The sequence below is a fragment of the Pseudorhodobacter aquimaris genome, assembly GCF_001202025.1.
Classification (GTDB): Bacteria; Pseudomonadota; Alphaproteobacteria; order Rhodobacterales; family Rhodobacteraceae; genus Pseudorhodobacter; species Pseudorhodobacter aquimaris.
Window position 1 is genome coordinate 56,979 of record NZ_LGHS01000029.1, and the last position, 57,671, is coordinate 114,649.

Genomic DNA, 57,671 nt, shown 5'->3' on the forward strand with positions numbered 1-57,671 from the left:
GTGGATGTTGGCTCCAACTCCATCCGTATGGTTGTTTTTGACGGGGCGGCACGATCGCCAGCATATTTTTACAACGAAAAGCTGATGGCGGGGCTGGGCAAGGGCTTGGCCGAAACCGGCATGCTGAACCCCAAGGGCAAGGAACGCGCGCTGGTGGCGCTTAAACGCTTTGCCATTCTGGCGCGGGGGATGGGGATTTCGCCACTGACCTGCGTGGCCACAGCAGCCGTGCGCGATGCCAGCGACGGCCCCGCCTTTGCTGACCGGGTCGAGGCGGAAACCGGCCTGAAACTATGGGTGGTAGATGGCGATGAAGAGGCCCGTCTGTCGGCCCAAGGGGTTTTGCTGGGCTGGCCGGGTGCCAGGGGCATCATGTGCGATATCGGCGGCAACTCGATGGAGCTGGCGCGTATCGCGGGCGGCAAAGTGGGCAAGCGCGCATCGTCACAGCTCGGCCCCTTTCGGTTGCAACAGGTCGAAGGCGGTGTAAAACAACGTCGCGCGATCATTCAGCGCGTCCTTAAAAAATTGAAAACCAAGCTGGAGATCGAGAACGAGCGGATCTATCTGGTTGGTGGGTCGTGGCGCGTGATTGCAAGGCTGGATATGGAACGCCGGAATTATCCGCTGACCGTGCTGCATGAATACCGGATGACGCCGCAATCCGCGCTCGACACGCTTGACTGGATTGCAACGAATGATCCGGCGGATTTGCGCGCCCGTACCGGCACCAGCGCGGAACGCATGGGTTTGGTGCCGTTGGCCTCTGAGGTGCTGCGCGAGATTATCCGCATCTTTGAACCCAGCGAAATCGACGTATCCTCATATGGTATCCGCGAAGGTTTGCTCTATGAGCAGATGAACGAAAAGCTGCGCAGCCGCGACCCGCTGATCGAGGCGGCGCGCGCAGCAGAGATCACCTCGGCCCGCCTGCCCGGTTTTGGCAAGAAGCTCTATAATTTCTTGTTGCCGATCTTCCAGGATGTCACCGAGGATGAGACCCGGCTGATCAAGGCCGCCTGCCTGCTGCATGATACCACCTGGCGCGCCCATCCCGATTACCGCGCCGAGGTCTGTTTCGACAATGCCACCCGCGCCAATCTTGGCGGGCTGGACCATCAGGGGCGGGTGTTCTTGGGGCTGGCGCTTTTGCATCGTTACAAGAACAGCCGAACCGGATCACGGCTCGAACCGCTTTTTGCCCTGCTAAGCCCGGAGCAGATCCAGCAGGCCGAGGTTTTGGGAAAGGCCATGCGCTTTGGCGCCATGCTCTCGGCCAGTGGCCCGGAAAGTGCGGGCAGCCTGAAGTGGGACCCCGCAACCCGGACGTTGGAGCTGACGCTGACCCCGATGGGCAAGGACCTGTTCGGAGAGGTGACACAGGCGCGGTTCAAATCACTTGCCTCTGCATTAAATGCCACCCCGAATGTGATCGAGGGCGAAGCCGATGCTGACCTTTGATCATCTGGTTCTGTCGGCCAACACCCTTGCCGAAGGGGTCGATGCCGTTGAAACCGCGCTGGGTGTGTCGCTGGCCGCAGGCGGAGAGCATGCGCTGATGGCCACCCATAACCGGCTGATGGGATTGGGTGATATCTATCTTGAGGTGATTGCGGTCAACCCTGATGCGCCGCACCCGCCCCATCCGCGCTGGTTCGACCTTGACCACTTCTCGGGGCGGCCTCGCCTGACCAATTGGGTGCTGGCCTGCGATGATCTGGATAAGGCATTGGCAGGGCTGCCCCTAGGCGTTGGCGTGCCTACAGATCTTGCGCGCGGCGATTTGCGCTGGCTTATGGCAATCCCGCCGGATGGCCAATTACCATTTAAAGGCGCGCATCCGGCGGTGATCCAATGGCAAGGGGCGCACCCCGCACAACGCCTGCCCGACAGCGGTGTAAGGCTAACCCGACTTGAAGTAATCACCCCCGATGCCGCCGCCCTTGACGGGGTGCTGGATGATCCGCGTGTCGCCATCACCCAAGGACCATCTGTGGCCATGCAGGCCCTGTTTTCCACGCCACACGGGTTGCGCGTTCTGGAATGACAGCGCCCCCTGACCACGCTATCATAGGATCTATGGAACGCTCTATCTGGACCCGTATCAATGACGCGCTGGCCGCCCTCGCCGCGGGTGAGGGGCTTTCGGTCGTGCTTGACCGACTGCGCGGGGCGCGGGTGGCAACGCCGGAACGGTCGGTCGGCTTTACCATAGCCGTGATCGCACTGGGGGCCAAATTAGCCAAGGCCGACGGGCAGGTCACCCGCAATGAGGTCGCCGCCTTTCGCAGCCTGTTCACCATCGCCCCCGAAGAAGAGGCCAATGCCGCGCGCGTCTTTAACCTTGCGCGTCAGGATGTTGCCGGGTTTGATGCCTACGCCCGCAAGATCGCCTCAATTTTTCCCGATGAGGGCAGCAAGACCCTGGTCGATCTGCTGGAGGGGTTGTTCACGATTGCCATAGCAGACGGCGATTACCACCCGAATGAAGATGCCTTTCTGGCAGAGGTGGCACGGATATTTGGCCTTGGCGACGCTTGTTTCCGCAGCCTGCGCGCCCGCTTTGTCGAGGGTGCCCCCCGAGACCCTTATGACGTGCTGGGTATTTCCCAAGATGCCAGCATGTCCGAGGCGCGCGCTGCGTGGAAACAGGCCGTGCGTGACAGCCACCCAGATCGGCTGATCGCACGCGGTGTCCCCCTCGAGGCGGTACAGCTTGCCAGTCGCCGGATGATCGACATCAACGCCGCATGGGAAGAAATCAATGGCCGACGCGCCGCCTAAACCCCTTCGCCTTGCCACCTATAACGTGGAATGGTTCAACGGGCTGTTCGATGACGACGGCGGGCTTTTGGCCGATGATGAACGCTCTGCCCGCTATGGCATCACGCGTGCCGAACAGCTGGCCGCCCTTGGCATTGTCTTTACCGCGATGGATGCCGATGGCGTCATGGTGATCGAGGCACCCGATACCGGATCGCGCCGCCTGACAACGCGGGCGCTTGAAAATTTTGCGCGGTTTTTCGGCCTGCGCACCACACGCGCGCTGCACGGGTTTACCAGCCCCACCGAACAAGAGATTGCCTTTCTCTATGATCCCGACCGGATCGAGGCCAGCCATAAACCAGTCGGCGCGCCCCCCGCCGAAGGTGATCCGGCAAAGGGGCCACGTTTTGACGGGGTATTTTGGCATGATCTGAATGCCGACGCCCGTCCTGAACGTATCCGCTTTTCCAAACCACCGTTGGAGGTGGAGATGACCGATCTTGCCACAAATCAAACCCTGCGCCTAATCGGCGTTCACGCCAAATCCAAGGTCCCCCACAGCGCGCGCACAGCCGATGAGGTCACGCGCGTCGCGATCGAGAACCGACGCAAGCAGCTGGCGCAATGTCTGTGGCTGCGCAATCGGGTTGAAACCCATCTTGCGGCCGGTGATCCCTTGTTGGTGATGGGCGATTTCAACGACGGGCCGGGACTGGATGAATATGAAAAGCTGTTTGGCAAATCGGGGATCGAGATCGTGATGGGTACCGATGCCCCGCCCGAAATGCGCATGCATGAACCCAATGCGCAGATGGTGCTGAACCGCAAGGTCGGGATCATGCCCACCTCGGCGCGGTTTTATGATCCGGTGCATAAACGTTACTTCGGGGCGCTTTTGGATTTCATTCTGGTGTCACCCGATCTGGCGGCGCGGGCACCACGCTGGCGCATCTGGCATCCGATGGATGATCCCCACTGCTGGCGCGCGCCTGAACTCTGCGAAGCCTTGCTTGCCGCCTCTGACCATTTCCCCGTGACACTTGATCTGCCAGCCGCCTGAACACTAGACAGAACGCAAAATCATCCCCATATCTTGGGGATGAAACATGCTTTTGCCCCCCTCGCCCTCTGTCTCGCCCTTGCAGCACCCGCACATGCCCAAGAGCCGGAAGAGGGGCTCGGCCTTGTGGAACGCGGTTTGCGACAGTTGTTTGAAGGGTTGATGCAGGATCTGGAACCCAGCCTTGAGGGTCTGACACAATCCCTGCGCGATCTGGAACCGATGGCGCGACAGCTTGCCGAACTGATCGGGGACGTGCGCCATTATGAGCCTCCAGAGCGTTTGGAAAACGGCGACATCATCATCCGGCGCAAGGCGGATGCCCCGCCGCCGCCGCCCCTGCCCGAACCGCCGCTGCCCGAACCGCAGGCGGACCCGCCCCCCCAAGGGCAGATCGACCTTTAGGGGCAAGGAATTACCCTGCCCCTGATGGTGTTTATTTGCGGGCCTCACGGATCAGACGCAAGATATCCTTGGCCGCTTCGGGGATATTGGTGCCGGGACCAAAGATCGCCTTGACGCCTGCATCATAGAGGAACTTGTAATCCTGCTGCGGGATAACACCGCCACAGATCACCAGAATGTCCCCTGCGCCCGCATCCCTCAGCGCCTGCACCAGCTTTGGGGCCAGCGTCTTGTGCCCTGCGGCCTGTGACGAAATCCCGATGATATGCACGTCGTTGTCCACCGCATCCTGCGCCGCTTCGGCCGGTGTCTGGAACAGGGGGCCAACATCCACGTCAAAGCCGATATCGGCAAAGGCAGTCGCGATCACCTTGGCGCCGCGGTCATGCCCGTCCTGACCCATCTTGACCACAAGCATACGCGGGCGGCGGCCCTCTTCCTCGGCAAAGGCGTCCACATCCTTCTGAATCGCGGCAAAGCCTTCGTCGCCCTCATAGGCAGCGCCGTAAACGCCAGCCAAGGTCTTTACTTCCGCACGGTGGCGGCCAAATGTCCCTTCCATAGCCAAGGAAATCTCCCCTACTGTGGCCCGGGCGCGGGCGCATTCCACCGCGGCCTCAAGCAAGTTTCCACCTTCAACGGTGCGGCGGCCCAGCTCCAGCAAGGCAGCATCACAAGCGGCTTGGTCGCGGGTCGCGCGGATTTTCTCAAGCCGCGCAATCTGGCTTTCGCGCACCGCAACATTGTCGATATCAAGGATATCAATCGGATCCTCATTCGCCAGCCGGTATTTATTGACGCCGACGATCACCTCTTCGCCACGGTCGATCATGGCTTGGCGACGTGCCGCACTTTCCTCGATCCGCAGTTTGGGCATGCCGCTTGCGACCGCTTTGGTCATGCCCCCCATGGCCTCGACTTCCTCGATCAGCTTCCAGGCCTCTTCGGCCAGTTCCGCGGTCAGGCTTTCGACATAGTAGGAGCCCGCAAGCGGATCTACGACCTTGGTCACGCCGGTTTCCTCTTGCAAGATCAACTGGGTATTGCGGGCGATCCGGGCGGAAAATTCTGTCGGCAGCGCAATCGCCTCGTCCAGCGCATTGGTGTGAAGGCTTTGCGTGCCGCCCAATGCCGCCGCCATCGCCTCATAGGCGGTGCGCACCACATTGTTATAGGGATCGGCCTCTTGCAAGCTTACGCCCGAAGTTTGGCAATGGGTCCGCAGCATCAAGGAACCGGGCTTTTTCGCGCCGAATTCAGTCATGATCCGGTGCCACAGCAGCCGCGCCGCGCGCAGCTTGGCGGTCTCCATGAAGAATTCATCCCGATGGCAAAGAAGAAGCTCAGCCGTCCGGCGAAAGCGTCCACATCCATGCCGCGCGCAATCGCGGTGCGCACATATTCGCGCCCGTCGGCCAATGTATAGGCCAGCTCTTGCACCAAATTGGCGCCCGCCTCTTGCATGTGATAACCGGAGATCGAGATGGAGTTGAATTTCGGCATCTCGGCGGCGGTATATTCGATGATATCCGCGATGATCCGCATCGAAGGTTCGGGCGGATAGACATAGGTGTTGCGGACCATGAACTCCTTCAGAATATCGTTCTGAATGGTGCCCGACAAAAGGCTGCGGTTCACGCCCTGTTCCTCACCCGTCACGATGAAATTGGCGAGGATCGGGATCACCGCGCCGTTCATCGTCATGGAAACACTGATCTTTTCCAAGGGGATGCCGTCAAAGAGGATTTTCATATCCTCAACGCTGTCGATTGCCACACCGGCCTTACCGACATCGCCCTCAACGCGAGGGTGATCACTGTCATAGCCGCGGTGGGTGGCAAGGTCGAAGGCCACCGAAACACCCTGCTGCCCCGCCGCAAGCGCCTTGCGGTAAAAGGCGTTGGATTCCTCGGCTGTGGAAAAGCCCGCATATTGGCGGATGGTCCAAGGGCGGCCAGCATACATCGTGGCCCGCACACCGCGCGTAAATGGGCCCACACCCGGCACGCCCCCCATATGCGGCAACCCTTCGACATCGGCGGCGGTGTACAAAGGTTTAACCTTGATCCCTTCCAGCGTATCCCATGTCAGGGTTGCCGGATCGCGGCCTTTGAGCTCTTTTTCCGCCACCGCAGCCCAGCTTTTAAGTGCATCCGTCATGGCTTTTCCCCTTACTGTGGTCAAAGGCACCTTCCTTTGACAATCTTACTTTGGTTTGCGGCCAAGACACCCTATATCAAGGTGAAGGAGACCGCATGAAACGACTTCAAATTCTTGTTCTCATGGCATTTCTGCCCTTTTCGGCCATCGCCCAAGCGGCAGAGCCATTGGTTGTACTGGAGGCCCAAGGGCTGGCCGTGGAGGAATTCCTCTGGCTCAAACGTCCGGTTGTGGTCTTTGCCGACAGCCCGAATGACCCGTCCGTCACCACCCAGCTTGAATATCTGGCCGAGCGTCCCGAACAACTGGCCGAGCGGGATGTTGTGGTCATCGTCGATACCGATCCCGCAGCCGCCTCACCCTTTCGCCAGAAGTTGCGCCCGCGTGGTTTTTCACTGGTGATCATGGACAAGGATGGCAGCGTCGAAATCCGCAAGCCCCGCCCTTGGGACGTGCGAGAGATTACGCGCGCCATCGACAAATTCCCACTGGCCCGCCAGGAACAGCTTGAACGCTTTCCTTCGGGGCGGTGACGGGGGCAAATTGCCCCCGTGCAGGATTGATGGCGCAGCAATCGGGTCACGTCATTCGAACTCCATGATGATCTCGTCAACCTTCAGGCTTGCGCCTGCCTCGGTGTTGATCGATTTTACCACACCTTTTTTCTCGGCGCGCAGGATGTTTTCCATCTTCATCGCCTCGACGGTGGCAAGGGCCTGGCCTTCCTGCACCTCGTCCCCCACGCCCACATTGATCTTCACGATCAACCCCGGCATCGGGCAAAGCAGAAGTTTCGAGGTATCGGGCGCCACTTTTTCCAGCATCAAACCGGCCAGATCTGCCTGACGCGGGGTGCGCACATGGCAGGTGAAATCGGCACCACGCAACCGCAAACGGAAGCCTGAGGGCACCTTGCCCACCTTCATCACCAAGGGTTTGCCATCCACCGTGAGGCGCGCCAAAGGCTGTCCGGGTGTCCAGTCGCTCTCAACCCGCATGGTTTTGCCATCGACAAAGCAAACCGTGGAACCGGCGCGATCCGCCTCGATCGTCACATCAAAGGATTGCCCTTGCAGTGACACGTTCCACGCGCTGCCAACCTTGCGCTCATGGTTGTCCATTGTGCCGGAAATCCGCGCGCGACGAATTTCGGCAACACGGTTCATCGCGGCGGCGGCGGCAACAACGCGGGCCGTCAGGCCTTCTTCAAGATCGACGCCTTGGAAACCGTCGGGATATTCTTCCTCGATAAAGGCGGTGGTGATATCGCCCGAGACAAAGCGCGGATGCTCCATCACCGCCGAGCAGAACGGCAGGTTGTGACCGATGCCCTCGACCTCAAAGGTGTCAAGTGCGAGGCGCATCTCCTCAATCGCCTCGGCACGGGTCGGCGCCCATGTGCAAAGCTTGGCGATCATCGGGTCGTAGAACATGCTGATCTCGCCGCCCTCAAACACGCCGGTATCGTTGCGCACAATGCCGCCACCAGCCGTCGCGCCCTCAACAGGGGGGCGGTAGCGGGTCAAGCGACCAATCGAGGGCAGGAAGCCACGGTAAGGGTCCTCGGCATAGAGGCGGCTTTCGATCGCCCAACCGTTGATCTTCAGATCCTCTTGCTTGAACGGCAGCTTTTCACCATCGGCAATACGGATCATCTGTTCGACCAGATCAACGCCGGTGATCAGCTCGGTCACAGGGTGTTCCACCTGCAAACGTGTGTTCATCTCTAGGAAATAGAAGTTACGCTCACCATCGACGATGAATTCCACCGTACCGGCCGAGGTATAACCGACCGCTTGCGCCAAGGCACAGGCCTGCTCGCCCATGGCTTTGCGGGTGGCCTCATCCAGAAACGGGCTTGGCGCCTCTTCGATGACCTTTTGGTTGCGGCGCTGGATAGAGCATTCGCGCTCATGCAGGTAAACGCAATTGCCGTGCTTGTCGGCCAGCACCTGAATTTCGATATGGCGCGGCTGGGTGACGAATTTCTCGATAAAGATCCGGTCATCGCCAAAGCTGTTCGCCGCCTCATTCTTGGAGGATTCGAAACCTTCCTTCACTTCGGATTCCGACCACGCAATCCGCATCCCCTTGCCGCCGCCGCCGGCCGAGGCCTTGATCATCACCGGATAGCCAATCTCACCCGAGATTTTCACCGCCTCATCCGCATCGGCGATCAGGCCCATATAGCCGGGCACGGTGGAAACCCCGGCCTCCATTGCCAGCTTTTTAGAGGTGATCTTGTCGCCCATCGATTCAATCGCAGGCGATGGCGGGCCGATAAAGACGACACCCTCTTTTTCCAAAGCGGCGGCGAAGTTCATGTTTTCACTCAAAAAACCATAGCCGGGGTGAACGGCCTCGGCGCCGGTCTGACGCACGGCCTCCATGATCTTGTCGATCACGATATAGGATTGGTTGGCCGGGGCCGGACCGATATGCACCGCCTCATCCGCCATGCGCACATGCAGCGCGTTGCGGTCGGCATCCGAATAGACCGCCACAGTCTTGATGCCCATCGCGCGGGCGGACTTGATAACGCGGCAGGCAATCTCGCCCCGGTTTGCGATCAGGATCTTTTTAAACATGGCAGCCCCTTCTTTTGGTAACGCACGCGGCGTGAAATGCAAAAGGACCACCCGCGCGTGCAGCACGGATGGTCCAGTCAGAATGTCCCCGATCAGGGAACGGTGTCAGATTAACGGTCTGGCGGTGCTCAGTAGCACTCAGGCAGGCCGGGAACGCCGCAAGAGACGCCGCCCGCCAAGGCGCCGATGAGCGCCCCTTGGGTTTTGCTGCCGCCCGTCGCGCTGGCAATAAGGGCACCTGCGCCGGCACCACCGATGGTGCGCACAGCTGCGTTATTTGCCGGAGAATTCGGGTTGTTGTTGACGCAGCCCGCAAGGGCCAGGACGACAGGAGCCGCCATAAGGATAGTGGTGATACGCATTCTGCTAAGCCTCTCGATCGTGTTATTATTGACCGAGATTCTAACGCATTTTTACCGGAGTTAAAGAAAATTCGCATCCGCATAGGCCGGCTTTTGCCGATGGCCTCGCTGCACGGACCAAAGGCCGACTTGCTGCTGGGGAAAGCAAGCCGAAAGCCTAAGGACCGGGAGCATAAAAACGCATCATTATAGTCAACGCCGCCGCGAGCGACGGCAGGGGCATTTGCCTCATCCTGCGCCACGATGGCAAAGCCATATTCTGCAACCTCTGCGTGCTGCGCAGAATTTTGCCAATTAATCATGGGGATGCGCTGGTTCATGCTTATGCGTCCTCATCGCCCCAATCGTCCCAGTCGTCATCCAGTGGGGGGGCGTCGGGGGCAAAGACCTTGGGAAAGGACGCTTCGGCAACTTTGACATTTACCTTCAGCAGCGCCTCGTAAGACGCGGGATCAAAGGGATCCTCGGCCGCGACCACCTCACGCCCGAACAGCCACGACAGTCGGCCGGCATCCAGATTGCCACGCTCGAACGGTTCTTCGCCGAAGTGGATCCAAAGCGCTTTGAGAAAACCTTCATCCGCGGCACGATCCGTGGACGCACGGTCACGGTAGCGTTCACGGCGGATGATCTTGGTTGCCCCCGCCTTATTGGCCCGGCGGATCACAAATTGAAAATCGGTGGACGGAAGCCGTCCTGGAAATCCGCGGTGTTTGATCATGCTGCACCCCCGATCCGGATAGGTGCAGATAGAAAAAGGGCGGGCATGGCACCAAGTGCGCCAACAGCCCGCCCCCGGGTATTACTTGTATTTACCGGTGTAAACCGGCTCTTCGGAAACCACGTCTTCAATATAGACGACTTCGGGTTCTTTTTTCGCGCCGCAAGCTGCAAGGAAAGCAACAGTGCAGAGTGCCAGAATTGTTTTTGTGCTCGTCGACATCCTCTACTCCTAGTTTTTTGTGGGATAATCGCCGCAGATTGGCCCGCGACGCTGCCCAAATGTGAGGTATAGACCGCTTGGGTTCGGCCTTTGCAAATCATAGCCGAGCCGAAATGCAAATGACACTGGATATTATTTATCGTGGCGGTTTGTGGCTTGGCTACATCACGGAGCGGTGATGGGTGGGCCTTGGCCCCCAAGTATAGTGGTATCATCAAAAAATCTCCGATATGCAGGTATCACCGTCCATGCGGTAAGCTTCGAAAAATTGTGTCGCATCGGGGTCGGACTGGCCAAAAGGCAGCGCGATATCCGAGAGCGACAGGATGATTTGCACGCGGCGCGCCTGTTGTGCATCTAACTGTGGCAAAACAAAACTACTGCACAGATAGGCCATATCGGCCACGGCCGTATCATGGTCAAGCGCGCGCCCCGCCCGGGCGATCAGGGGGGCGATAAAACGCGCGCGCAAAACCAGATCGCTCCCCTCCTCCCAAAACATCTCTTGCAAGGTAACAGGCTGTCCGGATGGCACCGGAAGCGAAACCTCCCCGCCTGCGACGCGCCATAAAAGTTCGTCTCTACCCCCGGTCATGCCGCAGCCTTGCGCAGCAAAACCCGCCGCGTTTTTGGTGGCGCGTCAAGATCGCTCAAGCTGCCGAATTGCGACAGTGTTTTGGCCTGTGCCGTTGCGGTTGCAGCCCTCAGATCAAAAATCGCAGCGCCGCCGGGGCGCAGCGCCTTGTCCAGAAACGGCACATAGAGATCTACGGGATAGTGGAACCCGCATGACAGGAAAGACACCACAAGATCAACAGGTTCAATCGTTTCAGGCGCGGTATCGCGCGGGTTCAATGTTGCGATCTTTGCCGGTGCAACACCATTGGCACACAGCAATTCCTTGGCCCGTCCAAGGCTTGAATAGGCCGCCCCCTCAGCTTGATACCCGAAATGGCGATGCTCGTTGCTTTCAAGATCGATCAGGACCAGTTCGGGATTCAAATCCCTGGCCAGAAACAGATCGAAAAATGCATAGCCACAGCCTATATCCGCCACCCGCGTAGGCGCAATCTCATGCAAGACCGGCGCGAGCGCGCGATACTCGGCATGGATCACCCCTACCGCTCGTTGCGCAATCATTACGCCCAGACGATCAACCTCTGCCTCCATCGGCGTAAGATCACCCGCCCCCCAAGCCCGGATCACCTGCCCAGAACGGGGGCGGTCAAACATTACCTCAGACCGCTGCAAGATCAGGTTGATCAAATCACCCCGATCCAGACAGCCCAAGTCCAACCCGGAAACCACCGGATTTTCAGCCTCTTTGGCAATATCAAGACCCTGTTGCATCAGATGCTCCGCTTTTGTGAGTTATAGCGGGATGTTATCGTGCTTTTTCCAAGGATTTGTAAGCTTCTTGCCGCGCAAACTTGCAAAAGCCCGCGAAATACGGCGACGGGTGGACTGCGGCATGATCACCTCATCGATGAAGCCCTTTTCAGCGGCCACAAAGGGGTTGGCGAAACGGTCTTCATATTCTTTGGTGCGCTCTGCGATTTCCTCAGCGGTTTTGCCGCGGTAGATGATTTCGGTCGCACCCTTTGCGCCCATCACCGCGATTTCCGCAGTCGGCCAGGCATAGTTGAAATCACCCCGCAGATGCTTGGAGGCCATCACGTCATAAGCGCCACCGTAGGCCTTGCGCGTGATCACCGTGACCTTCGGCACAGTCGCCTCGCCGTAAGCGAACAGCAGTTTTGCACCATGCTTGATAACGCCGCCGTATTCTTGGGACGTACCGGGCAAAAAGCCGGGCACATCTACCAGCGTCAGGATCGGAATTTCAAAGGCATCACAAAAGCGAACAAAACGCGCGGCCTTGCGGCTGCTGTCGATATCAAGGCAACCAGCCAGAACCATCGGCTGATTGGCCACCACCCCCACGGTTTGCCCTTCAAGACGGATAAAACCGGTGATGATATTCCCCGCAAAAGCCGCCTGAATTTCAAAGAAATCGCCCTCATCAGCCAACTTCAGGATCAATTCTTTCATGTCATAAGGTTGGTTCGGATTGTCGGGGATCAGCGTATCGAGACTGGTTTCAATCCGCGCCGGATCATCAAAGAAGGGCCGGACAGGTGCACGCTCACGGTTAGAAAGCGGCAGGAAGTCGATCAGACGACGGGTTTCGGCCAAGGCCTCTACGTCATTTTCATAGGCGCCATCGGCCACGCTCGACTTTTTGGTATGCGTACCGGCACCGCCCAACTCTTCGGCGGTAACCACCTCGTTCGTAACAGTTTTTACAACATCGGGGCCGGTCACGAACATATAGCTGCTGTCTTTGACCATAAAGATGAAATCGGTCATCGCAGGCGAATAGACAGCGCCCCCCGCACATGGCCCCATGATCAGGCTGATCTGCGGCACCACGCCCGAGGCCATGATATTGCGCTGGAACACCTCGGCGTAACCTGCAAGGCTGGCCACGCCTTCCTGAATGCGCGCACCGCCAGAATCGTTAATCCCGATCACTGGCGCACCGTTTTGCATCGCCATATCCATGATCTTGCATATTTTCTGCGCATGGGTCTCGGACAAAGATCCGCCGAATACCGTAAAATCCTGTGAGAACACATAGACCTGACGCCCGTTCACCGTTCCCCAGCCGGTCACAACACCGTCACCATAGGGGCGGTCCTTTTCCATACCGAAATCGGTACAGCGATGCGCAACGAAAGTGTCGAACTCTTCAAAAGAGCCCTCATCCAGCAAAAGCTCCACCCGCTCGCGCGCCGTCAGCTTGCCCTTGGCATGCTGCGCATCGATACGGCGCTCCCCCCCACCCATACGGGCGGTTTCACGGCGGTCTTCCAGCTCTTGCAAGATATCTTTCATCACGGCGCTCCCCTTCGGATTTCCAGCAACCTAACGCCCTAACCCCAGTTGGGGAAGGATAAAGCAGAAAATTTGCAAATTATTGGCAGTTCGTGTTATGCAAAATGCAAATTAGCAAATCACAGGCTACTTATGTCAGTCTGTGTCGGACCCACGAATAAATGTCCATTGGCGGGGGTTTTTGCCCACTTAACCACAAGGTTAGTGTCCACTCCCCACCCGAAGAAAATCAAAATCGTATTAAATCAACGTGTTACGAAATATGGAGTTTGCAGCGCATCTCCAGCAGGATCATTTCCTGAGCCGCACCCCCAAGGTTGACGGTGGCACCACATCTCTCACCAAACTCAACCGGCCTTGTTCATCATGAGCAAGGGTCTTTGCAGGCCCGGTTTTTCCTTCTTATAGCGCCGCCTCTCGAGGTAAGGCGTCATGCGGCTATGCCGCATCAATTATCAAAAGGATCTGCCATGACCAACTTCCGATTTATGAACGCGCACTTTCCGGACCCACCTCTGTCCAGGGATGAGGTCGCCATACGGCTTACTTCCCACAAAAGGAAACTCCTTGCCGTTTGAGCGTGCCTGGCCAAGCCGTTGAATGCAGACGGCACTGTTGACTAGCAAGGATACCGTTGATCCAATGGTGGAGGGAAGAGCCGCACAGACCTGGCTGGTCGCCACGCGCAGCCTTCGTGCGACACAGCCAAAACGCAAGAAGTTCGATCGTGATGCTGTTCTTGCAGCCATGGAGGCCATCCTCTGCGCGCCGTCTAAGCGGCGGGCAGGCAGGGCCTTCCTCTCGTTACACCCGTTTCCCCCACATTGCGTTTTCCCAAGATCGGGTTTTGCCCGGTGTACAACAAGGGATGGCTGCATCCGCTGAAGCAAGATGAAACAACTGGCCAACATTACTGGCACGACTTGCTGAGGGCCAAAGTCATAACAGAGGGCTAAAGCCCTAGCTGTAGCTTATGTCACGACAGGCCGACAGGCGAGCGCGCAGCTTTTTAGGATTGCATCCCGGATGACCCTGATTGGTGTAGGACGGTCCATATATCTGTGCCAAGCCGCTCAAAGACCGGTTTTTTATTCTTCAGGTGCCGCGCAACAAGCTGCTTTTGCAATCGCCCAAGCGGGACGGGTTGGGCAGTCGGTTCCGCATAGGTATTGGACATCAATTCCGGAAATAACGTCAGAATTTCGCGCCGCGCGTCCGCCGAAACCATTTTGAGCGATTCAGGGCCGGTATAGAAACTTTCCGTAGGGGCGGCCTCTGCCAGGATCACCTCATGGTGATCAAACATCACATGGAAATATTCAATCTCCCGGATGTTCTCATCAATGAAAATGCCTGGCAAGACCGTCAGCCTAATAGCCGCGACAAGCACTTTGCTGCTGTCAAACATGCGTTTTGCAATTCTGGATGAAACCAGCATCCGGTGATGGCGCGACACCAGCAAATCCCGTTTTGGCAAGTCGCTTCCCAAGGCGCCCGCAGAAATCCTGACAGGGCGCAGGTTATCCGTGCCGCCCGACGCTTTGCCAAAGAAAACGCGCTGTGACCCAATCCAGCGAATTTTCCGCGCGGTGCCGCCTATTGTACAAACCCAATCACCCACGCAAAGGTTTTCTACTGGAACCTCACCGCCCGGTGTCAGGATCAAGGTGCCATTGGTGAAACAAGGGATCGTATCGACATGGACATTTTCATCATAAATCGCGACACCGTCGATTGTACCATCGAAAAATCCCGACAATGAATCCGCGGTACCATCACCGCTTTGCGCTTGCGTCGCTCCGATGACGATCGGCTCGCTATTGCCTGCCATCGTCAGTGCCTGGCTTCCGGTATCGACAATCTCACCATCGACAACAAGCTGACTGCCTGTCGGGCCCCAGGTGTAAATAACGGTCAAAGGCTCTCCCAGCGTGACATGCCCGCCCTGGAAAAAGATCGAGCTGTCAGGTGTCTGATGGCGCACGGCAACGCTGCCGTCGGATTTAACGTAGATCGTAAGATGTCCGCCACCGTCAAACCCGCTGGAATCCCGGGAAAAAAGTGTCTGGGCAGCATTTGTGCCCCAAGGATTATCCCCGACCGAGGCACTCTCTTGAGTGAATGTAATCACCACTGATCCGGTGTCCAGGTCGAAACTTGGATCGTAAGGAATTTCGGCATAGTCATTGCTGCCGTCAAATACACCTGCGCCCGACCCGGTAGTCGTTGCGCCATTTTCAAAGGTTGCGTCCTGGGCGGCATCATCGCCGGTCTCGCTGTCGGCACCGGTGGTTGAACCCGGCGTTTCATCGAAGGTCCATAACGCTATTCTTGCCATATCGGACATGTCCCCGGGTCGCACAACATGCCGAGGCGAAGGCCCCGAGCCAGTTACAATTCCTGACCACTGTCCCGCATCAAGGTTACCTTGGGGTTTAAGATTCTGCGAAAAGTAAATAAAATTTTCCGACAAACTGCCTCGATCAGCGGCCAAAGGCTGGCAGCGTCCGGCACATCACGCCTTGATCTCATCAAGACCTTTCGTGATGAAAATGGAAGCCAGCGCCATTGCGGCAAAAATCATCAGCGTTACATGCGGCCCCGCCAGTGACGCCAGCGCACCGAAAATCCCTGACCCAAGCAACAGCAGTCCAATTACCGTGTTTGACACCGCAGTATAGGCAGCGCGGCTGTCTTCGGGCGCCATATCCACCAGATAGATCACGCGCCCCTGCCGCACCCCGTGATAGGCAATCATCAGCACGAACAGCACCAGCGGCAGCGCCCAACCTGTGCCAGACATGCCTGCCAGATCCAACGCCACCGCCGAGGATAACGCCGTCGCTCCGGCCAAGGCCGAGAGCATCAGCACACTGCGGCTGGACCTGTCCGCCAATCGCCCCCAGATCCATGAGCTTAACAAGGATGCGATAGAAGATGCCAGAACCAGCGCGCCGAGGCGGTCAAAACCGCCCTGCCCCGCCTGCGCGCCCAGCAACACAATGTAGGGCGGCGCAAGGGCGGTCGACGTCAAAAGGCCACGCGCATAGATGAAGCGGCGCAGTTGCGGGTCGCTGCGCAGGATGGAGAGTTGGCTGCACGCAGGCGTCCCCTTTGCCCCCGGTGCGGCCTCTTCCCATAACCCCGAGAACAGCAGCCCCGCGCCCAGCCACAACAGCGCCGCCAGTCCGATTGCCACAAGAACCAATATCGCCCTGTCCACCAGACCGGACATCAGAATAAATGCAAAGATCACAACCGCGCCCGCACCCAGAGAGGTGGCAGTGCCGGTCGCCGCACCGCGCCGCGACTGGCCCACCGTCTTACCCAGCACATCGCTGTAGCTGACCGAACAGATAGAGCGCGACACCGCCAACACCGCCAAGAGCGCACAGATTGCGACCCCTGCGCCAGCGCCCGTCAATGTCAGTGACGCCAGCACGATCCCTGCGGCAGCGGCCCCCTGTCCAGCGCTGCCTGCGACCCATGCCCATTTGCGCCGGTCCATCGCCTGCACATGCGGGGCTGTGAACAGTTGCGGCAACAACGCTCCCGCCTCACGGATCGGCACCAGCAGCCCGACGAAAAAAGCCGACGCCCCCAAATGGTCCAACAGCCATGACAGCACCAGTTTTGGATCGATCAGCCCATCGGCGATCTTGCTCATCGACAATGAACCGGCATGACGCAGGAAATTCCCCGGCTCTCGTTCGGCCTGTGCATCCGACAGACCGCCCTTGCCATCGGTGCTGTCCACCAGCGCCTCAAACACTGTTTCCTCGAAATCAGGTGTTGTCATGGGCTTTCCCGTCCGTTTTTCCACTTGTCGCCGCGTGCTATTGTTTTCTGTCCCTAAGGTCTTTTAGCGCGACCAGCAGCGCCAGCATCACCACCAGCGCGACCAAAGCCAGCCCCATGATCATCGCCGTTCCCCAGGACGAGACCGCGAGCGTGGCAAACACCGCCGCTGTGATCACCGCAATGCCGATCGCTGTGCCGATCCTCTGACCTGTCTGCATGATCGCGCCCGAGCTTCCCGCATATTCCAGCGGCACCTCGGCCAGTGTCAGCGTCTGGTTCGGGCTGATAACCATGCCCTGCGCCACCCCGACAAAGGACAGCGCCCCCATCAGCCACCAGATGCTCAGAAGGCCTGCCTCGACCAGAATGACGACAAGGATGCTTAGCCCAAGACCGAAAAGACCAATAAGCAACCCCGCGACCACCAGCTTGCGGCCAATACGTGCGACCCGTTTCCCGGCCCAATGGGCAGCATAGGCCGACAGCAAGGCCGCCGGAATACCAAAGGCGGCCGATTGCAGCGCCGTTTTCCCATCCCCCTCCTGAACATAGAGCGCGACCAGCACCCAGACGCTGGTTACCCCCATGAAATAGAGCGCCATGATACCGATGCCATTGGTATAGCTGCGGGTCGAGAAAATCTTGAGATCAACCATCGGGCTTAGCCCCAACCCGGCATAGCGTCGCTCCCACCTGACCCAAAGCCAGACCAGCACAAGACCGGCAGGCAGCAGCAGCCAGATCAGCGCGCCGCCCCGCCCCTCCATAAAGGGAAAAAGAACGGCTAGAACCGCCAGCCCCAAAAGAACGGCCCCAACGGGATCAAGCGAACGCAGACCACTGCCCGTGCGCGGCAACCGTGAAATAAGAGGGCGCGGAAACCACAAAAGCCCAAGGGTGATGGCCAGCACGCCGATTGGAACATTGACCAGAAATGTCAGACGCCAACCAAGATCCGCGCCGCCAAGCTCAATCAAGAGGCCGCCCAGAACCGGCCCGATCGCCACCGAAAGACCGACCGTTGTACCGAAATACCCGAAAGCTCGCCCGCGCGCACCACCCCGGAAATAGTGCTGAATCATGCCCAAGCCCTGCGGATTCAGCAGGCCCGAGCCGATGCCTTGCACAAAGCGTGCGCCATTCAGCCATTCCGCATTCGGTGCCATCCCCGCCGCGATAGATGCGAGTGTAAAGATGGTCACCCCGATCAGAAACAGCCCGCCCCGCCCCATGATGTCGCCGGCACGCCCCGCCGCGACCAGAACAACGCCAAAGGTCAGCGCATAGCCCGATAGCACCCATTGCATATCCGCCTCGGAGGCATTGAGACCGTGCCGGATCGACGGCAACGCCACATTTACGATGCTCACGCTGACCAGCGTCATAAAGATCGTTACCAGTAGCACAGACAGGATACGCCATCTTACTGGATCCGTTGTCGGATCGGCCTCATCCTGCGCGGCTGTATTTGCATTTGTCTTCGTCGGCACCAAGTTCAGGACCCTTTTGTTTGCGCAACCAGTAGTCCGGTGTAGCCTGCCCGCAGGCCTATTGCTACCCGGTCGCAACACCTTGGCATTTACAGAATATTTCCTGAACATATTTAGCACTTATCGGCTTCTTTGATGCTGCTGCAGGCCAAATCCTGTCAGCGAGAGCCGATGGGCATCGCAATCAGCGAAGTGCAGTTACAAGAGCGGCGCTGAAAGCAGGCAATCACAAATTGCCTGACCCCTGCTTAGAACCTGAAAATCGCGGCGATGCCGGTATCCGAGGGCATCTCTTCGGGCGGGACGACCACGACCTCTCCGCCGGTGCCCAGTGTCTGCGTGGCCAGATCGTCGAGCAGATCATCCACATCCGGATCTTCAAGGCGGGCAAAGCTGACGTGACCGGTTTCAGGATCAAAGCGTCCCGGCACCACGCGATCGGCGTCGATCAGCAAGGTTGCAATACTACCGGCGGATGCTGCCTTGCCGATCACGGTCAAATCCGCGCTGCCACGATCATTGGCCTGGGACGTCTTGAACTGCTCAACCAGCGCATCCAGACGCTCAAGGTATCGGGTGCGCGCGATGTCCCACGCGCGCGCGCGCAACTCATCGGCCGTGACCGACGCAGGATCGACGTCTATGGCCTGCTCCATCATTGCGGGATTGTCGCTGATGCTACGGAACAGACTGTGATGTTCTGGCAAGGCCGCCAGAATAAGCGGGATGCCTGAAGGTTTGGAATAGCTCTTGGCAACAGCCACATCCACAGCGCGAAAGAATTGGCGCGTCTCGTTATCGGTCAACTCGCGCCGCAGGGTCATGCCGTGGCGGGTTGTCTGCCCCGATCCGCCCGGCCCATGGGCGCGTTTCATACGCTCGGGGTCGTTATTGTCGCTGTGGATTACATCGCCCAGGCTTGCCGGGAAATCGGCATTCAGTGCCACTTCATCCAGCGTATAACGGTTGCCCTCAAATAAGGTTGCCGCGTGGCGACTGATACCCAGAACATGAAAGCGATCTGCCGATTGCAAAATCCGCATCAGCGGCTTGGTGTGAAAACTGTCCGCGACAATCGCTTTTTCGGTGACGCTGCGGTGCAGATTATAGACCTTGAACACCTCGGGCGTGGCAAAGATGGCAATGCCATCGAGCGTGTGGTTCCAGAACGGCCCGTTCTCTGCCAGCGCGCGAAAGGGACGCAACAGCGCCGCTATGTCGCGGCCCGCATATTGACGCGCCAAGGATGCCTCGAGATCCTTCAAAAGATTTCCGAAACGGATCGGGTCCTGCTTGCGATCAGGAAAGGTCCGGTGTGTCGGCTGATATAACGAGATGCAGGGGCCATCGTGATCGGCGAGCAAAACCGTCTTGTAGTCATGTTCAAGCGTATTCATTTCATGTCTCCATTCACCATAGATCATCAAAGAGCCTGACCGGTTGGTCAGGCCCAGCGAGGAAGTTACAGATTATTCACAGAGTCCGGCCAAGAGGCGTCAGGCAGGTGCCTTGACCAGAATTTTGACCTGGCTTTTTTCCGCGCTCAGCACGTCAAAACCTTCGGCGACGATATCGTCGATCTCGATCCGCTTGGTTACAAGGGTCTCGGCCTGGAAGTAGCCGCGCGTCATCAACTCCATCACCGCAGGATAAATGTTGCGATACGCGATAGTGCCCTTGATCGTGCGTTCGCTCAGCACTACCGTATTGGGCTGGAACGCCGCCTCGCTTTCCCAGATCGACACGATCAGGGTCTGGCCTTCGTGGCGCGTACTGTCGATGGTCTGGGCCAGAACCTGCGGAACGCCCGTGACCTCAAAGGCGACATTTACGCCACTGCCGGTTGCCTTGCGGATCTCGGCGACGACATCGGTCTCGGTTGGGTCCATCGCACGGGTTGCGCCCAGCTCCACCGCTTTGGCACGGCGTTCTTGCGATGGCTCGACCACGTAAACCTGTGCCGCACCGGCGGCACGCAACGCCTCGACCACCAGCAGCCCGATGGGACCGGCCCCGAATACGGCAGCCGTATCGCCGGCCTTGATATCGCTGACCCGCACCGCATGAAGTGCAACGGCGGCAGGCTCCACCAAGGCGCCCTGCTCCATCGACAGCCCGTCAGGCATCTTGTGGACCATATGCGCAGGCACAACAGAATAGGCCGCAAACCCGCCCGCGCCGCCTGACAGCCCTACAAAGCCCAGATCCTTGCAAAGGTTGTACTTGCCCTCAAGACATGCGGCGCAGTTTCCGCAGCTAAAGATCGGTTCGACAGCGACACGGTCACCGATTTTGAGCCCGTCTACACCCTCGCCCAGCTCGGTGATCTCACCGGCATATTCATGGCCCATGGTAATCGGGGCCTTGTCGTGGCTAAGCGGATGGTTCTCACCAACGGGAACAAAAATCGGACCAGCCAGATATTCATGAAGATCGCTGCCGCAGATGCCTGTCCATGCGACCTTGATCTTGACATCACCCGGTTTGACCTGTGGTTCGTCGATCTCTTCGACCCGGATATCCTTGGCGGCGTGCCAGCGTGCAGCTTTCATGATCATGCTCCTTTGCTGTGCGGGCGTTAATGCCCGCTGATGTGTCGGAACGGTTGCACGCGCTGCAACCTCTCCTTGTTTATATGTAGTCTATATAACTCTTTTTATAAGGTATTGACCTGAATCAATTTAGGCGCAGAGCAACTCAGCGGCCATCTTCGCAGGCCCTGTTCAATGCCGCGCTGGCGGTATTGTTCTCGCTTGACCTTCGGTTGGTTTTTCACAAGACATGGACCATGCGCTTTCTGAACCGAACCGGTTTATATGTCCTGCCTCTTTGTCTCGCGTTTGTGTCGCTGGCGACATCGCTGACACCGTCGCTGATCCCGCGTGACTGGCAGGTGCAGGGTATCCTTGGCGGGATCGTCATGGGCGTCGGATATGTGATCGGGCGTCTGTTCATTGCATTTTGGCGTTTGCTGGAATTGCCCGAACCAAAGGGGCGGGCCATTGCTTTGGCGCGGTTCATCGCGGTGGTTCCGACCGCCATGATACTTGCTTGGTGCCTGTTTTCCGCACGCGATTGGCAGAACGGCATCCGCATGCGGATGGGGATGGACCTGCTTGAGAGTTCGAACACGTTTCGGATGCTGGCGCTTGCCCTTGTCGGCTTTGGCGTGCTGGTTTTGTTTGGCTATGCGCTGCAATGGCTGTTCGACAGAATACGCTTTCGCCTTTACCGGTTCATGCCGATGCGCACGGCAAATCTGGCCGGCTTTATCCTGACGGCGCTTGTGTTGATCTTCCTCGCGCGGGACGGGGTGATAAACCGCGTGCTCATTGGTCTGGACGATTCCGTGACCCTGGCACAGCGGCTTTTTGCGGATGCCCCGCCACCCCCCGAGGCACAGGGGCTGACGGGCGGTGCCGCATCGCTGGTTGATTGGGGTGCGTTGGGTCAACCGGGGCGCGATTATATCCTTGGCGGGCCCGATGCCACCGACATCGCCAGCTTTACCGGGGGTGAGGCAATGACCCCCATCCGCGTCTATGTCGGGCGGGCCCAGGCCGACACAGCCCAGCGCCGCGCCGACATTGCGCTGGCCGAACTGATCCGACAGGGCGGGTTTGAGCGCGAAGTGCTGATTGTTTCAATGCCGACCGGAACCGGCTGGATGGATCCCGGCGCGATGGACCCGGTCGAATATATGCATGACGGCAATATCGCGACGGTCGCGGTCCAGTATTCCTATCTGCAATCGCCGCTTGCGCTCATCCTTGAAACCCAGTCGGGACTTGATCAGGCCGCAGCACTGATCTCTACGGTGCATCGCTATTGGCGCGACTTGCCCAAGGATGCGCGGCCGCGCCTTTATGTCTTTGGGCTGAGCCTTGGCGCGTGGTCGTCGATGCATGGAACCGACCTGTTTGTGTTGCTCGACGATCCGATCAACGGCGCACTCTGGGCCGGGCCGCCTTTTCCGTCTGTACGCTGGCAGAATGTGGTTGCCTCACGCAATGCAGATAGCCGTTATGTCGCGCCTGTTCTGGGCGACGGACAGCTGGTTCGTTTTGCATCACATGACAAGGATGTGGGCGGGCCAGACGGATGGGGAGATATGCGTATCGTCTATCTGCAATATCCAAGCGATCCGATCGTGTTTTTTACCACCAGTGCGGCCTTTCGCGCGCCACAATGGATGAAAGAGCCGCGCGCGGCCGACATATCCCCCGACATGCGCTTCACCCCCGTGGTAACACAGTTACAGCTCGCCGTTGACATGCTTTTGGCAAATACCGCACCCGAGGGCCATGGGCATGCCTATTATGCCGCCGACTACATCGGCCCGTGGGTCGCGGTGACCGCCCCCACAGGCTGGACTGCACAGGACACCACGCGTCTGATTGCTCTTTGCGATAACGGTTTTAAAAATGGCTGCTATGATGCGCCCCACACCGCGTCGACTGCGATCAACGAAAGGCCCTGATATGCCAACCGATACGGATCCACATGAGGTCCCATCTTTCCATGACGCGCGTCCCGTCGATATGGCCAGCCGGCTGGGTGATCTCGCTGCACAAGATGTTGCGCGGCATTTTATGAACCTTACAGACGCACAGCAGCCGGTGGTTTTCAGCCATCTGACAATGGAATTGCAGTGCAATCTTGCGCAGCGGTTGCCCGGTCCTACCCTGACCCGCATTGTGGCAAAGATGAAGGCCGACGACCGTGCCGATCTGTTCAACCTGCTCCCCCCGCATGAGCAGGCGCGACTGGCGCAGGAATTGTCGCCGGAAATACGAGAGGACATCCAGCGCCTCGCCACCCATCCCGACGAAAGCGCCGGGGCCATCATGACCTCGGACTATGCCGTGCTCGACGCAGGCATGACCACCGCACAGGCCATCGCGGCACTGCGCGATCAGGCGCCGGGGGCAGAGACGATTTATCGGTCCTATGTGGTCGACCGCGATCATCTCCTGACCGGATCGGTGCGCCTGCACACACTTATTCTGGCGCAGGACGACACTTTGGTCCGTGACCTGATGGAGGCGGCCCCGATTTCGGTTTCGCTTGATGCCGATCAGGAAGAAGTCGGCAAAATGATCGCGCGATATGATCTTTTGGCGATCCCGGTCGTGGATGAAGGCGGGCGGCTGGTGGGGATCGTCACCCATGATGATGCAGCCGATGTGATGCAGGCCGAGGCCACCGAGGATTTTCAGAAAATATCCCATGTATTGCCGTTCAAGCAGACCATGCGCGAAGCGGGCATCGGGATACTCTATTCGCGCCGTATCGTCTGGCTTGCGCTTTTGGTTTTTGGCAATCTGTTTTCGGGCGCGGGAATTGCCTATTTCGAGGATGTTATCCTTGCCTATGTCTCACTGGTCTTTTTCCTGCCGCTTCTGATCGACAGCAGCGGGAATGCCGGCTCACAATCGGCCACGCTGATGGTGCGCGCGCTGGCCACGGGCGATGTGGAAATGAAGGATTGGCGGGCACTGATCACGCGAGAACTGGCTGTCGCTGCCGCACTCGGTGCCACGATGGCGGCCGTCGTCATGCCGTTGGGTGCGTGGCGGGGGGGCTGGGATGTGGCTATGGCGGTGGGGCTGACAATGTTTTTGGTCGTGATCATCGGCTCGTTGGTGGGCATGTCGCTGCCGTTCCTGCTCAGCCGTTTGCGGCTTGATCCCGCAACGGCAAGCGGGCCGCTTGTGACCACGATTTCGGATGCAACGGGCGTATTGATCTATTTCACCATCGCTTCGTTCATTCTTGGCTTTTGAACCCCTTTAAACCGGCAGGTCAGATGCCGACGTTTCGGGCTCCGGTTCGGTGCGCGGGTCAAGCACCAATGCCGTGGGCGAGCTATCAGGTAGCGGCACAAATTTCTCGCGTTCCGCCTCTGGCGATTGCGGAACCGTCCGGGCAACCTGCAACACGAAAAGCGCATAGGTAACTGCAATCACGGACTCAAACACAAAGAAAGATAAGGGTCCGAATACCGCCATCAGCGCCGATGTCAGCAACGGTCCGATGGTCGCGCCGATCGAATAGACCATCAGCAGGCGCCCCGACGCTGCCACATAAAACTTGCGATCCAGCCGGTCAAAGGTTTGCGCGACACAAAGCGGATAAACGCTGCTGATTGCACCGCCAAAGGTCAATGCCATAAGCATCAACACAGTCAACGGCACACCATTGGCGATTGAAACCGACAAAAGCCCCCATGATGTGCCGACCGCGATCAAGATACCGGCCATGACGATGCGCCGGTCAAACCTGTCCGCCAGCATTCCGATAGGGATCTGGAAAACCAGCCCGCCCAATACGACAACGCTCATGAACATCGCCGCCTCTGTCACGCTAAGGCCAATCTGGCGGGCAAAGACGATGGCCAGCGCATAGAATGAGCCAATGAGGATGCCTGCAACAGCGGCGCCGACCACCCCGACCCGTGAGGCGGCATAGATATCTTTTACACCAAGTATTCTGATCTCGCGCAGATCCGGTTCGCCCAGGCGCGTCATCGCGATGCGCGATGGGTGTCAGTGACAGCCCGATCAAAGCCGAAGCCAGCATAAATTGTTCACTACCGCCGACCGGCGAAATGTTGACCAAAGTCTGGCCCAGTGCCACCGAGAGATAGAAGGCCAGCATGTAAAAACCAAGCACACGACCGCGGGACTGATTGTCGCTGCGTTCGTTCAGCCAGCTTTCGATCGAGGTCGTCATCCCCGCAATGCAAAAGCCATTGACGACCCGCAGGATCATCCAGGCCGCCGGGGTGAAAAAGAAATGATAGGTCAGGCAGGTCGCTGCCGTCGGCGCGGCAAAGGTTGAAAAGGCACGGATATGCCCGATGCGCATGATGATGTGCTTTGCTTTGAAACCGCCAAGGGCCAGCCCCAGATAATAGGCCGCCATGATCGCGCCCGTCAGGGCCACAGGATAGCCCGCCGTTTCCATGCGCAGCGGCAGCACCACGCCGAGCAGGCTGTTGCCTGCCATGAAGACAGCGGTTCCACCCAGCAGGGATCTGACGGACGCGAGCGTTTCGCGCATGTTCTGGACCATGGTATCAATCCGCCTTCGGCTGTGTCGTCAAAAGTCGGGACATTTTAAACCTATAGCCGAAGTCAAAGCTGTGGCAACGTATTCATGCACAAGCCCCCGGCCAAGCGCCGCGCCGCTCTGTCCAACCTGCTGACAGGTCCGGCGATACACCCGACGCATTTGCCCAAGAAACGTCATGCCACAACCGCTCAAAGCAAGGCCGCATACAGCGTTGGCAGACCTTTACTGGCCTTCCTACGCGTGGCGCGGGCCTTCTTCTGGATATTCGCCTTCGACCTGATCGGGATCGCCTCCTATCAAAAATGAACCAAACATCCATGCAGCCCGTATGCTTTGCATGTTGATGGGCAACTTTGGAGTCACGGACGAATGTGGCCAACATGGGAACTTTTCAGCGGCCTAATAGTTTGATTGCAGGATGTGGCCTGCCTGCAGAGTGCAAGAAACCCACACATAGGGGAATAACCGGCTAATGATTGACTCCGCCGCTCTTTTGCAGGTTCGTGCCGAAGGTCTGTTTTGTCCTGCAGGCGGGTTTTATATCGATCCGGTCAGACCGGTGGAAAAAGCGCTGATCACACATGGGCATGCAGATCACGCCCGCGCGGGGCATGGGGCGGTGATGGCAACGGCGCAGACCCTCGACATCATGGCAATCCGCTATGGCAATGATTTCACTGCCAGCCGACAGGTCGCCAGCGGGCAACAGCAGGTGGGGGATGTATGCGTATCCTTTCATCCCGCGGGCCATGTTCTGGGCTCTGCCCAGATCGCGCTGTCCCACAAAACGGCCGGAACTGCCGTTGTCACCGGTGATTATTCTCGCAGCCCAAATCCCGCCTGTGCGCCCTTTGAACCGGTGCCCTGTGACATTCTGGTGACCGAGGCGACCTTTGCCTTGCCGGTGTTCCGGCACCCGGATGCCTCTGATGAGATCACGCGGCTGCTTGCCTCGATCGCCGCTTTTCCTGAGCGTGCACATCTGATCGGGGCCTATGCGCTTGGCAAGGCACAGCGGATCATCATGCTGTTGCGGCACGCGGGGTGGGACGGGCCGATTTACATCCACGGAGCTCTGCAACGCTTGTGTGACTATCACATCAGTCAGGGCATCCCCTTGGGCGATCTGCGCCCGGCCACAATTTCGCGCGGCCAAAAGGCGGATTTCGCCGGACAGATCATCCTTGGCCCGCCCTCGGCCTTTGCCGCAACCTGGGCGCAGCGGTTTCCCGATCCGGTTATCTGTTTTGCCAGCGGATGGATGCAGGTGCGCGCGCGCGCCCGTCAACGCGGGGTGGAACTGCCGTTGATCATCTCTGACCATGTTGACTGGCCCGATCTGACCCGCACGATATCCGAGCTTGATCCCTCACAGACATGGGTGACCCATGGCCGCGAGGATGCGCTGATGCGCTGGTGTGAACTGCAAGGGCGCGACGCCCGTCCGCTGCGTCTGTTGGGATATGAAGAGGAGCAGGATTGATGCGCGCCTTTTCCGCCCTTCTGGACCGTCTGGCCTTTACCCATCAGCGCAATGGCAAGATTGCCCATCTGATGCAGTTTTTTGCCGCCACGCCCGACCCTGCCCGTGGTTTGGCTCTGGCGGTAATGACGGGGGATCTGGGGCTGAGGGCTGTGACCCCCTCGATGCTGCGCGCCTTGGCGTCCGAGCGTATCGATTCACAGCTGTTCGCGCTAAGCTATGATTTCGTCGGCGATCTGGCCGAAACCATCGCGCTGATCTGGCCAGAGGCAACAGTTTTAAGCGACACCCCCCTTCCCGACTTGGTAGAGGAGTTGCGCATAACCCCGAAATCCGGGCTGCCCGCGCTGATCGCCAAACGGCTGGACAGCATGTCCCCGTCCGAGCGGTATGCCTATCTCAAGCTTGCCACGGGGGGGCTGCGCGTCGGCGTTTCAGGGCGGTTGGCACGCAAGGCGCTGGCCGATTATGGCGGCCTGCCCCTGACCGAGGTCGAAGAGGTCTGGCATGGGCTGACCCCGCCCTACGAAAACCTTTTTGCCTGGGCCGAAGGTGGCGCGAAACCTGCCGCCGCCGCGCATGCGCCGTTCCGCCCTGTCATGCTGTCCACACCGACGGATCTGGCGGCCCTTACCGACCTTGATCCGGCGGATTTCGATGCCGAGTGGAAATGGGACGGTATTCGGGTGCAGGCGGTCAGCGACTGTGGCACGCGCAGGCTCTATTCGCGCACGGGTGAGGATATCTCACCTGCTTTCCCTGATATTTTGGAGACCTTGGATTTCGAGGGCACCATTGACGGCGAATTGCTGGTCCGGCGCGGCGATGCGATTGCGCCCTTTGGCGATCTGCAAAAACGTCTGGGGCGCAAGACTGTCAGCCGGAAACTGCTGCAAAGCCACCCTGCGCACCTGCGGGCCTATGACCTTTTGGTATGGCAGGGCGACGATCTGCGCGGCCTGCCCTTCTTGGCCCGCCGCGCTGAATTGGAACGCGCCGTCGCATCCGTGGGTCAGCCGCGCATGGATCTTTCGCCGCTGCTTGCCTTTGCCCGCTGGGATGATCTGGCGGCCCTGCGCGCAGCACCGCCCGACAGCGTGATCGAGGGCGTGATGATCAAACGTCGCGACAGCCCCTATCTTGCCGGGCGCAAAAAGGGTCCGTGGTTCAAATGGAAACGCGACCCGATGATCGTGGATGCCGTGCTGCTTTATGCCCAACGTGGCCATGGCAAGCGATCCGGCTTTTATTCCGATTTTACCTTTGGCGTCTGGGACGGGGACAGCCTTGTTCCGGTCGGCAAGGCCTATTTCGGCTTTACCGATGCAGAGTTGAAGGCGTTGGACCGGTTTGTGCGCAATAACACCATCGAAACCTATGGGCCTGTGCGCGCACTCAAACCAACCAAAGTGGTGGAGGTGGCATTTGAGGGGCTGAACCGCTCGGCGCGCCACAAATCCGGGGTCGCCATGCGCTTTCCGCGTATCTCGCGCATCCGCGATGACAAACCCGCAGCTGAGGCCGACCAGTTGCAAACCCTGCGGGACATGTTGCCCTGATGTCGCTGCCGCCCGATATCGCTGCCTGGTTTGCACAACGCGGATGGGTCCCGCACCCTCACCAACTTGCGCTGATGGGGGCTGCGCGCGACACATTGCTGATCGCCCCGACCGGCGGCGGAAAGACGCTGGCGGGGTTTTTGCCAAGTCTGGCGGAATTGCGATTACCCCATAAGGGATTGCACACGCTTTATATCTCTCCGCTCAAGGCACTTGCGAATGATATTGCACGCAATCTGGCCGCGCCCGTCACAGCGCTTGACCTTGATATCAGGGTAGAGGACCGCACCGGTGACACAAACCCCGGTCAGCGCGCGCGGCAGCGGGTCGACCCACCCCATATCCTGCTGACCACACCCGAAAGCCTTGCCTTGATGCTGTCCTATCCCGAGGCGCCGCGCATCTTTGGCAGTTTGCGCCGCGTGGTGATTGACGAAATCCACGCCCTAGCCGAAAGCAAACGAGGCGATCAGCTGATGCTTGGGCTGGCGCGTTTGCGCAGCATTGCACCCACATTGACCGTGACCGGTCTCTCGGCCACGGTGGAAAACCCCGCACAGCTTGCACAATTCATGGGCGGTGCAGAACTGGTGCTGGCCGATCCCGGCCCCCAACCGGATATAGCCATGCTTGCGACAGGCACACCGCCGCCTTGGGCGGGCGGCGGCGGTCAATACGCCGTAGAGGATGTGATGGCCGCGATCCGTTCTGCGCGGCTGACGCTTGTGTTCATCAACACCCGCGCGCAGGCAGAGCTGTTCTTTCAGGCACTTTGGGCCGTGAACACCGAAAACCTGCCCATCGGGCTGCATCACGGCAGCCTGTCACGCGAGGTTCGCCAGAAGGCCGAGGCCGCGATGGCAGCGGGTCATTTGCGGGCCATGGTCTGCACCGGCAGCCTTGATCTTGGGATTGACTGGGGGGACGTCGATCTGGTCATTCAGCTCGGTGCGCCCAAAAACATCAAGCGCTTGGTGCAGCGGATCGGCCGCGCCAACCACCGCTATGACACCCCCAGCCGCGCGCGGATCGTTCCCGCCAACCGCTTTGAGGTGATCGAATGTGTGGCGGCGCTGGAGGCCGTGGCCGCACGCGATCTTGATGGTGTGCCGCATCCGCCCGCGCCGCTCGACGTGCTTTGCCAGCACATCTTGCTGACGGCCTGCGCTGCCCCGTTCGATGCCACATCGCTCTATCATGAAATCTGCCGCGCCGGGCCTTATCGCAAGCTGGCCCGCGCCGATTTTGATGCCTGTCTGGAGTTTTGCGCCACCGGCGGCTATGCGCTGCGCGCCTATGATCGCTGGCAGCGATTGATCCTGCGTGATGGGCTGTGGCAACTGCGCGACCCGCGCACGGCACGGTTGCTGCGCATGAACATTGGCACGATCGTCACCGCCGAGATGATACAGGTGCGCAGGCGTCGCAGCCTTGCGCGGTTGGGCGAGGTAGAGGAGAGTTTTGCCGCCAGCCTGTCACCCGGCGACACTTTTTTGATTGGCGGCCAGACGGTGCGCTATGATCGCCTGCGCGACATGATGCTGGAGGTAACGCCACAGCCCACGCGACAGCCCAAGATCGCCGTTTTCAGCGGAATGAAGATGGCCACCTCGACCGAGCTGTCGGCGCGTGTTCTGGCGCTGATCGGTGACCCGTCGCGTTGGGCCGCCCTTCCGGCGCACACGCGCGACTGGCTGGCAATGCAAGACAAGATCGCGGCACTGCCCACCCCCGGCACCCTGACCTGCGAAACCTTTACGCGGCGCGGGCGGTCCTATTTCTGTCTGTACGGGTTTGGCGGGCGCAACGCGCATCAGACATTGGGCCTGCTATTGACCCGCCGGATGGAGGAAGAGGGGTTCGGCCCCTTGGGATTTGTCGCGACAGATTACGCGTTGCTGATCTGGTCGATTGATCCGGTGCTGGACCCCGCCCCCCTTCTGCGCCTTGACAATCTGACCGAGGGGATGGAGCAATGGCTTGCCTCCAACGCGCTGATGAAGCGTATATTTCGCAGCATCGCCACCATCGCCGGGCTATTGCACCGCAATTTGCACGGCGCGCGCAAATCAGGCAAACAGGCAACATTTTCCTCGGATATCTTATATGACACCTTGCACAGATACGACCCCGATCACCTGCTGTTGCGGACCACCCGTCAGGCTGCGCGCCACGGGCTGGTGGATTTTGATCGTATTGAGGCTATGCTCTCTGCCAGCCCAAAGATTGTGCATTCCGTGGTGCCGCATGTCACGCCATTCGCCGCACCCTTGCTGTTGGAAGCAGGCAAAGTGCCTATTCAGGGCTTGGGTGCCGAACGTTTGCTGGAGGCAGAAGCCGCGCGCATGATGGATGAGGCAGGGCTGACATGACCGGTTATCCGTTGACATTTGCCGGAACGGATTTTGTCGCGCTGCCAAGCGGGGCCTTGTTTTGTCCGGCCGCATCGGCGTTGATCCTTGCCGATCTGCACTTGGGGAAATCCGAACGTATGGCCCGGCGCGGTGGGGCATTGCTGCCCCCGTTTGAAACGCGCGACACCCTAGACCGCTTGCGCCGCGAGATCCGGCAGACCGGGGCGAGGCAGCTTTTCCTGCTGGGCGATATATTTGACGACGACCACGCCCGCGAGGCATTGACACAAGACGATCAAGACCTGTGGAACCGCATCACAAGTGCCACCGCCTGCATCTGTCTGGCTGGCAACCATGACCCCGGCGCGCGCGCCGAGGCCGTACTGGGCGCGATAACCCTGCGCCATATCGCGGACCGTGGGCCGGATATATCTGGCCATTACCACCCCAAGGTGCGGCTGAACAATGTCACGCGAAAGGCCTTTCTTGTCGGGCGGGATCATTTGATCCTTCCGGCATTTGGCACCTTTACCGGCGGGCTTGATGCGACCGACACATCGCTGACCACCCTTGTCGGGCCCGGCATCGCCATTCTGACCGGCCCCAGACCCTTTGCGGTTCCCTATTGTCAGCCAAAAGGGCCAAAGCGATAGACAATGGACAAAGACGCCGCAGTCTTCACACCGCATTTCATGAGTAGTTAAGGTAAAGATAATGGTGTAAAGCCAAGCCTTGCCAAGACTGAGGAAGCCGACCATGCAGATTGATCTGGACGCTCTTTTCGCAAAGGCGCCTTCGCCCTACGTCCTTCTCGATTCCGACCTGCGCATGGTCTGGACCAATGAGGCCTACCTGCAGGTCACCGGACGTCAGCAAGAAGATATCATCGGGCGGCTGATCACCGAAGCTTTTCCGGCCCCTGTCGAATCTGTCTCTGATCAGATGCTGCGTGGCTCATTGCAGCGCGTATTGGAAACCGGACAGGCCGATCATTTGCCGTTGATCCCCTATCCCATCGAAACCGCCGATGGCCACATCGATGACCGATACTGGAGCGCGACCCACACCCCGATCCTCGACACCGCCGGTCAGGTGGCGTTTATCCTGCAAAATAGCGTCGATGTAAGCGATCTTTATCGCGGCAAACAGACGGCGGGCACACAGGATCTTGCGCGCAACGCAGCACTGATCCATCGTGCCGAGGCTGTCGCAACCGAAAATCTGGCCCTCGGCAAGATGACCGAATTTTTTCAATCCGCTTTCGACCACGCCCCCAGCTTCATGGCAACTCTCAACGGGCCAGACCATGTATTCAGGATCGTTAATCAGGCCTATACCGATCTGATCGGTGACAGGGAGCTGATCGGCCTGCCGGTTCGCGAGGCCCTGCCCGACGTCGAGGGACAGGGGTTCTTTGAACTCCTTGACCGCGTGTATCAGACGGGACAGCCTGTCTCTTTCAAGGCGATGGCAGTGGAAATTCAGCCCTCACCGGATGCGCGGCCGCAACAGCGTTTTGTTGATTTCATTTTCCATCCCCTGAATGATGCGACCGGCGCGCCGTCGGGGATTTTTGTTCAGGGGCATGATGTCACCGGCCAAAAGATTGCCGAGGCCGAGTTAACCGTAAGGCGCGACAAGTTCCGGCTCATGGCGCAGACAATGCCGATTCATGTTTGGACCGCCGATAAGGATGGCGGGCTGAACTGGCTGAACGACCGGCTCTATGAGTTTACCGGCCTTAGCGAAGGTGAACTTTACCAGACGGATTGGGCCCGGGTCGTGCATCCCGACGACCTTGACCTCGCGACCGAACGATGGGCCGCGTCGATTAGCGAGGGCATCGCCTATGAAACCGAATTCCGGATCCGCAAGGCCGATGGCAGCTATCGATGGCACATCGTGCGCGCCTCGCCATTGCGCAGGAACGACGGGACGCTGACCGGCTGGGTCGGCACCAATACCGATATCGAAGAGCGCAAAAACATCGAAGCCGAAATCGCCAGGGTCAATTCAACCCTTGAAGAGCGGGTGGCACGCCGCAACCGCGAGCTGGAAGAGGTAAACGCAGCGCTGCGTCAAAGCCAGAAACTAGAGGCAATCGGTGGTCTGGCAGGCGGAATTGCGCATGATTTCAATAACCTGCTACAGGTCATAACGGGAAACCTACAGTTTGCGATGCGCGACCTGCCACCTGACGCCCCGGCCAAAACGCGTCTTGATCAGGCGATGAGAAGCGTCAAGCGTGGCGCGACACTTGCCTCGCAACTGCTATCATTCGCGCGCAAGCAGCCGCTTGCGCCGGTGGTCACCAACCTCAACAGTCTTATCGATGAGACCGTTGATATCCTGCGCAGCGCCATTGGCGAGGGTGTCACGCTTGAAACACGCCTTGAGGACGGGCTTTGGAACACCAGCGTCGATCGCAACAGTATGGAAAACGCCCTTCTGAACCTTGTGATCAATGCGCGCGATGCGATGGAGGGACAGGGAAAGCTGACAATTCATTTGCGCAATGCAACGCTGGACAACGGCTTCGCGCAAACCCATCCGGGCGCAGAACCCGGCGCCTATGTTTGCGTCACAGTCGCCGATACCGGTTGTGGCATGACACCAGAGACAGCCGAGCGCATATTCGAGCCCTTCTTTACCACAAAGGCCGATGGCCATGGCACAGGTCTTGGCCTGTCTATGGTTTACGGCTTTGCAAAACAATCCGGTGGCCATGTCACGATTGACAGCCAGATCGGGGTTGGCACCGCGATAGAAATCTATCTGCCCCGCTCTTTTGCACAAGAGCAAATGACCCATCCCGTCGGGGATGGCGATCTTGCAGGCGGGGCTGAAACGATCCTGCTGGTCGAGGATGACAACGAGGTACGCGAGGTCGCGTTCAACATGCTGTCGGATCTTGGCTACACGGTTCTTCAGGCATCTGGCGTTGATAAGGCGCTGAGCCTGTTGGCCGAAGGTCAGCATGTGGACCTTCTGTTCACTGATGTGGTGATGCCGGGCGGGGCCTCTGGCCATTTACTGGCAAAACAGATGCGCGTGATGCGCCCGGGGGTGCCGGTGCTGTTCACTTCGGGCTATGTGCAGGATACCATCGTGCATGAAGGCCGACTGAATGAGGGGGTTCAATTGATCGAAAAACCCTATACCCAAGTGCAGCTGGCGCGAAAAATCCGGGAGGTGCTGGGGCGCGACGGGACTGCCGTTAAAACAACGCCGCCCGATAGTGCCGCCGATTGCGGCCTATCCGGTCCCACGGCCAGCGCAACAGCCAGCCCCAAAGCGCTGCGCATTCTGATCTGTGAGGATGACATCCTGATCCGGCTGGATATGGCAGAAGAATTGCGCGGCGCCGGTTATGAGGTGCTGGAAGCCGCAACCGTGCAAGCAGCACTTGATCTGCTGAGGGCTGAGGCCGTGGATGTGCTGATCACCGATGTTGGCCTGCCTGATCGAACGGGTGAGGATCTTGCACAAGACGCCAGGGAAATAGATGCCGAACTGCCGGTAATTTTTGCAACCGGCGGTGTCGATGTCCCTTCGGCCACCACTCTGGGCAAGTGCAAAGTGCTCACCAAGCCCTTCGCGGGCGCCACCCTGCAAGGCGCCATCAAGGGCCTGACGACCACTGCCTGATGCCCGCGCACCCCAGTTGGCCCGGTTACCTCTCCGCATCGGTCAATTTCGGGTTCTGCACGTCTGCTGTGCTGTCACAATCCGGCAGTTACCTTCGCTATCAAAAGTCCTTTCGCTCTTTTCACCCTCATTCACCCCGTAAAAAGTGCTTACCTCACAGCAAGGCCGACAACCACAGCGCAACTCATCGCCCGCAAAGTTGAATGTCATACCTTGGCGGACCGCAATATTGCGGTGCCTAACGTCAGGGATTGTCACGGCATTTTCATGTATCATCAACGGTTTGGTTATGTATCGACCCTTAAGTCCATTCCAAACGTTCAAAATCCGACCGAGCGCCACAGAGCCAGTGTCTCCCTGCCCCTTCGCGTTAAAACAACGTCCCACCTAGGGTCACGCCAAAGTCAGAGTTGTCAGCAATGTGGTATCCGATTGATGTGCCGTTATGATCTTGCTCGGCGCTGCAAAAACAAGATCAAACCGGCAGAGGCACCCATTGGCCTTGCCGCGCTTGCGTTCCGGCCTCTCAATTTATTCAAGCCGCCTTTCGGGCGACGTCCAACGGACCTTTGTGATCTCGCGACAAGTGTCGGCGTTTGAGGTAGTCGACGCCATTGACATATTGGAATATCGCCCCTTCTGCATTACGTCGTGTTCCCCATCAATTGCCCCAGATCAGTTCGGCCTTGTTGGTGTTGACGATGATGATGAGGATCAGGAAACAGCCCCGGGGGCCTGTTCTCCCGACGCAAGAACGACCGCATTGACGCTCCTATCGTCGTCAAGCGGCGATTTGGGATCGTCTCGGGACGCCCAGTTGGCTGTGAGCTTCGTGGACGATATAGCGGTTCAAGCAATGAATGATCTCTCTTTTGCTTTTGCCGTCTTTCGTGCGTCTCTTGACATAGGCCAGTGTCGGTGCGTGGGTTTGCATCCTGACGGTGGCAACAGGATAAAGCACGGCATTGGTCTGTCTGTTGCCGCCGCGGCGCAATCGAAAGCGATGTGTTTTGCCGCTGGATGCCGGAATAGGGCAAACGCCGCAGAGCGTTGCCGGGGCGACTCGACGGTCGACACGTCAATACAATGACGCAACGTCAATCCTAACATAGGACAGGCAATCAAACCGCAAGACCATGCTCGTAGTCGTAGAAATGAAGCCCATCTGCATCGAAATCGCGATTCAACAGATTGGCCGCTGTATTTAAAGTGTAACCACTGTCTGTCGTGATTTGGAATTTTTGGGCTCTGGTTTTCTTGATGCATTCTCGTGTCACTTCTGCCCGGCAGCGGATGTTTTTATGCGTGAGAGGGGGGATTGGACCCGCAAAGAAGCCTGAACGGGACTCTTTCGCTCTTCCCTGCCAACGGATTGCCGCCTTTTTCGATTGGTCCACCTCCTCTCGAAGCAAGCACACTTCTTTGCGAAGCCGTAGGTTCTCGCACTCAACGGCATGGTGCATACCCGTAATCAAGCCTTCACAGCCCTTCTCAGACCGTTGCTTCACGATAGCCTGAGAGGATGCTTTTGCACCGAATTGATATGACGCCGCCCCCCAACGCCCAAATCAGAGGAAACCTGCGATCACATCAACCCGCTGGTCTGGGCGATCCGCATTGCATTCCGTTTAAACCCGTAATTGTATCTCTTCGCCAATCCTTGTCCCCTCATGGTAAAGATTGCGCTAAAAGGACCGGAACCAGACCGCGAAATGACCCGTTGATGGTGCTAGCCGCTGCATGCCATCCGTTTCTTCTGGTTTGCGGGGCTGGGCATCAATCACTACATGCGGGTTGCGACCGTGTCTCCGAAGAAACGCGATCCGATGATGAACAGCGCGCAATCATGGGCACCGTGGCGGGCGGCCGCCGCAGGGTTTCACCCAGGCCTGTGCATCGTCTTTGGTTACAAATCCTTTTGGTTGATCGGTCCGGGCGATATTTGCAGGTTCAAAGCTGTGTCTCGACGAATAGGTCGCCCACGTCACCTCTGCATCGAACCAGATCACTAGACATCGCCGCTGCGTTTTCAAAGACCTGTACCCTTTGCGTGGCCGGAATTGGATGCGTAGCGCCAGACAGGTGCCCCTCACGCGGCAAGGTCACGGCAGGTTTTGCTGGGCCTATTGTGCAAGGGGCCTCGCATCACTTTCTAAATCCAAATCAGAGTGCACTTGATAATCGTCAAATCAATTTCAATGTCGGGCTGATAGCAGAGTGGCAATTAACTATGAGGCCCGCCATTCGCAGTTTGCCCCCCTTTATTGATCTTCGCGCCTTTCTGGCTTGGGCCAGAGAGAGGGACGACCTGTTATGCCTGCCCGACAAGATCAACCTGAAACATGAGATGACAGCACTGCAGTTGGCTGCTTTGCGCGCCAACGGGCCGATATTGCGGTTTGATGCAGCTGTTGCCGGGCCGGACCATGTGCCTTTTATGCCCGTGATCGGTAATCTTTTTGGCACGCCGGATCGGGTCGCGGCCGGGCTTGGGCTGACTTTGGATCAGGTTCCCGCCTTTGGCGCGTTCCTTGCCGCGCTTCGCAGTCCGCCACCGGTGGATGGGATGCGCGATGCCCTTTCACGCTGGCCAATGCTGAAGGCGGCGCTGGCCACGCGGCCCAAAGTGTTGCGCAATGCGCCGGTGCAAGAGGTCGAGGCACCTGTCGATATGGGTCAGATACCGGTGCAGACCCCTTGGCCCGAAGATGCCGGTCCGCTGATCACCTGGCCCGTTGTTATAACGCGGCCCCATGGGGCCGCGCCCGATGCTGTGGCGCAGTATAATCTGGGTGTTTACCGCGCGCAGGTGATCGGACCAGACCGGCTTATCCTGCGCTGGCTGGCCCATCGTGGCGGGGCGGCCCATGCCCGCAGTTGGGCACAGGCAAATGAGCCGATGCCGGTTGCGATTGCCCTTGGCGCGGACCCGGCAACCCTGCTTGCGGCAGCGCTTCCCCTGCCGGAAACCGTTTCAGAGCTTGCGTTTTCGGGTGTATTGCGAGGTGCCCGCACCCAACTTGTTGCAGCACGAACAGTGCCGCTTTTGGTGCCTGCGCATGCCGAGATTATGATTGAAGGTTGGGTTCACCCGAATGATACCGCCCCAGAGGGGCCGTTTGGGGACCACACCGGCTATTATAACTCGGTCGAAAACTTTCCTGTCATGCGGATTTCGGCCATCACCCATCGCCGCGATCCGCTATACCTGAGCACAGTCACGGGGCGTCCACCGGATGAACCCTCGGTGATCGGCGAGGTGTTCAACACCTTGGCGCTGCCGGTAATCCGCGCACAAACCCCTGAAATCCGTGATCTTTGGCTGCCGCCTGCGGCCTGTTCCTACCGGATGGCCGTGGTTCAAATCTCTAAACGTTATCCCGGTCAAGCGCGGCGGGTGATGATGGCATTATGGGGGATGCTGGCGCAGTTTTCCTATACCAAGACCATCGTTGTGGTTGATGAGGATATTGATCCGCGCAACTGGGATGATGTGGTTTGGGCCATGGCCACCCGCATGGACCCGGCGCGTGATGTCATGGTGCTGGAAAACACGCCGATGGACTATCTGGATTTTTCCAGCCCGCGCGATGGCTTGGCGGGCAAGCTTGGGATTGATGCCACGAATAAAATCGGCTCGGAAACCACGCGCGAATGGGGTCGGGTAATGACGCTCGACCCGGCACATGAGGCGCGCGCCGCCGAATTGATGGTACGTCATCTGGGGGGAAAACGATGACGGCACGGGTGGTTCTGGGGGTCTCTGGTGCCTCGGGTGCGGCACTTGCCTTGGGGGTGGCGCGGGTTTTGCGCCGCGCAGGGGTTGCCGTTGATTTGGTGCTCTCACCGATGGCCGAGCGAACCTTACTGCTGGAAATCGGGCCAGAGGCGCGGAGCGATCTGGTGGCGCTGGTGGATAACCTGCACGCGGTCACGGATTTGGGGGCAACGATTGCCTCTGGCTCTTATCCTGTGGCGGGGATGATCGTGGCGCCCTGTTCGATGCGCAGCCTTGCCGCGATCGCCAACGGGTTGGACGACAACCTGCTGACCCGCACTGCCTCGGTTCAGCTAAAAGAGCGCCGCCCCCTGGTATTGCTGGCGCGTGAGGCGCCACTGACCCTTGCCCATCTGCGCAACATGACGGCCGTGACCGAGATGGGCGGCATCATCATGCCCCCGGTGCCCGCGTTCTATCTGCGCCCGCAAACCACCGAAGAGATTACCACGCAGATTGCCGCCAGGGCGGTCGATCTGTTGCACCTTGCCCCCGCCCAAGCCAAGGCCTGGGCCCCTTCCATCGGAGACTGACCATGACGACTATGAACCTGGACACCCAAGTCCGAGATATCGCCGCGAACATGCCCGGTGCCGCCGAACTGTTCCGCCAGTCCGGTATCAGCTTTTGCTGTGGTGGCAAAATGCCCCTGGCCGAAGCGGCAAAGGCCCAGGGGCTGGAACCTGAGGCCCTGCTGGCACAGCTTTTCGCGCTGCAAGAGGACGCGAACCGTGAGGCCCCGACCGAAACACTGGCGCTGATTGACTATGTGTTGGACCGCTATCACGAAACTCATCGTCGGGAACTGGAAAGCCTGATCCCCCTGGCACAGCGGGTTGAGACGGTGCATGGCGATCACGACGAAGCCCCGCTGGGGATTACGGCGGCGCTGATTGCGCTGCATGATGAGTTGGATAGCCACATGATGAAGGAAGAGCAGGTCTTGTTCCCCATAATGCGGGCCGGCAATGTGGCCGCTTTGGCGGGTCCGTTGGCGGTGATGCGTGACGATCATCACGCTGCGACTGACCTTTTGCGCGGGATTGAACATGCAAGCAATGGGTTGACCCTGCCCGAAGGGGCCTGCGGGTCCTGGACCGCGCTTTATACCGGCCTGCGCAAACTTGGGGATGATCTTGTCGCGCATATCCACCTTGAGGAAACCGTGCTCTTTCCCCGTTTTGAACCAGAAGCCGCGTAACAGTACAACGCACCCCCATAAGCCATTGTTTTTGCTTATGGGGGTCTGGGCGATGCTGGTGCCATGGGTTTGGGTGTGGCCGGAATTGGTTGACGATCCGGTGTTTTGGCACGCGCATGAGCTGATCTTTGGCGTGGCAGGCGCGGCCCTCGGGGGTTACTTGCTCATTGCCTTGCCAAGCTGGACAGTATCGAAAGGCCGCCACAGGATCGGGCGCGTGTCACTGATCTTGTTGGTCTTTGCTTGGGGCCTTGGGCGGGCGGCGATGCTGTTGAATGCACAAGTGGTTGTTGTGTCAATCTGCGCCAGCCTGTTCCCTTTCAGCCTTTCAACTTTGTTGCTGCCGCCCTTGTGGCAGGCCCGTGCATGGCAGAAGCTGCCGTTTGCGGTGGTGCCAATGGCTTTGGCCGCCGCGGACCTGACGTGGCTGCAAATGCGGAGGGCTGGCGTATCGGATCTGTCATATGGGCTGGCTTCGGTTCTGGTTTTTGCTGTGATGATATCGGTGATTGGCGGTCGGACTTTGCCTGCCTTTATCAACAGCCGCTTTCACGGGGCGGGTGACACTGTTTTGCGCTTGCCTGCGCTTGGGGCAATCGCCAGCGGGCTTATCTTGATGTCGTTCATTTTCTTGATCGCAGAACAACCGGCGATATCCGGGACTATGATGATGGTGGCAGCGGCACTACAATTGGTCCGCCTCGTCGCATGGGGCAGATGGGCGCTCGTTGCGCATTTGGATTTGATGATGATGTACTTCGCTTGGGGGTGGCTGGTGATTGGATTGGCGTTGTTGGGGGCGACGCTGCTAATGCCGGGTGTATACGCACCCGCAAGAATGCTGCACGGTTTGACCATCGGTGCAATGGGGTCAATGATCATGGCCATTTCGTCGCGGGCTTTTATGGCACGCGCGCCGGGAAGGTTGCTGGCCAGCCCGATACAGGTCGCGTCTTTTGTCTTGATCGGGGCTGCTGCGGCAATTCGATTGCTGTTCCCCTATACCGACCTATTTGGCATTGCCGGGATGGAGTGGTCTGTCGGCGCGTGGAACCTTGGCTGGGCGCTGTATTTGCTGCCGCTATTGCGCAACCTGACAAAACCGCCCCCCTATCCGGTTCTAAGCGCTTTGCGCCGCCAAATTTGACGGGCGTCAATTCCTTTCCGGTTCGGGTTTGCTAGACGGGACACAGATTCTGACCGAAGGACATCTGATGCAGCCCGACCCCATGGCGATTAAATCGGCGCCGCCGCTTTTGGCCCTTGCCCTGCGCCCGCTGCCCTTGCTGCCGCTCGCTGCCGCGCTGACCGCGTTGACCCGCAGCGTGGCGACGCGTCATCCATCCCTGTTTCGCAGGCTTGGCCCCTATGCCAGTGCGAGCTTTGTGTTGGACCCAACAGACCTGCCCTTTGTGATCTGCCTGTCGTTCGATGCCACCAGACCGCAAGTCACCCTTCACCGGCAAGCACAGCAGGGCGACACCAAGATCGCGGGACCATTGGCCGCTTTGCTTGGGATGGTGCATGGTGCATTTGATGGCGATGCGCTGTTTTTCTCACGCGATCTGGTGATCGAGGGCAATACCGAGGCGGTATTGGCATTGCGCAACGCAATTGATGATGCCGAACTGGACATCGGCGCAGAGTTACAAGCGCTGTCCGGCCCTTTTGCGGGGCTGTTGGGGCGCGCGATTGCGATGGCGCAGGCCCGCACGGGGCTGTGCCTGTCCCGACCAGAAACAGGAGTGTATAACTGATGGAAATCGTTTGTCCTGCGGGAACGCCCGCATCATTGCGGGCCGCGGTCCGGGCCGGGGCACATACGGTCTATTGCGGCTTTGCCGATGAAACCAATGCGCGTAACTTTCCGGGCCTGAATTTTGACCGCGCTGAAATGCGTGAAGGCATCGCCTTTGCCCATGGTCACGGTGCAAAGGTGCTGATTGCGATCAACACTTTTCCGCGCGCGGGGGCCGAGGGTATTTGGCACAGCGCCGTTTCCGATGCTGCCGATTTGGGGGCTGATGCGGTGATTTTGGCCGACCTCGGTCTGTTGGATTACGCGGCACAAAATCACCCCGCGCTGCGCAGGCACCTCTCGGTTCAGGCGGCCGCGGCCAATGCCGATATGATCAACTATTACGCCGAAACATTTGGGGTAAGGCGGGTGGTTTTACCGCGCGTCCTGTCGGTGCCTGAAATCGCCGCGATCAACGCGGAAACTGAGGTGGAAACAGAGGTTTTCGTGTTCGGCGGGCTGTGCGTCATGGCCGAGGGACGGTGTTCGCTGTCATCCTATGCCACCGGAAAATCGCCCAATATGAACGGCGTTTGCTCCCCCCCCAGCCATGTGGATTACCGCAAGGAGGACGGTGAGTTGAAGGCGCGTCTTGGCGGTTATTTGATCCACAGCGCCGCCGAGGACGAACCCGCGCCCTATCCGACCCTGTGCAAGGGGTGCTTTACCGCAGGCGATCAAAGCGGCTATCTGTTCGAAGATCCGGTAAGTTTGAATGCCGAACAACTCATCCCGCAATTACACAAGGCAGGCGTGACCGCGCTGAAGATCGAAGGGCGGCAGCGCTCGGCCTCATATGTGGCACAGGTGGTGAAGAACTTTCGCGCGGCAGTAGATGCTTTGACATCGGGTCAACCGATGCCCGCCGGAATGTTGGCACGGCTGTCCGAAGGTCAGGCCAGCACCACCGGCGCCTATAAGAAAACATGGAGATAAGCCGATGAAACTTACCGTTGGCCCGACCAGTTCTTTTGGAAAGCAGATGCATGGGCTGCGTTTTACGAAAGCATCGCCCAAGCCCCTGTTGATCACATAAGCCTTGGCGAGGTGGTTTGTTCCAAACGTTTGCCGTTTTTCCAAGACCGTATCCCCGATGCGATTGGGGTGTTGCAAGCAGCTGGTAAAACTGTGGCGCTTAGCAGTCTTGCGCTGGTCACGCTGAAACGCGAACGCAAAATGACGGCAGAGCTGGCCGAGATGGGCGTAGAGATCGAGATCAACGACCTGACCGCGCTGGCGCATCTGCCGCCAAAGGCGCCGTTCAGCGTCGGCCCCTTGGTCAACGTTTATAATGAAAGCACGTTGCGCTGGCTTGGCGCGCGCGGTGCGGTGCGGATTTGCCTGCCGCCGGAATTGCCGCTGGACTCAATTGCAACATTGGCTTCCGCCGCGCGCGACAATGGTGTGGAAGTCGAGGTTTGGGGCTATGGCCGCGTTCCGCTTGCAATTTCGGGGCGTTGCTACCATGCGCGGCTACATGCACGGCCCAAAGACAATTGCCAGTTCGCCTGCGAAGATGACCCCGATGGCCTGTCCGTCCTAACCCGCGAGGGGCAGCCATTCTTGGCAATGAACGGTGTGCAAACGCTGTCGGACTCATACGCCTGCATGGCGTTGCAGGTTGACGCGCTGGCGCAGGCGGGGGTGTCTTCTTTGCGCCTGTCACCACAAACCGGCGATTTCACGAAAATTTGCGGGTCGTTTCGGGATCTGTTGGATGGGCGGCTTTCGGGGCCTGAACTGGTGAATAGGTTGCATGCCGACACCGACGGTCTGCGCCTGTCCGACGGATTTGTGCGGGGCGCGCGCGGGGCCGACTGGTCAGCGGCCGCCACACCATAATGGCGGCCCGTCCTTTGACCCGGCACTAGGGCAAAGAGAGAGTGTCGGGTCCAGTTGCACTGACGGTCGTCAAGACCGACGGCACAGAACTGCCCTGATACGAAGGGTCGCAGGCCCCAAACGTAGCGCCGCATTATGCGCCGTAGTATGCAGTCCCGAAAAAGGATCCGCACATGCGTGATTTCAGCCAGCTTCAGCACCCCTGTGGCAACTGCGGATTTCAGGATCAAAGCCTTTGGCAGCCTGTCAGCGGGGCTCTTTTGCCCACGCTTAACCGCGGGTTTAACCGCGTGCCATTAGAAACCGGTCAAATTCTGTTTGGACAAGGCGAGGAAAACACTGGCATCTACTGCATCTCCAAGGGGTTGATTGGGATGCGAAGCTGTCAGGGCGATGGGAGGTCAACCCTCTTGCGGCTTGGCTATCCCGGTGAGATTATCGGCTTCCGGTCCTTTATGGCTGGTCAACCCCATCACACCGAGGCGCAAGCCCTGATCCCCTCACGCGTCTGCATGGTCCCGCGTCATGCTGTCCGGCAAATCCTCGACCGCTCACCCGAGGTGCTTGGCCGCTTGGCAGATCGTTGCATTCAGGAAATCGACCGCAGCCACGCCCATATTATCGCCGCCGCTACCAGTTCAAACACAGAGCGGTTGTCGGATCTATTGGCAAAGCTGTTGCAAATACATGGGCAGGATTATGCGGATGGCAGGCGTATGGAGCTGCCCCTATCCCGCGCCGACCTTGCCGATCTGCTGGGGATACGGCCCGAGACATTGTCGCGTGTCGTCGCGCGTCTGGCAAGTAACGGCCCTTATACGATACGCGGCCGCGAAGTTTTGTTGCGGTCCTGAAACCTCTGGGGAGTGTGCTGTCGGGCCAATGTGAATCCGTCCTTCCAAGACCAGAGGGGCCTGTCCTTATACCGCACCGGGTTGGCGCCACTCGGTAGGCGCGGTTGAGCCTGAAATTGCCACCTGCGTAGAAATCGCCGCATCCGGCCTCAGCGTTGTGTGCCCTTCACGCCCACATATTGTAAAATATGATTATGTTTTGGCAGGAAGCGCCCTCGAATTGACCAACATCAAGGACAGCACATGCGCGGCGGCATTGACTGTCGAAACTCGGCATAGACCCAGGACATAATTTTATGGAGTTTCCAACGTATCGGGCGAGTTCGGCTGACACAGCGATGTCTGGGCGGCGATGTCTTGGCAAAACAGAATTTCGACGCGCTGCGAAGCAGGCGACACCGATTGGCATTTTCTGCTCGGCAACTGAATTACAGAGAAACTACTAAAGTGGAGCCGGCTGCATCATCTTCAAGACGTCGGCGCGCGTCCCGGAATAAATCAGGTCGGCAACACCCTATGCGTGCGCAAATTGCGTCAGGGCGTGATGCGTAACATGTACTTTGGGACCAAGGGGACAAACTGCGATTTGACGTGCAACTGGCACTTATGAAAACCGAAGGAAGCCCCGATGAAAACCGGATTTAAACTGATCCTGATCACTCTGCCGCTTACCGCGATTGGCATAGGCATCCTGGGCTTTGTCATTTCCAGCAGCAAGCCGCCGGAACGTGTGGAGGTTGAAGAACGCGCCACTGCCGTACGGGTCATCACTGCGCAAACGCGTGCAGTCACGCCATCCATCACCGGCTTTGGCATTGTCGCACCCGAACGCACATTTGAGGCGATTGCCGAAGTGGGCGGACGCATTGATTATGTGAACCCCGGCTTGCGCAACGGGCAGATCCTGGATGCGGGCGAGGTGTTGTTCCGCCTGTCGCCTGCCGATTTCAACCTTGCCATTGCACAGGCCAATGCCAACATTCGCTCCGCCGAGGCAAAACTGGCCGAATTGGACGTGTCAGAACAAAACCAGCGCAGCGCATTGGCGATCGAGCGCGAGGCGCTCGCGGTAAAAACCTCAGATCTGGAACGCGCCGAGGCGTTGTTTGCTGCGGGCACGATGGCACAGGGCACCCGTGATGTGACCCGTGCCGCCCATTTGGCGCAGCGCCAAAAGGTGCAAGGCATTGAAAGCACGCTTGCGCTGTTCCCCACGCAGCGCGCCGTGCAAACCGAACAAATCGCGGTCTATCAGGCCAACCTTGCGACAGCAAAACTGAACATGGACCGCAGCGAGATTGCCTTGCCTTTTGCCGCGCGCGTGGCCTCTCATTCGATCGAGGTTGGGCAATACCTGAAAACGGGCCAAACGGCGGCAAATCTGGATGGCATCGCGCGTGCCGAGGTTGATGTGCAGCTTTCTATGGAAAGCTTTCGCGGGCTTGTGCGGCTGGGGCAAACCGCCCTACCGAACCTGTTGTTAGACCCCATGAATATGGCGCAAGCGCTGCAATCATTGGGCCTTGAGGCAGACCTTAGGTTGCGTTTGGGGGATGAGGTGGTGACCTGGCCCGCAACCGTTGATCGGATCAGCGACGGCATCAACCAACAGTCCGGCACCGTTGGCATCGTCGTGGTCGTCGAAAACGCCTATGACAACATCGGCCAGAACGCGCGCCCGCCCTTGACCAAAGGCATGTTTGTCGAGGTGGTTTTGCGTGCCGCCCCGATAGAAGGTGTCGTTTTGCCACGCAGTTCAATGCGCGACGGGATGGTCTTTGTGGCGGATAGCGACAACAGGCTGCGCGCAATTCCGGCCAATCCGCAGCTTGAACAGGGCGAGATTGCCGTCTTCTCAAACAAAATCGCCGACGGCAGCCGCGTTGTGCTTGTCCCGCCGGTGCCTGTGATCGAGGGACAACTGCTGGACCCGCATCCCAATGACGCAGCGATGACGCGGCTTTTGGCAAAGGACGCGCAAAAATGATCCGGTTTTTCGCGACCCATCCGACCATCGCCAACCTGCTTATGGTTATATTCCTTGCTGCGGGCCTGTTTGTCACCCCGACCCTGCTGCGCGAAACCTTCCCCCGCAAAGCGCTGAGTGAGGTGCAGATCAGCGTCCCCTACCCCGGCGCACGCCCCGAGGAGGTGGAGACCGCGATTTGTGAACGGATCGAGAATGCGCTGGATGCCGTGACGGGGGTTGACCGGCAGTCTTGCGAGGCGCGCGAAAATCTTGGCCTTGCCGTGGTTAAGATGCGCGAGGGCGGTAATTTCCAGACTTTTTCCAATGATGTGAAAACCGAAATCGATGCGATTACCGATTTCCCCGAAAGGGCCGAGGCGGCAACGGTTCGCCCACTTGGCCAAACCGATTTCGTCGCCTCGGTCGCGATTACCGGCCCTGCGACCCGCACCGACCTTTACACCTATGCCGAGGAAATCCGTACCAAAATGCTGCGGTGGGGTGGCATACCCAAGGTCGATGTTCGCGGCTTTTCCACACGTGAATTTCAAATCAACCTGCGCCCTGTTGAATTACAGCGCTTTGGTATTTCGGTTTCAGATGTGGCGCGCTCGGTGCAGGCCAGCAGCCTTGACCTGCCGGCAGGCAGCCTTGAAGCCGCCACAGAAACCCTGTTGGTACGCGTTGCCGAAGAGCGCCAGGACACAGCATCGCTGGCCGATTTGATCGTGCGGTCCTCGGCACAGGGCGGACAGGTCCGGCTGGGGGATATTGCCGAGATCACTTCGGGCTTTGATCTCACCGATGATGTGATCTTGTTTGACGGACGTCCCGCGGCCATTCTGGATATCACCAAGCCCCCGTCAGATGACAGTTTGCGCACGCTGGACGCCTTGCAAGCCTTTCTGGAGGCAGAACGCGCACAAGCCCCTGCCACTGTGACGCTGGCCATCACCGCCGATGGCGTTTCGGTTGTGCGTGAACGCTTGTCGCTGGTTGTGGTCAACGGTTTGCAAGGGCTGGCCTTGGTGTTCGGCGTTTTATGGCTTTTTTTTGGCTTTCGCTTTTCATTCTGGGTGGCAATGGGCTTGCCGGTGGCCTTTATGGGCGGCGTCGCGATGATGGCGCTGGTTGGCTATTCGCTTAACCTGATGACATCGCTGGGCCTGCTGATTGTGATCGGATTGCTGATGGATGATGCCATCGTGATCGCTGAAAACATCGCCCGGCTGCGCGAAAAGGGTCTAAGTCCGCTGGAAGCCGCGATCGAGGGCGCGCGTCAGGTGTTTCCCAACGTGCTTGCATCCTTTGGCACCACGGCGATGATCTTTGGCTCGCTTGCATTTTTGTCCGGTGATCTGGGGGCCGTGTTGCGTGTTGTGCCGGTGGTGATGCTGTTTGTGCTGATGGTGTCACTGGTCGAGGCATTCCTGATCTTGCCGCACCACCTGATCCATGCGCTTGAGACATCAAACCAAGCCACCGGCCTCCGCGCCCGGGTCGAAGCGGCGGTGGACTGGGCCCGCGAACGCCTTGTTGGCCCGATGGTCGATGCCTGCATCCGCTGGCGCTATGCCGTTGCGGGGCTTAGCCTGACGGTGCTGTTGATCTCGGCGGCGATGCTGGCGGGGGGATATTTGAAATTCACCGCCTTTCCGGAACTTGATGGGGATACGATTGTGGCGCGGGTCTTGTTACCGCAAGGTACACCGCTTGCCCGCACGGATGAAGTGGTGGAACAGCTTGAATCCGGGCTGCAAACAGTCAACGCGACGCTGACGCCATTGCAGCCCGAAGCTGCCGAATTGTTGCAGCATATTTCCATTTTTCATGGACTTAATAACGATGCATTTGAAACCGGCGCGCATGTGGTCACGATCAGCGTTGATCTGCTGCCCTCTGCCCAGCGGGTAAACACCCCCGATGATATCATGGCGCTGTGGCGCGACACCGTTGGGCCGGTGCCCGATGTGATCAGCCTGAAATACGCAGAAAGCACGATCGGCCCTGCCGGTATCGCGATTGATTTGCGGTTGAAGGGTGATGATCTTGGCGCACTCAAGGCGGCCTCGGTCGAGTTGCAAGACTGGCTCTGGCAGTATCAGGGGGTAACCTCGGTGCTGGACGATCTGCGGCCTGGCAAGCGTGAATTGCGCGTGACGCTAAAGGATATTGCCGGCCCGATGGGGATAACCGCCGCAACAGTCGCAGATCAGCTGCGCACAGCCTATATCGGCAGCACCATCAGCGAGATGCAAATCGCGGGAAATCTGGTCGAATTGACAGCACAGCTTGGGCTGACATATCGCAGCAACCGCGATGTGTTCGACGATTTCACCATCAAGCGCGCCGATGGCAGCTCTGTACCGTTGAATGTGGTTGCGGATGTGGAAATCGGGCAAGGATATAGCCGCATCAACCATGAAGACGGCATTCGAACCGTGACGGTGCAAGGGGCAATTGATACGCGCATCGCCAATGCCAATGCTATTGTAGGGGACACGACAACACGGTTCGTGCCGGGGTTGTTGGAACGGCATCCAAGCGTCATGCTTGACGTTGAGGGCCAAAACGCCGAGGCCGGCAAGACCCAGCAATCCATGCTCAAAGGGTTTTTGATCGGGTTGATGGGCGTGTTCTTATTGCTCAGCTTTTTGTTCCGGTCTTATCTGGAACCGATTGTCGTGATGCTGGTGATCCCGCTTTCGTTGCCGGGTGCAATTTTTGGGCATATGGCGATGGGGTTGGATTTTTCGATGCCAAGCATGTTGGGATTTGTGGCCTTGGCCGGCGTCGTGGTCAACAACTCCATCCTGTTGGTTGATTTTGTGAAACATGAACACGCCGAGGCAGAAAGTGTTTCGCATGCTGCCGCACAAGCTGCGCGGGCGCGCTTTCGGGCGATCTTTCTGACGACAACGACCACAGCCGCCGGGTTGTTGCCGATCCTGACCGAAACCAGCCTTCAAGCACAAATCCTGATCCCGCTGGTGGCCAGTCTGGTCTTTGGCCTACTGACCGCAAGCTTGGTCGTGCTTTTTGTCTTGCCCGCGATCTATGCAATTCTGGATGACCTTGGGCTCAGCACATTGAGCAAAGCCTGAGGTTGTCCATTCCATCGGTCCAAGAAAACCCTGCAGGTGAGGTCGTCCTGAACATTCGACCTGCCTGCAAGGCCTAGGGTCCATCAATCTCGTTGATTGCGCCATGTTTCAAACCCGAGAGGGGGCCGCAGGAAAGGCGATGTAAATATGAAACTACATGCCATGAGTAATACCATTGGACGGCTTGCTTGGGATTTTTAAAACCGTGAAAGGGGCCGGTCGATTTGACTGGCAGAACCTTGTCAAAATGCCATTCGCCCTGCCCTTTCGTCCAGTCGCCACCGCAGTCCAAGCCCGTTCGTCAACGAATGGCTGCGGCCTATCCTTCAATGGGGTTCATCTTTTGCGCCAATACGGGTAAGAGTACCGATGTGTTCAAAATTGTAGCGCCGGAACGATTTCGGCGCAGGGTGTAGATGCGCCATGCAGGGCTTGTGCGAAACAGGCTCTTTCTCGGTGCGCCATCTGATTGAACCAGCATGATCAGACCGCAACCTTCCCCGATTATTTCGGAGGGGATGTCGGCATATAGAATGAGGAATACGTAATGACAGCAAAGAGGGTAGCCATCATCGGTGCCGGGCCATCTGGATTGGCGCAATTGCGGGCATTTCAATCTGCCCGCCAAAACGGCGAAGAAATCCCTGAAATCACTTGCTTTGAAAAGCAGGGCGACTGGGGCGGTTTGTGGAACTACACTTGGCGTACAGGTCTCGATATCCACGGAGAGCCGGTTCATTCGTCGATGTATCGCTATCTTTGGTCGAACGGGCCAAAGGAAGGTCTGGAGTTTGCAGATTACTCTTTTGAAGAGCATTTCGGAAAACAGATTGCCTCCTATCCGCCGCGGGCTGTCTTGTTCGACTACATCGAAGGCCGCGTGAAAAAGGCCAATGTGCGCGACTGGATCCGCTTTAATACGGCGGTGCGCCACGTCCGTTACAATGCGACCGACGAAACCTTTACCGTCACCGCGCATGATCACCTCAAGGACAGCACCTATGAGGAAACCTTTGACCATGTAATCTGCGCTTCTGGCCATTTCAGTACACCGAACGTACCCTATTATGAAGGCTTTGAGGATTTCAACGGCCGCATCCTTCACGCCCATGATTTCCGCGACGCACGCGAATTCGAGGGCAAAGATCTGCTGATCTTGGGGTCATCCTATTCCGCCGAGGATATCGGTTCGCAGTGCTGGAAATACGGGGCCAAGTCGATCACCACTTCCTACCGCAGCGCGCCCATGGGTTTTGACTGGCCTGACAACTGGGACGAGGTGCCCGCTTTGGTCAAGGTGGATGGAAATACCGCATATTTCAAGGATGGCACCTCACGCCACGTTGACGCGATCATCCTATGCACCGGCTACAAGCACTTCTTCAACTTCTTGCCCGATGACCTGCGGCTAAAAACATCTAACAGGTTGGCTGCGGCGGATTTGTACAAGGGCGTGGTTTTTGTGAACAACCCAAGGATGTTCTATCTGGGGATGCAGGACCAGTGGTTCACCTTTAATATGTTCGATGCGCAGGCGTGGTGGGTCCGCGATGCGATTATGGGGAAAATCGAAATCCCGTCGGATATCAACACCCTGAAAGCGGATGTCGCAAATCGCATCGCAAGAGAGGATGCATGTGTGGGTGACAAGGGCGCGATCCAATATCAGGGGGATTATGTGCAGGAATTGATCGCAGAAACCGATTATCCAAGCTTTGACGTACAAGGCGCTTGCGAAGCATTCTTCGCGTGGAAAGAGCACAAGAAGAAAGCCATCATGGAATTTCGCAATAAATCCTACAGATCCGTTATAACGGGAACAATGGCGCCCGCGCATCATACGCCTTGGAAAGATGCGCTCGACGACTCTCTCGAGTCATATCTCCAAGACGATCTCTTTTCCAAAACCGCCTGACGCTTTATGCCCATGATCTGCGTTGCCTTTCGGTGTTTTCACGCAAACACCGAAAGGCACAGGTGGTGCTTGTTCTAAATCTGCAAGCTAGGGCGTCATTGGCGCCGATAAGCTGGCGGGATGAACTGCCTTCCGACCAAACCGCTGTTATTGTGGCGGATATAGGTAGAGACAGGAGCATCGGATGGCCATCGAAGCTTTGGGCATTGATCTGGGCAAGACCGTTTGCAGCCTTGTCGGCTACGAAGCAGAAAAAGTCGTGTCCCGCAAACGCCTCCAGCGGCATCGGCTGCTGGACTTTCGGGATGAGCGTCCACCCTATGTTGATGCGATGGGGGGCCAGCGGCAGTGAACGTCACATCGGGCGCTTTTGTCTTCAGGCTGCCCATGAACCTCGTCTGATGTCGCCGCTCTATGTTCGGCCCTATGTGAAGGTTCACAAGAACGATGATCGTGAAGCAAAGGCCATTGCCGTATCCGCGACGCGCGCGGCGATGTCATTCGTCGCAATCAAATAGCTTGACCTTCAGGCTTTGCACCGTGCGCCGGAGCGTCTGGCGCGGGATGTGGCGTTGTTCAGGCTCTCATGTGAACGCCGATTGTCGTAGTCCTCGACAACGGACGCCATCTGGCGTTCGTGATCGCCGGCAAAATAGTGGTTCTCGAGCAAGAGACGCTTCTTCATATTCTGGTATGCAGCGATGTAAACGCCAACGCCAAGACGGCTATTACAGCGCTGAATTCGCGACCATTTGCAATGATGCCAATGCGGCGCAGACATACAGGCACGAATACAGCATCCACGCGATGGGCAAAAGGAATGCGCAGCATCTGCCATTCCCGCGTGGTCAGAGGCCCCGAAGGAATACCAAAGTCCTGTTCGCTGTGCGGTGCGAAGCCAAAAGTCTTAGGCCTCACCGTTACAGCACAAAGTCATTTCGATCCCGCCCCATAGGCTGATGTGCTCACTCATATTATTATCGTGCGGAACAAAAGTCATTTGGACAAATCCACCCTTCTTATCAAGCGATACCTTTGCGCGCGAAACCATCGCACCGCGCTCTTTAAAAGTCTCTTTGGTCACGGTCTCGGTCGACACGCCACCCGTATTAGCGCCGGCGATGAATTCCTCGTTTCGGTCAGGTTAAATTGTTTTTGCAGCGTTTTTTTACGCACGCAGTACCCGAGGGGCATCGATGATGCCAAGCAGCATTCACTGCAATATACATGCGCCTGTTCGCTGTGTCAGAGAAAACAATTTGAGGCTGATTGATCCAAATACGATCCCCTGCCGTAAACATATCGAAAGCACAGTGCCGGTACTAATTATGATGGGAGACCTTGGGTGTTCGGTTGTACTTTTTATGCCCCCTACATCACCAGCCACATTTTCAACCGCGGCTGTCGTCTTTGCAGATGGCGCTTCCAAAGACATCGCTGACACTGCATTTGACGCAGCTTCATTCACAGTATTCACACCAAAAGACAAAGCCGACGCATCGTTGCCAGAAAGCACATTTGAGCCGCGGTCACGACCAGAGAATATGGATCAATCGGCCACGACCCTGACCTTTCACGCCACTGCGGGCAAGGTGGTGATGTCAAAATCATCACCACAGGCGATGTGACCGTGAATGCAGACAAGGGTGTGTCTGCTGATATCAATGCCTCAACCCGCGTGACCGATGCGGTTCTGGTGCCGGAATAAAAGCTACTAAACTGTTGCCCGTGTCGCGGGCGGCCAATTCAGTGTTACAAAATACAGGTGTTTGGACCCAGTATGACAAAGCTTCTTTGCGCGCTCTGCGCTCTTTTCATATCGTCGCCGTCCTACGCGGACGTGCGCGTGCAGTTCATCGAAGGGGCCCCCAAGGACACCTTCGTTATTGCAAACGAAGGGGGTTGCAACATAGGCCCCTCTGAACTGGTGGTTGATTTCACGGCCTCAAATGCAGGCCTGATTTTTGATGTCACAGCATCAGGTATGGGCGTCGAGGTGTTTCAACCCTTTGACGTGACACAAGGTGCCGATCTGTTGGTTGGTCTGCCGACCATTGCCGATGGCGATCAGACAGTGGCACTGTCATTTACCGGACTGGATGGAGCTCAAAAAATTGCTTTCACGGTTGACGTCGACGACACGGATGGTGCGCGCGAAATCACGGTTTCGGATGCTGAGATGACAGGGACGATGGTTTCTTTAACCGCACAGGGTAAACGAGTAACCGCCATTATGGGACCGAATGCCGAAGCCGTCCTGACGACGGTTCCATGCGCGTCTTGATGTCACCTCACAACGGGGCATATGTATGAAACTTCGCCTTATCCTTGGTGATCAGCTTTCTTTTTCGATGTCGAGCCTTGCTGATGCCACCAAGGGCGATCTGATTTTGATGTGTGAGGTGCGTCAAGAGGCGACCTATGTCAAACACCATAAAAAGAAGATTGTGTTCGTGTTTTCGGCGATGCGCCACTTTGCGCAGTCCCTCGCGGCGCGAGGGATGGACGTCAATTATGTGAGATACGACGACCCTCAAAATAGCGGGTCTTTGTACGGCGAAGTTGCACGGTTGACGGATCAGCACGACATTTCAGAGGTCATCGTGACGTCACCGGGGGAATATCGGCTACTGGCAGAGATGGAGCAATGGGCAGATGCGCTAAACTTGCTTGTCACAATCCGCCCTGATGACCGCTTCCTTTGTGGGAAGGATGAGTTTGCCGCTTGGGCCAAGGGCCGCAAACAGTTGCGTATGGAGTATTTTTACCGCGAGATGCGCCGGAAACATGGCGTGTTGATGCGTGGTGACGAACCGATTGGTGGGCAATGGAACTACGACGCCGACAACCGCAAACCACCGCCCAAAGGCCTGGAGATTCCCGATCCATTTTTTGCCGATATTGACGAGATCACCCACGAAGTGACGACCCTTGTGACAGAGCAGTTTTCTGATCATTTTGGCGAGATTGAGCCCTTTCATTTTGCCGTGACACGCGATGGGGCATTGCAGGCCCTAGACAAGTTTGTAGATGAGCGGCTGCCTCTTTTTGGCGACTATCAAGACGCTATGATCCAGGACGAACCATGGATGTATCACAGCCATATAGGGCTGTACCTCAACTGCGGGTTACTGACTCCGCTTGAGTGTATCGCACGCGCCGAAACGGCCTATCATGACGGCCATGCCCCACTGAATGCAGTTGAGGGGTTTATTCGGCAAATCTTGGGGTGGCGCGAGTATGTGCGGGGGATCTATTGGCTCAAGATGCCTGACTATAAGGCGATGAATGTCCTGGGGGCCAAGCGTCCGCTGCCCGATTTTTACTGGACGGCAGACACACATATGAACTGCATGCGCCAGTGTATTGCCGAGACCAGGCAAAACGCTTACGCCCATCATATCCAGCGTTTGATGGTTTTGGGAAACTTTGCATTAATCGCGGGCTTGGACCCCGAACAGGTCAATGACTGGTACCTTTTGGTTTATGCCGACGCCTATGAATGGGTCGAGTTGCCAAATGTCAGTGGCATGATCCTATTTGCGGATGGTGGGATCATGGGATCAAAACCCTATGCGGCGAGCGGCGCATACATCAACAAAATGTCGAACTATTGCTCGTCTTGCAGGTATAAACCCACCGTCAAAAACGGCCCCAAGGCATGTCCTTTCAACTACCTTTATTGGGACTTCATCGATCGTAACGCCAGCAGACTGCGCGGCAATCCTCGCATGGCGTTCATGTACAAAAGTCTTGACCGCATGGCCGAGGAAAAACGACACGCGATCCGTACGGACACTGACCGGTTTTTCAAAGAGATAGGGTCGGATGAAAAAGGCTAACCTTGCGCAAAAGATCTGCCCTGTTTGTGCGCGTCCGTTTAGCTGGCGCAAGAAATGGAAAAAAACCTGGGATGAGGTGCGCTATTGTTCGGCCAAATGTCGCATCAAACGAAAACCGGCAGTCAGTAGCGAGGGCCTTACCAATGCGGCAAATAGTCCGCTGCGGTTGCACTCTGCTTTCAGCAACACCACGTCTAGGTTCACCAAGGAGTAACCCATGCGCTTGATAAATTTGCGAAGGCTGGTGCTGTGCGTCACCCTGCTTACCCCCTTAGTTGTCTCAGCCGAGGATACCATGATCCAGTTCTCATTATCCGATCCCACCCGTTGGGATTACTTTAGCGATCAGGTTATGGGCGGTGTCTCGGAAGGTCGGGTGACATTCGAAACAATTGATGATCGGCCTGTCTTACAGTTGACTGGCCGCGTGAGCACGGCCAACCGCGGTGGATTTATTCAAGCTCGCACGAAGCTGGACCAGCCCTTGCCAGACACGGCGCAGGGCATTTCTTTGAATATACGCGGCAACGCTCAACCCTATTACCTGCACATTCGCACAAAGTGGACGGTGTTGCCTTGGCAACTGTATCAAGCAAAATTTGATACATCCGAGGCATGGCAAGAGGTGCGCATCCCGTTTGACGCATTTGCGCCTTACGGCGGGCTCTTGCGCCAATCGTTCAAGATTTCAGACATACGCAGTATCGCCGTCGTTGCCTTTGGTCGAGATCACGACGCAGACCTATCCGTGCGCGCCATCGGGGTTTATTGAGCAAAGGGAACGCCGTTGCGAATAATGATGGATAAACTGCCAATGGCAATTGCATCACAATATACACCCTGAATCACCGCGGATTTGTCGGAGACGATCAACTCAGACTCAGGACCCCTCAATTTCTTGAGGCTATCGGGCCTGTATTATTCAAACTCTCAAATTGAGGGGGTTGCATGATCACTCTTTACTGGCTGAAAGAAGAACAGAAGGCGCGGCTTCGCGCTTGTTATCCGAAGAGCCGCAGTGTTCCGCGTGTAGATGACCTGCACATCCTGAGCAGTATTATCTTCATCAATCACAATGGCTTGCGCTGGTGTGATGTACCTGACGCTCGACGATGGATGAAAAAGATGGGGTGACATAGGTGTGTTCGGATCATGACGGCGCTGGCTGCTGAGGCACCCGGCAATAAGGCGCTTTTTATAGATGCAACTTACGTATTACCGCTTCCAGCCTACGGGTGAAGAAGGGGGGCGATGGGGTCCAAGAAGCCCTTGTAGATATGGGTGTAGATATGGGCGTAATCCTCCGCATCCCTGGACGAAAGGCACAAGGTAGCCCTCTGCGCGACCGCTTTCGCCGCGCCCGTGATATTCTGGTTGTAAGCGCTGAGCCTAAGCAAGTGCCTGACTCATCTTGCTCGTGCTATTTTACGGTGCGCTGTCTGTGATCTGAACGCTCACTCCCCACCAACGAAGCGTATTCTCCAGATGGTCGCGTATTGCAATGAGTGCTGCATCTGCGTCACGCGCCTCTAATGCGGAGATAATTGCAAGATGCTCTTCCATGGCCGATACGACACGGTCGGGCAAGAATGGTCGTGTGTTCTGGATGACAGCGATCCGATCCCGGTTCTCTTCATATAACCGTGTGGCCAGAGTGGAGTTCAGCCCCATCGCGAGCGCGTCGTGAAGCGAAAGATCGATCTCGATGGCGCGGCGGGAAATTTGCGGCGTTGCTTTGTCAAAAGCATCATCACGCAAACGTTCATGAGCGGCCCTAAGGCTGGCCAAAGGAACGTCGCGGCTATTGTCGATCAGGCGCCGCGCCCCCTCACCATCGAACATGGCCCGCAAGTCAAGACACTCGCGCGTTGTTTGTGCGCCAGCGTCCATGACCATGACACCGCGCTTTGGGATCACCGTGAACAACCCGCTGACCTCAGCGCGCTTGACCGCGTCACGCACCGCCGCGATCGGCATTTCAAGCCGGTCAACAAGCATAGGTATGGATAGAAAAGTGCCACTGGACAGTCGCCCATCCCGCAACTGCTTCACGAGTGCCTGATAGGCACGTTCGTTCAACAGATCTGGCGGTGCCTTTGCTGTTTTCTCGGGGTTACCAGTGTTTTCAAATTCCATTATATGTCACCCTACAGTCAAATTTAGAACGGATTTTCAAGAAAATCCTGAAAGACCTTTCCTGAAGTGCTGTATACTATTTTATTTAAAATAGCGGGTAACATTTTAGATGCAATAACAGAAAACATAAGCGCGTGAGCACAAAGGCGAACTTCCGCGTTTGATCGAAATCGACCAGGGGGAGAACGGGATATGGACACGACACACAGCGATCACGCGCAGGGCGGCGGCGACACGCTGCGCCCGGTTACCAGTGAGGAGAAATCTTGGGGTTGGTTCGCCATTTTTAATGTTTGGGCTAACGACATTCAGTCGCTTTTCGGCTATTCCTTGGTTGCGTCGCTTTTTATCTCGTTTCATGTCAATGGCTGGACCGCCTTTGCCGCCTTGATCACGGCCAGCCTGTTCGTCATGTTTCTGGTCAACCTCTCGGGGGCTGCCGGCGAGAAATACGGCATTCCCTATCCGGTCTTTGCACGTGCCAGCATGGGCACCGCCGGAGCGAAACTGCCAAGCGTTTTACGCGCTACCGTGGCGGTGTTCTGGTATGGCGTGCAGGTCTATTTCGCCTCGACCGCTGTGGCGCTGTTGATTCACTCGATCACAGGGGCCGATGGTGGGTCGGAGTTCCTCGGGCT

At 57.9% G+C, this 57,671-nt stretch carries 49 protein-coding genes and 3 pseudogenes (2 of these 52 cut by a window edge); 33 read left to right on the forward strand and 19 right to left on the reverse strand.

The features are described 5' to 3' along the window. The 5 genes in view from AKU94_RS04015 to AKU94_RS04035 are tightly spaced (at most 39 nt apart) and all read left to right on the forward strand, a layout consistent with a single transcriptional unit that may run on beyond the window. Window positions 1–1,461: the 3' portion of a Ppx/GppA family phosphatase gene (locus AKU94_RS04015; protein WP_050526092.1), read on the forward strand. Its footprint begins 120 nt before the window's first position; 1,461 of the gene's 1,581 nt are visible here — the last part of the coding sequence; its start codon lies beyond the left edge, outside the window; the stop codon is at window positions 1,459–1,461. Continuing rightward, window positions 1,448–2,047: a VOC family protein gene (locus AKU94_RS04020; RefSeq protein ID WP_050526093.1), complete on the forward strand. Its 600-nt coding sequence runs from the start codon at window positions 1,448–1,450 to the stop codon at window positions 2,045–2,047. Before AKU94_RS04015 ends, AKU94_RS04020 begins: the two co-directional genes overlap by 14 nt. Window positions 2,048–2,079: 32 nt before the next feature. Next, a complete protein-coding gene (locus AKU94_RS04025) occupies window positions 2,080–2,784 on the forward strand; it encodes a molecular chaperone DjiA (protein WP_050526045.1) in 705 nt (234 codons plus the stop codon). Continuing rightward, on the forward strand, window positions 2,765–3,826 hold the full coding sequence (locus tag AKU94_RS04030) for an endonuclease/exonuclease/phosphatase family protein (RefSeq protein ID WP_050526046.1): 1,062 nt from the start codon (window positions 2,765–2,767) through the stop codon (window positions 3,824–3,826). The genes AKU94_RS04025 and AKU94_RS04030 overlap by 20 nt, the downstream gene beginning before the upstream one ends. A 39-nt stretch (window positions 3,827–3,865) precedes the next feature. Next, window positions 3,866–4,231 (forward strand): hypothetical protein, encoded by a 366-nt coding sequence (locus tag AKU94_RS04035; RefSeq protein ID WP_050526047.1) that lies wholly within the window; start codon window positions 3,866–3,868, stop codon window positions 4,229–4,231. A 31-nt stretch (window positions 4,232–4,262) separates the two neighbouring features. Here AKU94_RS04035 and scpA read toward each other — a convergent pair. Beyond that, window positions 4,263–6,391 (reverse strand): annotated as a pseudogene (gene scpA / locus AKU94_RS04040) (methylmalonyl-CoA mutase). 95 nt (window positions 6,392–6,486) lie between these two features. Between scpA and AKU94_RS04045 the strand changes: the two are divergent. After that, entirely contained in the window at window positions 6,487–6,924 is a 438-nt protein-coding gene (locus AKU94_RS04045) for a DUF4174 domain-containing protein (protein WP_050526048.1), read from the forward strand. A 51-nt stretch (window positions 6,925–6,975) separates the two neighbouring features. Here the strand turns inward: AKU94_RS04045 and AKU94_RS04050 are convergent, their stop codons facing one another. The 12 genes from AKU94_RS04050 to AKU94_RS04100 all read right to left on the reverse strand — a co-directional run bounded on the left by AKU94_RS04050 (window position 6,976) and on the right by AKU94_RS04100 (window position 21,025). Then, complete coding sequence (locus AKU94_RS04050) at window positions 6,976–8,979, reverse strand: acetyl-CoA carboxylase biotin carboxylase subunit (RefSeq protein ID WP_050526049.1); 2,004 nt, start codon at window positions 8,977–8,979, stop codon at window positions 6,976–6,978. A 128-nt stretch (window positions 8,980–9,107) separates the two neighbouring features. Further along, window positions 9,108–9,341, reverse strand: coding sequence for a hypothetical protein (locus AKU94_RS04055; protein WP_157056401.1), 234 nt, complete (start codon window positions 9,339–9,341; stop codon window positions 9,108–9,110). Between the two features lie 322 nt (window positions 9,342–9,663). Beyond that, window positions 9,664–10,062, reverse strand: coding sequence for a hypothetical protein (locus AKU94_RS04060; RefSeq protein WP_050526051.1), 399 nt, complete (start codon window positions 10,060–10,062; stop codon window positions 9,664–9,666). A gap of 81 nt (window positions 10,063–10,143) precedes the next feature. Further along, window positions 10,144–10,284, reverse strand: a complete 141-nt coding sequence (locus AKU94_RS19930; protein WP_198144820.1) for a hypothetical protein — start codon at window positions 10,282–10,284, stop codon at window positions 10,144–10,146. Between the two features lie 214 nt (window positions 10,285–10,498). Further along, on the reverse strand, window positions 10,499–10,879 hold the full coding sequence (locus AKU94_RS04065; protein ID WP_050526052.1) for a DUF6497 family protein: 381 nt from the start codon (window positions 10,877–10,879) through the stop codon (window positions 10,499–10,501). Then, window positions 10,876–11,634 (reverse strand): class I SAM-dependent methyltransferase, encoded by a 759-nt coding sequence (locus AKU94_RS04070; protein WP_050526053.1) that lies wholly within the window; start codon window positions 11,632–11,634, stop codon window positions 10,876–10,878. Before AKU94_RS04070 ends, AKU94_RS04065 begins: the two co-directional genes overlap by 4 nt. A gap of 21 nt (window positions 11,635–11,655) precedes the next feature. Then, window positions 11,656–13,182 (reverse strand): acyl-CoA carboxylase subunit beta, encoded by a 1,527-nt coding sequence (locus tag AKU94_RS04075; RefSeq protein ID WP_050526054.1) that lies wholly within the window; start codon window positions 13,180–13,182, stop codon window positions 11,656–11,658. A gap of 1,009 nt (window positions 13,183–14,191) precedes the next feature. Further along, window positions 14,192–15,520 (reverse strand): Hint domain-containing protein, encoded by a 1,329-nt coding sequence (locus tag AKU94_RS04080; protein WP_198144821.1) that lies wholly within the window; start codon window positions 15,518–15,520, stop codon window positions 14,192–14,194. Between the two features lie 177 nt (window positions 15,521–15,697). Then, window positions 15,698–16,981: an MFS transporter gene (locus AKU94_RS04085; protein ID WP_050526056.1), complete on the reverse strand. Its 1,284-nt coding sequence runs from the start codon at window positions 16,979–16,981 to the stop codon at window positions 15,698–15,700. 37 nt (window positions 16,982–17,018) lie between these two features. Beyond that, window positions 17,019–18,473, reverse strand: coding sequence for an MFS transporter (locus tag AKU94_RS04090; RefSeq protein WP_050526094.1), 1,455 nt, complete (start codon window positions 18,471–18,473; stop codon window positions 17,019–17,021). Window positions 18,474–18,721: 248 nt separating this feature from the next. Continuing rightward, window positions 18,722–19,870 carry a baeRF3 domain-containing protein gene (locus AKU94_RS04095; RefSeq protein WP_050526057.1) on the reverse strand — a complete coding sequence of 383 codons (1,149 nt, stop codon included), beginning with the start codon at window positions 19,868–19,870 and terminating at the stop codon, window positions 18,722–18,724. Between the two features lie 99 nt (window positions 19,871–19,969). After that, a complete protein-coding gene (locus AKU94_RS04100; RefSeq protein WP_050526095.1) occupies window positions 19,970–21,025 on the reverse strand; it encodes a 2,3-butanediol dehydrogenase in 1,056 nt (351 codons plus the stop codon). A 236-nt stretch (window positions 21,026–21,261) separates the two neighbouring features. On the opposite strand from AKU94_RS04100, the gene AKU94_RS04105 reads away from it, so the two are divergent. Further along, entirely contained in the window at window positions 21,262–22,953 is a 1,692-nt protein-coding gene (locus AKU94_RS04105) for an alpha/beta hydrolase (protein WP_050526058.1), read from the forward strand. A 1-nt stretch (window position 22,954) separates the two neighbouring features. Further along, window positions 22,955–24,259: a magnesium transporter gene (gene mgtE, locus AKU94_RS04110; protein ID WP_050526059.1), complete on the forward strand. Its 1,305-nt coding sequence runs from the start codon at window positions 22,955–22,957 to the stop codon at window positions 24,257–24,259. 6 nt (window positions 24,260–24,265) lie between these two features. Here mgtE and AKU94_RS20210 read toward each other — a convergent pair whose 3' ends face one another. Continuing rightward, window positions 24,266–24,922: an MFS transporter gene (locus AKU94_RS20210; protein ID WP_232295677.1), complete on the reverse strand. Its 657-nt coding sequence runs from the start codon at window positions 24,920–24,922 to the stop codon at window positions 24,266–24,268. Further along, a complete protein-coding gene (locus AKU94_RS20215; protein ID WP_232295674.1) occupies window positions 24,840–25,550 on the reverse strand; it encodes an MFS transporter in 711 nt (236 codons plus the stop codon). Before AKU94_RS20215 ends, AKU94_RS20210 begins: the two co-directional genes overlap by 83 nt. An 84-nt stretch (window positions 25,551–25,634) precedes the next feature. Here AKU94_RS20215 and AKU94_RS04120 point away from each other — a divergent pair, with 84 nt between their 5' ends. The 6 genes from AKU94_RS04120 (at window position 25,635) to AKU94_RS04145 (ending at window position 34,594) form a co-directional block, all read left to right on the forward strand. Continuing rightward, window positions 25,635–25,856: a hypothetical protein gene (locus AKU94_RS04120; RefSeq protein WP_050526060.1), complete on the forward strand. Its 222-nt coding sequence runs from the start codon at window positions 25,635–25,637 to the stop codon at window positions 25,854–25,856. Between the two features lie 166 nt (window positions 25,857–26,022). Beyond that, a complete protein-coding gene (locus AKU94_RS04125) occupies window positions 26,023–27,033 on the forward strand; it encodes a ligase-associated DNA damage response exonuclease (RefSeq protein ID WP_050526061.1) in 1,011 nt (336 codons plus the stop codon). After that, window positions 27,033–28,592 (forward strand): cisplatin damage response ATP-dependent DNA ligase, encoded by a 1,560-nt coding sequence (locus tag AKU94_RS04130; RefSeq protein ID WP_050526062.1) that lies wholly within the window; start codon window positions 27,033–27,035, stop codon window positions 28,590–28,592. Before AKU94_RS04125 ends, AKU94_RS04130 begins: the two co-directional genes overlap by 1 nt. Beyond that, complete coding sequence (locus tag AKU94_RS04135; protein WP_050526063.1) at window positions 28,592–30,964, forward strand: ligase-associated DNA damage response DEXH box helicase; 2,373 nt, start codon at window positions 28,592–28,594, stop codon at window positions 30,962–30,964. The genes AKU94_RS04130 and AKU94_RS04135 overlap by 1 nt, the downstream gene beginning before the upstream one ends. Beyond that, window positions 30,961–31,599 carry a ligase-associated DNA damage response endonuclease PdeM gene (gene pdeM, locus AKU94_RS04140; RefSeq protein WP_050526064.1) on the forward strand — a complete coding sequence of 213 codons (639 nt, stop codon included), beginning with the start codon at window positions 30,961–30,963 and terminating at the stop codon, window positions 31,597–31,599. The genes AKU94_RS04135 and pdeM overlap by 4 nt, the downstream gene beginning before the upstream one ends. Before the next feature lie 103 nt (window positions 31,600–31,702). Further along, on the forward strand, window positions 31,703–34,594 hold the full coding sequence (locus AKU94_RS04145) for a response regulator (RefSeq protein ID WP_050526065.1): 2,892 nt from the start codon (window positions 31,703–31,705) through the stop codon (window positions 34,592–34,594). Window positions 34,595–35,375: 781 nt separating this feature from the next. On the opposite strand, the pseudogene AKU94_RS18995 reads toward AKU94_RS04145, so the two are convergent. After that, window positions 35,376–35,636 (reverse strand): annotated as a pseudogene (locus AKU94_RS18995) (transposase); the annotation flags it as partial. Window positions 35,637–35,715: 79 nt separating this feature from the next. Then, a complete protein-coding gene (locus tag AKU94_RS04155) occupies window positions 35,716–35,991 on the reverse strand; it encodes a hypothetical protein (RefSeq protein WP_157056402.1) in 276 nt (91 codons plus the stop codon). A gap of 845 nt (window positions 35,992–36,836) precedes the next feature. Here AKU94_RS04155 and AKU94_RS04160 point away from each other — a divergent pair. The 12 genes from AKU94_RS04160 to AKU94_RS19525 all read left to right on the forward strand — a co-directional run bounded on the left by AKU94_RS04160 (window position 36,837) and on the right by AKU94_RS19525 (window position 51,407). Continuing rightward, the gene (locus AKU94_RS04160) at window positions 36,837–38,333 is read left to right on the forward strand and encodes a UbiD family decarboxylase (RefSeq protein ID WP_050526096.1); all 1,497 of its coding nucleotides are present in this window, start codon (window positions 36,837–36,839) and stop codon (window positions 38,331–38,333) included. Beyond that, window positions 38,330–38,905: a UbiX family flavin prenyltransferase gene (locus tag AKU94_RS04165; protein ID WP_050526068.1), complete on the forward strand. Its 576-nt coding sequence runs from the start codon at window positions 38,330–38,332 to the stop codon at window positions 38,903–38,905. Before AKU94_RS04160 ends, AKU94_RS04165 begins: the two co-directional genes overlap by 4 nt. 2 nt (window positions 38,906–38,907) lie before the next feature. Next, entirely contained in the window at window positions 38,908–39,573 is a 666-nt protein-coding gene (gene ric / locus AKU94_RS04170; RefSeq protein ID WP_050526069.1) for an iron-sulfur cluster repair di-iron protein, read from the forward strand. Continuing rightward, complete coding sequence (locus tag AKU94_RS04175) at window positions 39,503–40,720, forward strand: NnrS family protein (protein WP_083444919.1); 1,218 nt, start codon at window positions 39,503–39,505, stop codon at window positions 40,718–40,720. The genes ric and AKU94_RS04175 overlap by 71 nt, the downstream gene beginning before the upstream one ends. A gap of 67 nt (window positions 40,721–40,787) precedes the next feature. Further along, window positions 40,788–41,330, forward strand: coding sequence for a ubiquinone anaerobic biosynthesis accessory factor UbiT (gene ubiT, locus AKU94_RS04180; RefSeq protein ID WP_083444920.1), 543 nt, complete (start codon window positions 40,788–40,790; stop codon window positions 41,328–41,330). Next, window positions 41,330–42,307, forward strand: a complete 978-nt coding sequence (gene ubiU / locus AKU94_RS04185; RefSeq protein WP_050526071.1) for a ubiquinone anaerobic biosynthesis protein UbiU — start codon at window positions 41,330–41,332, stop codon at window positions 42,305–42,307. Before ubiT ends, ubiU begins: the two co-directional genes overlap by 1 nt. Before the next feature lie 72 nt (window positions 42,308–42,379). Next, the gene (ubiV, locus tag AKU94_RS04190; protein WP_332307209.1) at window positions 42,380–43,213 is read left to right on the forward strand and encodes a ubiquinone anaerobic biosynthesis protein UbiV; all 834 of its coding nucleotides are present in this window, start codon (window positions 42,380–42,382) and stop codon (window positions 43,211–43,213) included. Window positions 43,214–43,386: 173 nt separating this feature from the next. Next, window positions 43,387–44,067, forward strand: coding sequence for a Crp/Fnr family transcriptional regulator (locus AKU94_RS04195; protein ID WP_050526072.1), 681 nt, complete (start codon window positions 43,387–43,389; stop codon window positions 44,065–44,067). A gap of 628 nt (window positions 44,068–44,695) precedes the next feature. Further along, a complete protein-coding gene (locus AKU94_RS04200) occupies window positions 44,696–46,054 on the forward strand; it encodes an efflux RND transporter periplasmic adaptor subunit (RefSeq protein ID WP_050526073.1) in 1,359 nt (452 codons plus the stop codon). Next, a complete protein-coding gene (locus tag AKU94_RS04205) occupies window positions 46,051–49,140 on the forward strand; it encodes an efflux RND transporter permease subunit (RefSeq protein WP_050526074.1) in 3,090 nt (1,029 codons plus the stop codon). The genes AKU94_RS04200 and AKU94_RS04205 overlap by 4 nt, the downstream gene beginning before the upstream one ends. Before the next feature lie 547 nt (window positions 49,141–49,687). Continuing rightward, window positions 49,688–51,055: an NAD(P)-binding domain-containing protein gene (locus AKU94_RS04210; RefSeq protein WP_050526075.1), complete on the forward strand. Its 1,368-nt coding sequence runs from the start codon at window positions 49,688–49,690 to the stop codon at window positions 51,053–51,055. 184 nt (window positions 51,056–51,239) lie between these two features. Further along, the gene (locus AKU94_RS19525) at window positions 51,240–51,407 is read left to right on the forward strand and encodes a hypothetical protein (RefSeq protein ID WP_157056403.1); all 168 of its coding nucleotides are present in this window, start codon (window positions 51,240–51,242) and stop codon (window positions 51,405–51,407) included. Window positions 51,408–51,736: 329 nt separating this feature from the next. On the opposite strand, the gene AKU94_RS19530 is transcribed toward AKU94_RS19525, so the two are convergent. Then, entirely contained in the window at window positions 51,737–51,886 is a 150-nt protein-coding gene (locus tag AKU94_RS19530) for a hypothetical protein (RefSeq protein WP_157056404.1), read from the reverse strand. Window positions 51,887–52,251: 365 nt separating this feature from the next. Here AKU94_RS19530 and AKU94_RS19535 point away from each other — a divergent pair, with 365 nt between their 5' ends. The 6 genes and pseudogenes from AKU94_RS19535 to AKU94_RS20820 form a co-directional block, all read left to right on the forward strand. After that, on the forward strand, window positions 52,252–52,683 hold the full coding sequence (locus tag AKU94_RS19535; RefSeq protein ID WP_157056405.1) for a fasciclin domain-containing protein: 432 nt from the start codon (window positions 52,252–52,254) through the stop codon (window positions 52,681–52,683). A 152-nt stretch (window positions 52,684–52,835) separates the two neighbouring features. Beyond that, on the forward strand, window positions 52,836–53,339 hold the full coding sequence (locus tag AKU94_RS04225; RefSeq protein ID WP_050526078.1) for a hypothetical protein: 504 nt from the start codon (window positions 52,836–52,838) through the stop codon (window positions 53,337–53,339). Window positions 53,340–53,364: 25 nt separating this feature from the next. After that, window positions 53,365–54,897, forward strand: coding sequence for a cryptochrome/photolyase family protein (locus AKU94_RS04230; protein WP_050526079.1), 1,533 nt, complete (start codon window positions 53,365–53,367; stop codon window positions 54,895–54,897). Then, window positions 54,884–55,111, forward strand: a complete 228-nt coding sequence (locus AKU94_RS20710) for a DUF2256 domain-containing protein (RefSeq protein ID WP_050526080.1) — start codon at window positions 54,884–54,886, stop codon at window positions 55,109–55,111. Before AKU94_RS04230 ends, AKU94_RS20710 begins: the two co-directional genes overlap by 14 nt. Before the next feature lie 3 nt (window positions 55,112–55,114). Then, window positions 55,115–55,669, forward strand: a complete 555-nt coding sequence (locus AKU94_RS04240) for a CIA30 family protein (protein WP_050526081.1) — start codon at window positions 55,115–55,117, stop codon at window positions 55,667–55,669. 176 nt (window positions 55,670–55,845) lie between these two features. Next, a pseudogene (locus tag AKU94_RS20820) lies at window positions 55,846–56,153 on the forward strand (IS5/IS1182 family transposase); the annotation flags it as partial. Between the two features lie 169 nt (window positions 56,154–56,322). Here the strand turns inward: AKU94_RS20820 and AKU94_RS04245 are convergent. Further along, window positions 56,323–57,033 (reverse strand): GntR family transcriptional regulator, encoded by a 711-nt coding sequence (locus AKU94_RS04245; protein WP_050526082.1) that lies wholly within the window; start codon window positions 57,031–57,033, stop codon window positions 56,323–56,325. A gap of 192 nt (window positions 57,034–57,225) precedes the next feature. Between AKU94_RS04245 and AKU94_RS04250 the strand changes: the two genes are divergently transcribed. Continuing rightward, a protein-coding gene (locus AKU94_RS04250; RefSeq protein WP_050526083.1) for an NCS1 family nucleobase:cation symporter-1 crosses the window boundary here: on the forward strand, window positions 57,226–57,671 show its 5' end (the start). The gene runs 979 nt beyond the window's last position; only the first 446 of its 1,425 coding nucleotides appear in the window; its start codon is at window positions 57,226–57,228; the stop codon falls past the right edge of the window.

Coding starts and splice junctions, on each gene's coding strand:
- AKU94_RS19525 (WP_157056403.1), top strand. CDS start 51,240: ATGGCCATCGAAGCTTTGGGCATTGATCTGGGCAAGACCGTTTGCAGC.
- AKU94_RS04075 (WP_050526054.1), bottom strand. CDS start 13,182: ATGAAAGATATCTTGCAAGAGCTGGAAGACCGCCGTGAAACCGCCCGT.
- AKU94_RS04095 (WP_050526057.1), bottom strand. CDS start 19,870: ATGAATACGCTTGAACATGACTACAAGACGGTTTTGCTCGCCGATCAC.
- mgtE (WP_050526059.1), top strand. CDS start 22,955: ATGCCAACCGATACGGATCCACATGAGGTCCCATCTTTCCATGACGCG.
- ubiU (WP_050526071.1), top strand. CDS start 41,330: ATGGAAATCGTTTGTCCTGCGGGAACGCCCGCATCATTGCGGGCCGCG.
- AKU94_RS04060 (WP_050526051.1), bottom strand. CDS start 10,062: ATGATCAAACACCGCGGATTTCCAGGACGGCTTCCGTCCACCGATTTT.
- AKU94_RS04125 (WP_050526061.1), top strand. CDS start 26,023: ATGATTGACTCCGCCGCTCTTTTGCAGGTTCGTGCCGAAGGTCTGTTT.
- AKU94_RS04230 (WP_050526079.1), top strand. CDS start 53,365: ATGAAACTTCGCCTTATCCTTGGTGATCAGCTTTCTTTTTCGATGTCG.
- ric (WP_050526069.1), top strand. CDS start 38,908: ATGACGACTATGAACCTGGACACCCAAGTCCGAGATATCGCCGCGAAC.
- pdeM (WP_050526064.1), top strand. CDS start 30,961: ATGACCGGTTATCCGTTGACATTTGCCGGAACGGATTTTGTCGCGCTG.
- AKU94_RS04200 (WP_050526073.1), top strand. CDS start 44,696: ATGAAAACCGGATTTAAACTGATCCTGATCACTCTGCCGCTTACCGCG.
- AKU94_RS04130 (WP_050526062.1), top strand. CDS start 27,033: ATGCGCGCCTTTTCCGCCCTTCTGGACCGTCTGGCCTTTACCCATCAG.
- AKU94_RS04245 (WP_050526082.1), bottom strand. CDS start 57,033: ATGGAATTTGAAAACACTGGTAACCCCGAGAAAACAGCAAAGGCACCG.
- AKU94_RS04240 (WP_050526081.1), top strand. CDS start 55,115: ATGCGCTTGATAAATTTGCGAAGGCTGGTGCTGTGCGTCACCCTGCTT.
- AKU94_RS04070 (WP_050526053.1), bottom strand. CDS start 11,634: ATGCAACAGGGTCTTGATATTGCCAAAGAGGCTGAAAATCCGGTGGTT.
- AKU94_RS04100 (WP_050526095.1), bottom strand. CDS start 21,025: ATGAAAGCTGCACGCTGGCACGCCGCCAAGGATATCCGGGTCGAAGAG.
- AKU94_RS04165 (WP_050526068.1), top strand. CDS start 38,330: ATGACGGCACGGGTGGTTCTGGGGGTCTCTGGTGCCTCGGGTGCGGCA.
- AKU94_RS19530 (WP_157056404.1), bottom strand. CDS start 51,886: ATGCTGCGCATTCCTTTTGCCCATCGCGTGGATGCTGTATTCGTGCCT.
- AKU94_RS04055 (WP_157056401.1), bottom strand. CDS start 9,341: ATGCGTATCACCACTATCCTTATGGCGGCTCCTGTCGTCCTGGCCCTT.
- AKU94_RS04135 (WP_050526063.1), top strand. CDS start 28,592: ATGTCGCTGCCGCCCGATATCGCTGCCTGGTTTGCACAACGCGGATGG.
- AKU94_RS04035 (WP_050526047.1), top strand. CDS start 3,866: ATGAAACATGCTTTTGCCCCCCTCGCCCTCTGTCTCGCCCTTGCAGCA.
- AKU94_RS04085 (WP_050526056.1), bottom strand. CDS start 16,981: ATGACAACACCTGATTTCGAGGAAACAGTGTTTGAGGCGCTGGTGGAC.
- AKU94_RS04145 (WP_050526065.1), top strand. CDS start 31,703: ATGCAGATTGATCTGGACGCTCTTTTCGCAAAGGCGCCTTCGCCCTAC.
- AKU94_RS20215 (WP_232295674.1), bottom strand. CDS start 25,550: ATGGTCCAGAACATGCGCGAAACGCTCGCGTCCGTCAGATCCCTGCTG.
- AKU94_RS20710 (WP_050526080.1), top strand. CDS start 54,884: ATGAAAAAGGCTAACCTTGCGCAAAAGATCTGCCCTGTTTGTGCGCGT.
- AKU94_RS04025 (WP_050526045.1), top strand. CDS start 2,080: ATGGAACGCTCTATCTGGACCCGTATCAATGACGCGCTGGCCGCCCTC.
- AKU94_RS04205 (WP_050526074.1), top strand. CDS start 46,051: ATGATCCGGTTTTTCGCGACCCATCCGACCATCGCCAACCTGCTTATG.
- AKU94_RS04050 (WP_050526049.1), bottom strand. CDS start 8,979: ATGTTTAAAAAGATCCTGATCGCAAACCGGGGCGAGATTGCCTGCCGC.
- AKU94_RS04195 (WP_050526072.1), top strand. CDS start 43,387: ATGCGTGATTTCAGCCAGCTTCAGCACCCCTGTGGCAACTGCGGATTT.
- AKU94_RS04045 (WP_050526048.1), top strand. CDS start 6,487: ATGAAACGACTTCAAATTCTTGTTCTCATGGCATTTCTGCCCTTTTCG.
- AKU94_RS04120 (WP_050526060.1), top strand. CDS start 25,635: ATGCACAAGCCCCCGGCCAAGCGCCGCGCCGCTCTGTCCAACCTGCTG.
- AKU94_RS04175 (WP_083444919.1), top strand. CDS start 39,503: ATGATCTTGTCGCGCATATCCACCTTGAGGAAACCGTGCTCTTTCCCC.
- ubiT (WP_083444920.1), top strand. CDS start 40,788: ATGCAGCCCGACCCCATGGCGATTAAATCGGCGCCGCCGCTTTTGGCC.
- AKU94_RS04105 (WP_050526058.1), top strand. CDS start 21,262: ATGCGCTTTCTGAACCGAACCGGTTTATATGTCCTGCCTCTTTGTCTC.
- AKU94_RS04020 (WP_050526093.1), top strand. CDS start 1,448: ATGCTGACCTTTGATCATCTGGTTCTGTCGGCCAACACCCTTGCCGAA.
- AKU94_RS19930 (WP_198144820.1), bottom strand. CDS start 10,284: ATGTCGACGAGCACAAAAACAATTCTGGCACTCTGCACTGTTGCTTTC.
- AKU94_RS04080 (WP_198144821.1), bottom strand. CDS start 15,520: ATGGCAAGAATAGCGTTATGGACCTTCGATGAAACGCCGGGTTCAACC.
- AKU94_RS19535 (WP_157056405.1), top strand. CDS start 52,252: ATGATGCCAAGCAGCATTCACTGCAATATACATGCGCCTGTTCGCTGT.
- AKU94_RS04210 (WP_050526075.1), top strand. CDS start 49,688: ATGACAGCAAAGAGGGTAGCCATCATCGGTGCCGGGCCATCTGGATTG.
- AKU94_RS04225 (WP_050526078.1), top strand. CDS start 52,836: ATGACAAAGCTTCTTTGCGCGCTCTGCGCTCTTTTCATATCGTCGCCG.
- AKU94_RS04030 (WP_050526046.1), top strand. CDS start 2,765: ATGGCCGACGCGCCGCCTAAACCCCTTCGCCTTGCCACCTATAACGTG.
- AKU94_RS04065 (WP_050526052.1), bottom strand. CDS start 10,879: ATGACCGGGGGTAGAGACGAACTTTTATGGCGCGTCGCAGGCGGGGAG.